The 54540-nt window shown below is 66.3% G+C and carries 57 protein-coding genes and 2 pseudogenes (1 of these 59 only partly in view); 28 read left to right on the top strand and 31 right to left on the bottom strand.

What is annotated here, in order from left to right; genetic code table 11:
• Positions 1-29: the beginning of a bifunctional diguanylate cyclase/phosphodiesterase gene (locus AC3WVS_RS29935; RefSeq protein WP_492321538.1), read on the bottom strand. Its footprint begins 2614 nt before the window's first position; only the first 29 of its 2643 coding nucleotides appear in the window; it begins with the start codon at positions 27-29; its stop codon lies beyond the left edge, outside the window.
• Positions 30-344: 315 nt separating this feature from the next.
• Complete coding sequence (locus tag AC3WVS_RS29930; protein WP_492321537.1) at positions 345-1151, bottom strand: YdcF family protein; 807 nt, start codon at positions 1149-1151, stop codon at positions 345-347.
• Positions 1152-1354: 203 nt separating this feature from the next.
• Between AC3WVS_RS29930 and AC3WVS_RS29925 the strand changes: the two genes are divergently transcribed.
• The 3 genes from AC3WVS_RS29925 (at position 1355) to AC3WVS_RS29915 (ending at position 2768) form a co-directional block, all read left to right on the top strand.
• A complete protein-coding gene (locus AC3WVS_RS29925; RefSeq protein WP_492321536.1) occupies positions 1355-1780 on the top strand; it encodes a hypothetical protein in 426 nt (141 codons plus the stop codon).
• A gap of 76 nt (positions 1781-1856) precedes the next feature.
• Positions 1857-2120: a hypothetical protein gene (locus tag AC3WVS_RS29920; protein ID WP_492321535.1), complete on the top strand. Its 264-nt coding sequence runs from the start codon at positions 1857-1859 to the stop codon at positions 2118-2120.
• A 93-nt stretch (positions 2121-2213) separates the two neighbouring features.
• Complete coding sequence (locus tag AC3WVS_RS29915) at positions 2214-2768, top strand: hypothetical protein (RefSeq protein ID WP_492321534.1); 555 nt, start codon at positions 2214-2216, stop codon at positions 2766-2768.
• A gap of 170 nt (positions 2769-2938) precedes the next feature.
• Here AC3WVS_RS29915 and AC3WVS_RS29910 read toward each other — a convergent pair whose 3' ends face one another.
• A complete protein-coding gene (locus AC3WVS_RS29910; protein ID WP_492321533.1) occupies positions 2939-3883 on the bottom strand; it encodes a LysR family transcriptional regulator in 945 nt (314 codons plus the stop codon).
• A gap of 118 nt (positions 3884-4001) precedes the next feature.
• Here AC3WVS_RS29910 and AC3WVS_RS29905 point away from each other — a divergent pair, with 118 nt between their 5' ends.
• Positions 4002-5393, top strand: coding sequence for a 2-hydroxycarboxylate transporter family protein (locus tag AC3WVS_RS29905; protein ID WP_492321532.1), 1392 nt, complete (start codon positions 4002-4004; stop codon positions 5391-5393).
• Positions 5383-6387, top strand: a complete 1005-nt coding sequence (locus tag AC3WVS_RS29900; protein ID WP_492321531.1) for an alpha/beta hydrolase family protein — start codon at positions 5383-5385, stop codon at positions 6385-6387. The genes AC3WVS_RS29905 and AC3WVS_RS29900 overlap by 11 nt, the downstream gene beginning before the upstream one ends.
• 1053 nt (positions 6388-7440) lie before the next feature.
• Here AC3WVS_RS29900 and AC3WVS_RS29895 read toward each other — a convergent pair.
• From AC3WVS_RS29895 to AC3WVS_RS29885, 3 genes are all read right to left on the bottom strand, one after another.
• A complete protein-coding gene (locus AC3WVS_RS29895; protein WP_439668448.1) occupies positions 7441-8748 on the bottom strand; it encodes an MFS transporter in 1308 nt (435 codons plus the stop codon).
• A 119-nt stretch (positions 8749-8867) separates the two neighbouring features.
• Positions 8868-9800: a 3,5-dioxohexanoate:acetyl-CoA acetone transferase gene (gene kce, locus AC3WVS_RS29890; RefSeq protein ID WP_492321530.1), complete on the bottom strand. Its 933-nt coding sequence runs from the start codon at positions 9798-9800 to the stop codon at positions 8868-8870.
• 74 nt (positions 9801-9874) lie between these two features.
• The gene (locus AC3WVS_RS29885; protein ID WP_492321529.1) at positions 9875-10657 is read right to left on the bottom strand and encodes an SDR family oxidoreductase; all 783 of its coding nucleotides are present in this window, start codon (positions 10655-10657) and stop codon (positions 9875-9877) included.
• Positions 10658-10753: 96 nt separating this feature from the next.
• Between AC3WVS_RS29885 and AC3WVS_RS29880 the strand changes: the two genes are divergently transcribed.
• The gene (locus AC3WVS_RS29880; protein WP_492321528.1) at positions 10754-11536 is read left to right on the top strand and encodes a GntR family transcriptional regulator; all 783 of its coding nucleotides are present in this window, start codon (positions 10754-10756) and stop codon (positions 11534-11536) included.
• Between the two features lie 196 nt (positions 11537-11732).
• Here AC3WVS_RS29880 and AC3WVS_RS29875 read toward each other — a convergent pair whose 3' ends face one another.
• Positions 11733-12380 (bottom strand): IclR family transcriptional regulator, encoded by a 648-nt coding sequence (locus AC3WVS_RS29875; protein ID WP_035823737.1) that lies wholly within the window; start codon positions 12378-12380, stop codon positions 11733-11735.
• 97 nt (positions 12381-12477) lie between these two features.
• On the opposite strand from AC3WVS_RS29875, the gene AC3WVS_RS29870 reads away from it, so the two are divergent.
• The 4 genes and pseudogenes from AC3WVS_RS29870 to AC3WVS_RS29855 all read left to right on the top strand — a co-directional run.
• Positions 12478-13455, top strand: a complete 978-nt coding sequence (locus AC3WVS_RS29870; protein ID WP_492321527.1) for a Bug family tripartite tricarboxylate transporter substrate binding protein — start codon at positions 12478-12480, stop codon at positions 13453-13455.
• 44 nt (positions 13456-13499) lie between these two features.
• Complete coding sequence (locus tag AC3WVS_RS29865) at positions 13500-14375, top strand: TauD/TfdA dioxygenase family protein (RefSeq protein ID WP_492321526.1); 876 nt, start codon at positions 13500-13502, stop codon at positions 14373-14375.
• Positions 14376-14435: 60 nt separating this feature from the next.
• The gene (locus AC3WVS_RS29860; RefSeq protein ID WP_492321525.1) at positions 14436-15287 is read left to right on the top strand and encodes a TauD/TfdA dioxygenase family protein; all 852 of its coding nucleotides are present in this window, start codon (positions 14436-14438) and stop codon (positions 15285-15287) included.
• A 120-nt stretch (positions 15288-15407) separates the two neighbouring features.
• Positions 15408-15619 (top strand): annotated as a pseudogene (locus tag AC3WVS_RS29855) (transposase); the annotation flags it as partial.
• On the opposite strand, the gene AC3WVS_RS29850 reads toward AC3WVS_RS29855, so the two are convergent.
• The 11 genes from AC3WVS_RS29850 to AC3WVS_RS29800 all read right to left on the bottom strand — a co-directional run bounded on the left by AC3WVS_RS29850 (position 15600) and on the right by AC3WVS_RS29800 (position 24996).
• Positions 15600-16046, bottom strand: coding sequence for a GNAT family N-acetyltransferase (locus tag AC3WVS_RS29850; RefSeq protein WP_492321542.1), 447 nt, complete (start codon positions 16044-16046; stop codon positions 15600-15602). The pseudogene AC3WVS_RS29855 and the gene AC3WVS_RS29850 overlap by 20 nt on opposite strands.
• A gap of 181 nt (positions 16047-16227) precedes the next feature.
• Complete coding sequence (locus AC3WVS_RS29845; protein ID WP_492321524.1) at positions 16228-16626, bottom strand: DUF350 domain-containing protein; 399 nt, start codon at positions 16624-16626, stop codon at positions 16228-16230.
• Between the two features lie 62 nt (positions 16627-16688).
• Positions 16689-17414 carry a hypothetical protein gene (locus AC3WVS_RS29840; protein WP_492321523.1) on the bottom strand — a complete coding sequence of 242 codons (726 nt, stop codon included), beginning with the start codon at positions 17412-17414 and terminating at the stop codon, positions 16689-16691.
• A 6-nt stretch (positions 17415-17420) separates the two neighbouring features.
• Positions 17421-18596 carry a glutathionylspermidine synthase family protein gene (locus AC3WVS_RS29835; RefSeq protein ID WP_492321522.1) on the bottom strand — a complete coding sequence of 392 codons (1176 nt, stop codon included), beginning with the start codon at positions 18594-18596 and terminating at the stop codon, positions 17421-17423.
• Positions 18596-19990 (bottom strand): saccharopine dehydrogenase NADP-binding domain-containing protein, encoded by a 1395-nt coding sequence (locus AC3WVS_RS29830; RefSeq protein WP_492321521.1) that lies wholly within the window; start codon positions 19988-19990, stop codon positions 18596-18598. The genes AC3WVS_RS29835 and AC3WVS_RS29830 overlap by 1 nt, the downstream gene beginning before the upstream one ends.
• Positions 19991-20179: 189 nt before the next feature.
• A complete protein-coding gene (gene hutG, locus AC3WVS_RS29825) occupies positions 20180-21124 on the bottom strand; it encodes a formimidoylglutamase (protein WP_492321520.1) in 945 nt (314 codons plus the stop codon).
• Positions 21125-21126: 2 nt separating this feature from the next.
• Positions 21127-21888: an amino acid ABC transporter ATP-binding protein gene (locus AC3WVS_RS29820; protein ID WP_492321519.1), complete on the bottom strand. Its 762-nt coding sequence runs from the start codon at positions 21886-21888 to the stop codon at positions 21127-21129.
• Complete coding sequence (locus AC3WVS_RS29815) at positions 21885-22553, bottom strand: amino acid ABC transporter permease (RefSeq protein WP_492321518.1); 669 nt, start codon at positions 22551-22553, stop codon at positions 21885-21887. Before AC3WVS_RS29815 ends, AC3WVS_RS29820 begins: the two co-directional genes overlap by 4 nt.
• An 18-nt stretch (positions 22554-22571) precedes the next feature.
• Positions 22572-23327 (bottom strand): transporter substrate-binding domain-containing protein, encoded by a 756-nt coding sequence (locus tag AC3WVS_RS29810; protein ID WP_492321517.1) that lies wholly within the window; start codon positions 23325-23327, stop codon positions 22572-22574.
• 80 nt (positions 23328-23407) lie between these two features.
• A complete protein-coding gene (locus tag AC3WVS_RS29805) occupies positions 23408-24202 on the bottom strand; it encodes an IclR family transcriptional regulator (RefSeq protein ID WP_492321516.1) in 795 nt (264 codons plus the stop codon).
• A 134-nt stretch (positions 24203-24336) separates the two neighbouring features.
• Positions 24337-24996: a methyltransferase family protein gene (locus tag AC3WVS_RS29800; protein ID WP_492321515.1), complete on the bottom strand. Its 660-nt coding sequence runs from the start codon at positions 24994-24996 to the stop codon at positions 24337-24339.
• Positions 24997-25142: 146 nt separating this feature from the next.
• Between AC3WVS_RS29800 and AC3WVS_RS29795 the strand changes: the two genes are divergently transcribed.
• Together AC3WVS_RS29795 and AC3WVS_RS29790 are read left to right on the top strand one after the other, a co-directional pair.
• Positions 25143-25466: a nucleotide pyrophosphohydrolase gene (locus AC3WVS_RS29795; RefSeq protein ID WP_010811417.1), complete on the top strand. Its 324-nt coding sequence runs from the start codon at positions 25143-25145 to the stop codon at positions 25464-25466.
• Between the two features lie 284 nt (positions 25467-25750).
• Positions 25751-26269 (top strand): lecithin retinol acyltransferase family protein, encoded by a 519-nt coding sequence (locus tag AC3WVS_RS29790; protein WP_492321514.1) that lies wholly within the window; start codon positions 25751-25753, stop codon positions 26267-26269.
• 2 nt (positions 26270-26271) lie between these two features.
• Here the strand turns inward: AC3WVS_RS29790 and AC3WVS_RS29785 are convergent, their stop codons facing one another.
• From AC3WVS_RS29785 to AC3WVS_RS29775, 3 genes are all read right to left on the bottom strand, one after another.
• Entirely contained in the window at positions 26272-27144 is an 873-nt protein-coding gene (locus tag AC3WVS_RS29785; protein ID WP_492321513.1) for a hypothetical protein, read from the bottom strand.
• 226 nt (positions 27145-27370) lie between these two features.
• Complete coding sequence (locus tag AC3WVS_RS29780; protein ID WP_492321512.1) at positions 27371-27874, bottom strand: DUF2938 domain-containing protein; 504 nt, start codon at positions 27872-27874, stop codon at positions 27371-27373.
• Positions 27867-28757, bottom strand: coding sequence for a class I SAM-dependent methyltransferase (locus AC3WVS_RS29775; protein WP_492321511.1), 891 nt, complete (start codon positions 28755-28757; stop codon positions 27867-27869). Before AC3WVS_RS29775 ends, AC3WVS_RS29780 begins: the two co-directional genes overlap by 8 nt.
• Before the next feature lie 74 nt (positions 28758-28831).
• On the opposite strand from AC3WVS_RS29775, the gene AC3WVS_RS29770 reads away from it, so the two are divergent.
• Complete coding sequence (locus AC3WVS_RS29770) at positions 28832-29266, top strand: helix-turn-helix domain-containing protein (RefSeq protein WP_492321510.1); 435 nt, start codon at positions 28832-28834, stop codon at positions 29264-29266.
• Positions 29267-29377: 111 nt separating this feature from the next.
• On the opposite strand, the pseudogene AC3WVS_RS29765 reads toward AC3WVS_RS29770, so the two are convergent.
• Positions 29378-29953 (bottom strand): annotated as a pseudogene (locus tag AC3WVS_RS29765) (methyl-accepting chemotaxis protein); the annotation flags it as partial.
• Between the two features lie 514 nt (positions 29954-30467).
• Between AC3WVS_RS29765 and AC3WVS_RS29760 the strand changes: the two are divergent.
• From AC3WVS_RS29760 to AC3WVS_RS29745, 4 genes are all read left to right on the top strand, one after another.
• Positions 30468-31670 (top strand): DUF4382 domain-containing protein, encoded by a 1203-nt coding sequence (locus AC3WVS_RS29760; protein WP_492321509.1) that lies wholly within the window; start codon positions 30468-30470, stop codon positions 31668-31670.
• Positions 31671-31811: 141 nt separating this feature from the next.
• The gene (locus AC3WVS_RS29755) at positions 31812-32717 is read left to right on the top strand and encodes a DUF72 domain-containing protein (protein WP_492321508.1); all 906 of its coding nucleotides are present in this window, start codon (positions 31812-31814) and stop codon (positions 32715-32717) included.
• Between the two features lie 33 nt (positions 32718-32750).
• Positions 32751-34160: an ATP-dependent RNA helicase DbpA gene (dbpA, locus tag AC3WVS_RS29750; protein ID WP_010811426.1), complete on the top strand. Its 1410-nt coding sequence runs from the start codon at positions 32751-32753 to the stop codon at positions 34158-34160.
• A 170-nt stretch (positions 34161-34330) separates the two neighbouring features.
• Positions 34331-34771, top strand: coding sequence for a CBS domain-containing protein (locus AC3WVS_RS29745; protein WP_492321507.1), 441 nt, complete (start codon positions 34331-34333; stop codon positions 34769-34771).
• A gap of 71 nt (positions 34772-34842) precedes the next feature.
• Here AC3WVS_RS29745 and AC3WVS_RS29740 read toward each other — a convergent pair whose 3' ends face one another.
• Positions 34843-35883, bottom strand: a complete 1041-nt coding sequence (locus AC3WVS_RS29740) for a Rieske 2Fe-2S domain-containing protein (protein ID WP_492321506.1) — start codon at positions 35881-35883, stop codon at positions 34843-34845.
• A gap of 247 nt (positions 35884-36130) precedes the next feature.
• Here AC3WVS_RS29740 and AC3WVS_RS29735 point away from each other — a divergent pair, with 247 nt between their 5' ends.
• Positions 36131-37696, top strand: coding sequence for an MDR family MFS transporter (locus AC3WVS_RS29735; protein WP_492321505.1), 1566 nt, complete (start codon positions 36131-36133; stop codon positions 37694-37696).
• Between the two features lie 82 nt (positions 37697-37778).
• Positions 37779-38387 carry a glutathione peroxidase gene (locus tag AC3WVS_RS29730; protein WP_011614328.1) on the top strand — a complete coding sequence of 203 codons (609 nt, stop codon included), beginning with the start codon at positions 37779-37781 and terminating at the stop codon, positions 38385-38387.
• A 26-nt stretch (positions 38388-38413) separates the two neighbouring features.
• Here the strand turns inward: AC3WVS_RS29730 and gstA are convergent, their stop codons facing one another.
• The 5 genes from gstA to AC3WVS_RS29705 form a co-directional block, all read right to left on the bottom strand.
• Entirely contained in the window at positions 38414-39040 is a 627-nt protein-coding gene (gene gstA, locus AC3WVS_RS29725) for a glutathione transferase GstA (RefSeq protein ID WP_492321504.1), read from the bottom strand.
• Between the two features lie 135 nt (positions 39041-39175).
• The gene (locus AC3WVS_RS29720) at positions 39176-39913 is read right to left on the bottom strand and encodes an aspartate/glutamate racemase family protein (protein WP_492321503.1); all 738 of its coding nucleotides are present in this window, start codon (positions 39911-39913) and stop codon (positions 39176-39178) included.
• Between the two features lie 31 nt (positions 39914-39944).
• Positions 39945-41366: a dihydropyrimidinase gene (gene hydA, locus AC3WVS_RS29715; protein WP_492321502.1), complete on the bottom strand. Its 1422-nt coding sequence runs from the start codon at positions 41364-41366 to the stop codon at positions 39945-39947.
• 4 nt (positions 41367-41370) lie between these two features.
• Positions 41371-42099, bottom strand: coding sequence for a maleate cis-trans isomerase family protein (locus tag AC3WVS_RS29710; RefSeq protein WP_340528437.1), 729 nt, complete (start codon positions 42097-42099; stop codon positions 41371-41373).
• Between the two features lie 89 nt (positions 42100-42188).
• Positions 42189-43487, bottom strand: a complete 1299-nt coding sequence (locus AC3WVS_RS29705; RefSeq protein ID WP_492321501.1) for an MFS transporter — start codon at positions 43485-43487, stop codon at positions 42189-42191.
• Between the two features lie 41 nt (positions 43488-43528).
• Between AC3WVS_RS29705 and AC3WVS_RS29700 the strand changes: the two genes are divergently transcribed.
• From AC3WVS_RS29700 to AC3WVS_RS29690, 3 genes are all read left to right on the top strand, one after another.
• Positions 43529-44404, top strand: coding sequence for a GntR family transcriptional regulator (locus AC3WVS_RS29700; protein WP_492321500.1), 876 nt, complete (start codon positions 43529-43531; stop codon positions 44402-44404).
• 25 nt (positions 44405-44429) lie between these two features.
• Positions 44430-45278 carry a fumarylacetoacetate hydrolase family protein gene (locus AC3WVS_RS29695; RefSeq protein ID WP_492321499.1) on the top strand — a complete coding sequence of 283 codons (849 nt, stop codon included), beginning with the start codon at positions 44430-44432 and terminating at the stop codon, positions 45276-45278.
• A 269-nt stretch (positions 45279-45547) separates the two neighbouring features.
• Entirely contained in the window at positions 45548-46795 is a 1248-nt protein-coding gene (locus tag AC3WVS_RS29690) for a M20 aminoacylase family protein (RefSeq protein ID WP_492321498.1), read from the top strand.
• Between the two features lie 18 nt (positions 46796-46813).
• On the opposite strand, the gene AC3WVS_RS29685 is transcribed toward AC3WVS_RS29690, so the two are convergent.
• Complete coding sequence (locus AC3WVS_RS29685; RefSeq protein WP_492321497.1) at positions 46814-47692, bottom strand: AraC family transcriptional regulator; 879 nt, start codon at positions 47690-47692, stop codon at positions 46814-46816.
• 127 nt (positions 47693-47819) lie between these two features.
• Here AC3WVS_RS29685 and AC3WVS_RS29680 point away from each other — a divergent pair, with 127 nt between their 5' ends.
• Entirely contained in the window at positions 47820-49055 is a 1236-nt protein-coding gene (locus tag AC3WVS_RS29680) for an MFS transporter (RefSeq protein ID WP_492321496.1), read from the top strand.
• Between the two features lie 3 nt (positions 49056-49058).
• Here AC3WVS_RS29680 and AC3WVS_RS29675 read toward each other — a convergent pair whose 3' ends face one another.
• Complete coding sequence (locus AC3WVS_RS29675) at positions 49059-49610, bottom strand: MarR family winged helix-turn-helix transcriptional regulator (protein ID WP_492321495.1); 552 nt, start codon at positions 49608-49610, stop codon at positions 49059-49061.
• Between the two features lie 105 nt (positions 49611-49715).
• On the opposite strand from AC3WVS_RS29675, the gene AC3WVS_RS29670 reads away from it, so the two are divergent.
• From AC3WVS_RS29670 to AC3WVS_RS29660, 3 genes are all read left to right on the top strand, one after another.
• Positions 49716-50630 carry an EamA family transporter gene (locus tag AC3WVS_RS29670; protein WP_492321494.1) on the top strand — a complete coding sequence of 305 codons (915 nt, stop codon included), beginning with the start codon at positions 49716-49718 and terminating at the stop codon, positions 50628-50630.
• Between the two features lie 45 nt (positions 50631-50675).
• The gene (locus tag AC3WVS_RS29665) at positions 50676-50975 is read left to right on the top strand and encodes a hypothetical protein (protein WP_492321493.1); all 300 of its coding nucleotides are present in this window, start codon (positions 50676-50678) and stop codon (positions 50973-50975) included.
• Between the two features lie 105 nt (positions 50976-51080).
• Entirely contained in the window at positions 51081-52064 is a 984-nt protein-coding gene (locus tag AC3WVS_RS29660) for a Bug family tripartite tricarboxylate transporter substrate binding protein (RefSeq protein ID WP_492321492.1), read from the top strand.
• Here AC3WVS_RS29660 and AC3WVS_RS29655 read toward each other — a convergent pair.
• Positions 52061-52741 (bottom strand): response regulator transcription factor, encoded by a 681-nt coding sequence (locus AC3WVS_RS29655; RefSeq protein ID WP_011614340.1) that lies wholly within the window; start codon positions 52739-52741, stop codon positions 52061-52063. The genes AC3WVS_RS29660 and AC3WVS_RS29655 overlap by 4 nt on opposite strands.
• Positions 52742-52962: 221 nt before the next feature.
• Between AC3WVS_RS29655 and AC3WVS_RS29650 the strand changes: the two genes are divergently transcribed.
• Entirely contained in the window at positions 52963-53700 is a 738-nt protein-coding gene (locus AC3WVS_RS29650) for a response regulator transcription factor (RefSeq protein WP_492321491.1), read from the top strand.
• Positions 53697-54449, top strand: coding sequence for a histidine kinase (locus tag AC3WVS_RS29645; RefSeq protein ID WP_492321490.1), 753 nt, complete (start codon positions 53697-53699; stop codon positions 54447-54449). The genes AC3WVS_RS29650 and AC3WVS_RS29645 overlap by 4 nt, the downstream gene beginning before the upstream one ends.
• Positions 54450-54540: the final 91 nt, after the last annotated feature.

Raw genomic sequence — 54540 nt, 5'->3', positions numbered from 1 at the left:
CCATATCGGGTGGTCGAGCGTTCTGGCATCAAATGGGTATCGCAACGCAGCGAAGAGTCGACATCGATAGCAGGCTAGTCGAGGTCAGCGAACCCGACAAGCTGCACGCACACTAGTCCCGTGCTCACCGCGCGGAGCCGGGCCGGCGTGTGCCGAAAGCGGCACGTCGTGATCATGCCCCGCTCGACTCGTGGGCACGTGGGCGACAATGTGCCATTCCGGCCTGATTGACGCCCCCCAAAAAGGGGGCTAAGGCATTTTCGCCACAGACATTTCGGCGCCGCTGTCGGGGCCAGGGCGCATACGGCGATAGCCTGATGTCGCTGCGGCGGGCTGCGCAGGAGTCAATACTCCCTCAACACCCATCCACTGATCGCGGCGAAGTATTCACGGAGCCAGGCGTTATACCGAAGGTAGAGCGGCGTTCCAGCCCCGACTCCGGCGACCTCCCCGAATCCTGCCTTCCGGGCAATCCGCACCGCCCGCTGTACATGGAAATCGCTGGTCACCACCACAATGGGATCGGTGGCGGCGACGCCCTGCTCTTCAAGCAAGCGCCGGCTGAACGCCAGGTTCTCCCCCGTGCTGGTACTACGCCCTTCCCGGATGACCCTGTCTGCTGCGACCCCACGGGCGATCAGATACTCAGCCATGATGTCGGCCTCCCGGCACCGCAGCCCGAAATCCTGCCCACCACTGACCGCAACCTTCGCCTGCGGCCATTGCTGAGCCTGTTTCAAGCCCTGATCAAGCCGCGCAACCAACGTTGGCGAAGCGACGCAGTTTGGTGTGCCGGAGCCGAGGATGATGATTGCGCTTGCCGGGAAGCTTCCTGGGATGGCGGCTTCGGTGTTGCGGTGAATCTTGTAGAAGAAAACGGCCACTGTCGCCAGCCAGACTGCGAACGCGATCCATCCTGCTTGCCATAGTTGCTGGCGGCTTCGGCTGGTTGCTCGCCAGTGCGCGACGCGGGGCCATTGCCATGCCAGGAGCAGGAATGATGCGCCGATGCAGCCTGGCAGGACGATGCCGAAGTTGAAGAGGCCCAGGGTCGTCAATGCGATGGCATCGGCAAGAAGGACGGTGCCGGATAGCGCGAGGCCGATGCGGCGCCAGCGCGCGCTTGTGTTCATTTCCTGCATTGCGGTCATTGAGTATTTGGGAGAGCGCCGTGACGCGAAGCGATGCATGTGCTGACCTCGCGCGGCGGCCAGCAACATGCGGCGCAAATTGTACCGGCGTCCGCGTGCGGAAGAAGGGCAACTTTAAGGATTGCCTTAGGGACGCGCGCACAAGAGTTCGATACATCTTGGTATTTGCCAGAGCTGTGCGTGGCGCCGGACTGGAGACCATGATGAGGCACTTCATCGCGCTCGGAGTACTGTTGTTCACGACTACGTCGGCCAATGCATGCCGACCGCCCTACCTGGAGTACAGCGCTGTATTCGAGCCCGGCTCAGCCACGCTATCCGGTGCGGAGGTGAAGCGCCTTGCCGATTGGCGCATCAATTCCCGTCGCACTTTTCCAGCCGGGTACACCGTCTACATGTACCTGCGTCAGAACGAAATCCTCGGTATTCCACGCCAGCTTGCCGAAGCGCGGGCGCGTTCAATGACAGGCCTACTTGAACACCTCGGAATCAACAAGAAGGACATCGAGAGGCCAGAAGTACGTTCCACCGCGAGTGGGCATGTCGCTTCTGAAGAGGAGGGAAGATTCTTCAATGAAGCAGGCATCTCAATCAACCCCCGTTGCCCGCACGTCTGCTGTGAGGGCTAAGACTGTGCAAAGGACTCTGACCTCGCGTTCGCGCATCAAGTGGGTGGCGTCCGGCGTGCTTCTGGCGGTAATGGCAATGGTCGCGATTGACGCCTGGCAGGCATGGCATTCACCCGAGCACTATCCGTTTGACGCAGAGGGGCCGGTGGCAAATCTCTGGGCGTACCAGTCGCAGCGACGCTACCTGATTGCAGCAGGGCTTGCGCTCGCCGCTTGTTGCCTCGCGATGATGGGGATCTGGTTGCGCCGCGTGCCGAGACGGCTTCGCTGGCTAAGTGTTGCACCACTTGTCGTCATGGTGGTGATTACGGTCTATGAGCGGCTCATTGAGTTCGAATGAAAACCCAGCTTATGGCATGCAGATGTCTGGCGGAACGATCTTTTGGCGCTATGGCCAAGACCGGCGTATTGTCACTCGCGCCAAGGAATACAAATGATACGAACTACTCTAGTGCCTCTCATCCTCGCGCTTTCGGTTTCCGCTCACGCGGAACAGGTGCCTGAGGCCATCATCGACAGTTGCCTACTATTCGATAGATCGTCTGACACTTCGATCTCGATCAGCCCAATTGAAGGGGATGCGAATCTGATAGACGAGGTTACGGAGTCTGGCTACCAGCTGTTTACCCCTGGAGGTGATGACAGCAACAAGCTTCGGATTGGCTATGCAACCAGCAAGCGCGGAAGCAACGACTACATCTTCGTCGGGCCGCGTCGCGGATTCATCAAGCGAGCGGTTGCTGTGCAAAAGCTTCAGCCCACGAGAGTTGAGGAACCGAGCCTTGCCGCTTATGCAGTGCTACGTGAGCACGGGCGCCGGTATGTGTGTGTGATGGAAAGCAACGGAAACGGCAGCGCCGCTTTCGTGAGGTCAGCCTTCGTGGGCCGAATCCCACCGTCGAAGAACGCTACCTTGAGGCTGTTCTACAAGGTGGCAGACGTGAAGAAGTTCAAGGCATACAGTGAGGGGCCGAAACAGATGCCTTGATGAAACGAGGCATCACTTTCGCGATGCTGCTGTTCATGGCGGCGCCGGCCGTTGCCTGCAGGCCGCCGTACATGGGGTACAGCGCTGCTTTATGGGTGGTTATGGATAGTTATGGATGCAATGGGAGGCTGCATTCGCACTATCCCAGGCCCGCCATTCACGGCGGCGCATCAGGGATTGCCCGCTCCGGCGGTCTTCCAAATGCCGGTATCTATCAAGGTTTTGGCCTCCGCAACCAATTCCGTGATAACGGCGCGGACCGCCGGATCTGCCATGCGTGCGCGCCGCTGTCCCAAGCATACGGCGCGCGTAATAGGTGGGTCGATCATGCAGGCCGCCAGCGTCCCTTGCTGAATCTCCCGTGTCACAGCACTCCTGGCGAGAACGCTGAACATGCGACCGGTTTCCACCAGTCGTATCAGCCGTTGGCCGGCGTCTATTTCAACGCGAACGTCGAGCGACACGTTCGCCCGCGCGGCATAGGCTTCCAGGGTTGACCGAATGGCGTGCAGACGCGACGGCATCACGAGCGGATATCTGTCCAATGTCCTTGCCTGCACCGTGCTTGTGTCTGGTAGCGACCCTGGCCGGCCTACCAGTTGCATGTCCTCGCTGGCGATGGGCTCGCATTGCACTTCCGGCGTCGCGGTCCGGTCAAACACCACCGCCAGATCAAGCTGTCCTTCTGATAGCCAATTCCACAGGTAGCCAGAGAACGTTTCTACCAGGCGCAGGCGAATTTTCGGGTAGCGCATGGAGATGCGTTCGACCAGAGGCAGGGCGAGTACGGCGGCGGATGAGGAAGGCAGACCCAGGGAAACGTCGCCGCCAGGGTCGGCGGTGCACTGCTGCAGCTCCTGGAACGTGGACTCGACGAGATTCACGATCTCGTACGCGCGCCTCAGCAGGCGTTGTCCCGCTTCGGTCGGCGTGACCCCGCGAATGCCTCGCGTCAGCAACACCGTCCCCAGCACATCCTCCAGCCTGCTCACGGTGACGGTCAATGCCGGCTGGGCGATCCCGAGCCTGCGCGCGGCGGCCGTGATGCTGCCCTCTTCGCAAATTGCGATAAAGGCGATCAGGCGAGGGATGTCCAGTTTGCGGGCGTTCTGCATAGGTTGCCATAGTACGAACTTATGCCCTCCAACAAAACAGATATTGGACGGCACTGATGATGCGCCACAGACTACGGACCCAGAAGCCGCTACGTCATGCGGCCGAGTTCATGAACAGATGGAGGAGGACATCGTGCTACCAGATCATCTTTCCCAGTCAGCCGCAGAGATCTCACCGGTCTCTGCGGCCGAGCCGCGCGTGGCACCCACGTCTGCGCTGCGTGCGCAATGGTGGCGCCTGCTGGATCGCCGAATTGGCGTTGTACCGTTGCCGGTATATCTCGCGCTGCTGCCGATCGTGGTGTGGTTCGCCACCATTGGCAAGGTGCCATCGGATCTCACGATGGCGATCGCCGTATTGTCGTTGGGTGGGTTCTTCTTCATGGAACTCGGTCGCCGTGTGCCGATGCTCAGCCTGATGGGCGGCGCCGCGATTCTTGCGTTTGTGGTGCCATCGGCGATGACCCATTACGGCCTGATTCCGCCTTCGCTTGCGCTATCGATCAAGGCGTTCGTCAAGGCATCCAACTTCCTTTACCTCTATGTCGCGGCCATCGTTGTCGGCAGCATTGTGAGCATGGACCGGGAGGTGCTTCTCGGTGGCTTCCTGAAGATCTTTGTGCCGCTGACAGTCAGCTCGGTCGTCGCGGGTGCGGTCGGGACACTGACCGGCATGGCGATGGGGCTGGATGCCTACCGGGCATTCTTTTTTGTCGTCGTTCCCATCATGGCCGGCGGACTTGGCGAAGGTGCGATCCCGCTTTCCATGGGTTACGCGATGATTACCGGACAGCCACAATCGGAGTTGTTTGCGCAGATCATTCCGGTGGTCATGCTCGGCAGCTTTACGGCAGTGTTGCTGTGCGGACTGCTCAATGTACTGGGCAAACGCTTTCCGCATCTCACAGGAGAAGGTGTGCTGCAGCGGGGCCCGCAAACTAAGGCGAGCGAGAAGGCGACGTCCGCAACGGCTCCGGCGTTCGATCCGGTCAGCCTTGCCGGAGCCATGGTGACCATCGTCGTGTTCTATCTGATCGGCGTGTTGGTCCAGGGGGTTCTGGCGTTTCCGGCGCCGATCACCATGCTGTTCCTGATCGTCGCGGCCAAGCTTGGTCGTGCCATCTCGCCCGCGCTGGAGCAAGGCGGAAAGGGCGTGTATCAGTTTTTCTCCGGCATCGTTACCTGGCCGCTGCTCTTTGCCCTGGGCGTCGCGCTGACGCCGTGGCAGGAGTTTGTGAGCGCGTTCACGGTGCCGACCGTCGTCACGGTGTTTGCCACGGTCGCGTCGATGATTGCCAGCGGGTTCTTTGTGGCGCGCTTCGTGGCTATGTATCCCATCGATGTGGTGGTCGTGACCGGTTGCCACAGCGGCCAGGGAGGCGCCGGAGACATCGCCATTCTCACCGCGGCGAACCGGATGCAGCTGATGCCGTTTGCGCAGATTGCGACCCGCATCGGCGGCGCCATTACCGTAACGTTGGCTCTGATTGCGATTCGCCATGTCTACTGATTTCCCGATCGATGCAACAAGGCCCATCGCGCTCAGGGCAGTGCGCGGCTTTCATGTCGGCGGACGGCCAGTCGACGTGGCCGACCTGCCGCATCGGCAGCTTGCCACGGTACCGGGCGTCCAGCCGCGCGTCTCCAACCCGAACGGGCGTTATCAGGTGGGACAGCTCTATGTCCAGCAATTCGCCCTGGCAGCGCCCACGGCCAGGTATCCGCTGCTGATGTGGCATGGCGGCGGCATGACCGGTGCCACCTGGGAATGCACACCGGATGGTCGTCCGGGTTGGCATGACTATTTCATGCGCAAGGGATACGACACCTTTGTGAGCGACGCGGTGGAGCGTGGCAGGGCTTCCTGGGCGCCCGCCTGCCTGGTTTCGGAAATGCCGGAGCACCGAACGCTGGAGCAGGCGTGGGACATCTTTCGCTTTGGTCCGGTGGACGGATATGACGCTGCTAATGGGAAGCGCCAGGCCTTCCAGGGACAGCGGTTTCCGGTACACGCGCTGGACGAGCTGGGCAAGCAGTTCGTGGCGCGATGGACCAGCACAGGCGACATGGCGTTGGAGGCCTATGTGGAACTGATACGACGGGTTGGCCCGTGCACGATCCTCGCGCACAGCGAAGGCGCACGCCTGGCTCAGCATGCCGCGCTGTCGGTGCCTGAACTGGTAAAGGGACTGATCCTCGTTAAACCCGCCGGTGCGCCATCGACAGCAGTGGAGGATGCAAGCCGACTGCGCGGCATTCCTCACTGTGTGTTGTGGGGAGACTATATTCCGCAGAACTCGTTATGGACGATATATCGCCGGCAGGTAGACGAGTGGTTGTCGGCCGTGCAGCAAGCGGGGGCGGGAGTTACTGAATTTGACTTGCCCGCCATGGGTATCCGCGGGAATTCGCATCTGCCGATGATGGACGACAACAACTTGCTTATTGCCGGGCTCGTCCACGAATGGATCGGCGGTGCGGTGGAAGGCGGCATGTCCGGCTGAGTGCGCAAGCGATGCGCGAAGCCCATGCTCGATGTCGCGTGTTCGGACCTGACTCTTAGTGTGCTCTTTGGCCATCAGCCGGTGTCCATCGGAGCTTCAATACTCCTTCAACACCCACCCGCTAATCGCCGCGAAATACTCACGGAGCCAGGCGTTATATCGAAGGTGGAGCGATGGCATGCGTGATGAAGAGGCGGCCACGATCTTGTGCGCCATGCTTGCCAGTGACCGGTTAGAGGTCGAGTCGAGTGCCGTCGAATGCCATCAATGCCCAGGTGATGAGCACCGGCAGCCCACACAGCCAACGTAGCAAAGTGCTGCGCGTCTGCGCAAGCAACGCCCAAATTGCAAGTGAGCACCCGAGCAAGAAGGCGATGCACGATAGCAGATAGTTCGTCTGTGATTGATACGCCCACATTGCCGCAGCGGGTCCTTGGCTGCGGAATGGATACTCTTCAGGGGCTGTCCAGGCGCCCCATATCTCTACCAGCATCAGCACGGCAAAGAGTCCGAGGATGCTGGCTGCGGCAGCTCTAATAGCGAACTTCCGGTTCCATGTCTTTGGCATAGTACAAAAACTCTTTGGCAAAGGAATTCATCGAACCGGTGAGGTCAATGCAACCTGCTGAGCCATGGTAGCTTCTGCCGTGGATCGTGAAGTTGCTTCGGCCAAACACGTTGGTCCCTGCGTGTAGCCGCAAACCGATGCGCCGTGTGCCCCAGGCTGTTGTACAGCCAGGCCATCGGCCGGCCTTGATGTTGATGAGCCGGAGAAGGCAAGCGGCTCGGTTGAAGACACTTGTATCTTCCCAGCGCTGGAAGTCATCCTGACGTGCGGTGTACAGGCCTTCAGGAAGGGGGCCGACGTCCCTGGTGCCCTGATGCTCTTTGGTCTGGTAGCCAGGGCGCCCAGACACTGCTGGCCAACGCATCTGTACTTCGCCGCTCTCAATCCATTGAAGGGATCTGCCATCGAAGAACAGCTTGGCCCTGCGCCAGTGAATTTCGCGCTCGTGACAGGCAGCGGGTCTGCCCAGACCGCTTTACAGCCCGTCAGCGTTCCTGCCCCTGGCGCAGAAACGGAGCCACCGCGCAGGCAACCAGCAACAAGCCCGCCATGATCACCAGACCATTGCGCGTACTGCCAGTCGCCTGTTCGATGATGCCCATCACCGACGGTCCGATGAACCCGCCCACCAGCCCGCAGGTATTGATAAGGGCCAGTCCGCCCGCCAGCGCCACCCCCTTCAGGCGAGACGACGGGAACAGGAAGACGATCGACTGCACCACGAAAAACATCAGCGCGGTCAGCGAGAAGCCGACTAGCGCCATCACCGGGCCTGCGAAGGCGGCAATCAGCAGGCCGCCTGCCATCACGACCAGCCCCAGGCAGAGCAGGCGGCGGCCGCGCCGTGGGGTGTTGGCATGTCGGGGCAGCCATGCGGCCCCGATGGCGGCGGCTATCCAGGGCAGGGAATTGAGCAGCCCGATTTCCACGGGCGTGAGCTTGCCGTAGGTGCCGATGATGCCCGGCAGGAAGAAGATCACCGTGTAGATCGAGATCTGATGGCAGAAGTAGATGAAGATCGCCAGCCAGACCTGCGGATCACGCATGGCGCCCAGGAATGAGTGGCCGCCTTTGCCGGCGCTGGCATCGGCGGCTTCCGCGGCCAGCCGGCTGCGGACTTCCTGCGCCTGGGCTGGCGTCAGCCATGGCGCGCTGTCCGGACCGTCGGGCAGCTTCTTCCAGACCACCGCGGCCAGGAACACCGCGGGCAGGCCTTCCAGCACGAACATCCATTGCCAGCCCTTGAAGCCCCACATGCCATCCATGCCCAGCAGGGCGCCGCCCAGCGGGCCGCTGACGATGTTGGCGATGCAGACGCCGAGCAGGAAGTAGCCCACTGCCCGCGCGCGATCCTCGCGGCCGAACCAGTACGTGAGATAGAGCATCACGCCGGGAAACAGCCCCGCCTCGGCCGCGCCCAGCAGCACGCGCATGATGTAGAAGGAGGTCTCGCCCTGGACAAAGGCCATCGCCGCGGACAGCAGGCCCCACGTCACCATGATGCGTGTGATCCAGAAGCGCGCCCCGACCCGATGCATGATCAGGTTGCTCGGGATTTCCAGCAAGGCATAGCTGAGGAAGAACAGACCCGCGCCCAGGCCGTAGGCCGCGGCCGAGATGTTCAGGTCGACCGCGATATGGGTCTTGGCGAGTGCAATGTTCGTGCGATCGAGAAAGCTGATCACATAGGACAGCACCAGCAAGGGCATGAGCTTGCGGAACAGTAGTGCGGTCAGCGGGCGGTCTGTCGGCGCGGCCAGCGGCGGCGCGCCCGAGGCGGGTACGGTCTGCATGTGCGTAGTCTCCATCGGCGGATATGGCGCTGCGCCCGTGGCGCGGGCCTGCCATTCGGCCTGGTTGATGTCTTCGGTGATCGATGCCTGCCCAGGGCCGCCCATGGCGGCCCGGCAGTTCAGAACGCGGTGCCTGCCGCGCCCTTGAGGTCGAGGATGTCTCGGGCTTCGTCGGGGGTGGCGACGTCGATGTTCAGGGCTTCCAGCACGGTCCGGATGCGCGTGACCTGCTCGGCGCTCGATGCCGCCAGCTGGCCCGGACCGATCCAGAGTGAGTCCTCAAGGCCCACGCGCACGTTGGCGCCCATGGCCGCGCCGATGGTCGCCAGCGGCATCTGGCTGCGGCCGGCGCCAAGGATCGACCAGCGGAACTGATCGCCGAACAGATGGCGGGCGGTGCGGTGCATGTGCATCAGGTCCTCGGGATCAGGGCCAATGCCGCCCAGGATGCCGAAGACGGATTGGATGAACACCGGGCCACTGACCAGGCCACGGTCAAGGAAGTGCCGCAGGTTGTACAGATGGCTGATGTCATAGCACTCGAACTCGAATCGCGTGCCGTTGGCATTGCCGATGCGCAGGATGTTCTCGATGTCCTGGTAAGTGTTCTTGAAGATCAGGTTGCGGCTGTTCTCCAGGTGTTCGCGCTCCCAGTCGTGTTGGAATTCCTTGAAGCGGTCGAGCATCGGGAACAGGCCGAAGTTCATCGAACCCATGTTCAGCGAGGCCAGCTCCGGCTTGAAGGTGGTGGCTGGCAACATGCGCTCTTCCACCGTCATGTGCGGGCTGCCGCCGGTGGTGATATTGATCACGGCGTTGGTCTCGGCGCTGATCCTGGCAAGGAACGGCCGGAACAGCTCCGGGTCCTGCGACGGGCGTCCGTCCTTCGGGTCGCGGGCGTGCAGGTGCAGGATGGCGGCCCCTGCGCGCGCCGCGTCGATGGCGGCTTGCGCGATCTCGTCGGCGGTCACCGGCAGGTGGGGCGACATGCTGGGCGTGTGGATGGCGCCGGTCGGGGCGCAGGTGATGATGGCTTTGGCTCGCTTGGCCATGGTGATTCCTTAGTAGGTTTTGTCGGACGGCGGGCCGCGGATATCCAGCGGCCCCGGGGAATGCGCCGGGCGGGCTAGCTGAGCGCCTGGGTCAGGCCGTCCACGACCATCTCCTGGCCGTGCACATTGGCCGCCTGGTCGCTGCAGAGAAAGCGCACCATGTTGGCGATGTCGCGCATCGTCACCATGCGGCCCAGTGCCGCCTGCGACGTGTAGCTGCGCGTGACTTCCTCAAGCGGCTTGCCGAGCGACTCGGCCTTCGCGGCAATGACGGCGCGGATACGCGGGCCGTCGACCGCACCGGGCAGCACCGTGTTGACACGGATGCCATCCGGTCCCAGTTCAAGCGCCAGCGATTTGGTAAAGCCCACCACGGCCCATTTCGACGCGGAATAGGCGGAACGGCCCGGCATGCCGAGATGCCCGGCAGCGGAAGACAGGTTGACGATCGACGGCGAGCGCCCCTGCCGCAGGCGCGGCACCGCGGCGCGGGCGCACAGGAACTGGCCGGTGAGGTTGACGGCAAGCGTGCGCTCCCAGTCGGCCAGCGAGAGGGTTTCGACACCGCCAGTCGGGCCGGCAACCCCGGCATTGTTGACCAGCACATCCAGGCCGCCAAAGGCGCCATCCACTGCCTGGAACAGCGCCTCGACGTCGCTTTCCTTCGACACATCGGCCCTGACTGCCACCACGCCGGGCAACTCCGCACAGACACGTTCGAGGCTGTCGCCAGCCACGTCGCAAACCGCAACGCGGGCGCCCGCCTCCACCAAGGCCCGCGTGATCTCCAGGCCAATTCCGTCCGCGCCAGCGGTCACCAGCACGCGTTTGCCGGCGAGCGATTCATCCTTCCACATGATTCCAATCCTCCTGGGAACAGGCCGATGCCTGCCTTCCGGACGAAGATTAAAACTGTGATCACAGATCAAATATAGAGAATAACCCTATGTGCTATGCTTCGCGGCATGACCCTGAATGACCTTGTGACGCCCCTTGTCCGCCAGACCCTCAGCCGCGACGTCTACACGCAGCTGCGAGACCTGCTGATCAGCGGCCAGATGATGCCGGGCGAGCAGATTTCCCTGCGCAACATTGCTGCCGCACTGGGCGTCAGCGTCATGCCGGTGCGGGAAGCGGTGCATCGCCTGGTTGCCGAGCAGGCACTTGAGCTCACGCCAAACCGTGCACTGCGGGTACCGAGGATGAGCGTCAGCCAGTTCGAGGAAATCACCAAGATCCGGATCGAACTGGAAGGGCTCGCCACCGCGACCGCGGCAGAGCGCATCAGTGATGAGGAACTGAAGCAGGTACAGGCACTGCACCGCCGGTTTGCCGACGAGATGTCGAAGCGCAATCCCGACGGCGCGGATGTCATCGCCGCGAACCAGGCCTTTCACTTTGCCGTGTACGCGGCGGCGCGCATGCCGATCCTGCTGCAGATGATCGAGTCGCAGTGGTTGCGCATCGGCCCGATCCTTAACCACGACCTTCGCTCCGGATCGCGCCGCGTGGAAGAGCGCGTCGCGGTCAAGCATCACGACAATCTGATCGAAGCGCTGCGCAGGCATGACAGCGCGGCGGCATGTGCGGCGCTGCGCGGGGATATCGAGAGCGCGGCGGCCTATATTGTCTCGGCGGGGGTGTTGGTCAACACGGAGAGGGCCGAGGATGCGGCGGCCACGCTGGTGCCCGTGAAGCGGGCTGTGAAGGCGGGGCGTGCGGGGGTGAAGGGCTGATCAGCGCGGAAGACTTGAAGAAGGTCAAGGCATTGAATGGGGGCTGAAATCGATGCCGCTAGGAAGCGAGCCATCCCCCCTCGATGCTGCTGTTCGCGGTGGCGTCGGCCGGGAAGCGCCGACCGTGGTAGTACAGAGGTAGCCGTTAGCTGTCATGCATTCAGGCCATCGTGATCGATGCCTGCATTCCCGCCCCTCAAGCCGGCGCCAACCCAATCATCCGGCTAACATTCCCCGCAGCGCGCTGCAGCGCCGGCACCATCTCCTCCCTGATCCGCGCAGGCGTAGCCTCGCCCATTGACGTAGAGATCCCAAGCGACAGCTGCCTGGACCCCACCGCAGGCAGCGGCACGGCAATCGACATCTGATTGCTTTCCGGATATTCCAGCTCGCTCCATTCGCCGACCGGCAGGGCAAGGGCCATCGCCAGCGCGCTGCCTGGCGGCAGCACGCTGCCTACCCGCAAGTTCATGACCACCAGCCGGCGCCGCTCGGCCGGGGCCATTGCGCGTCCGACGATGATGACGCCTTCGGGGTTTATCTCCCCCAGGTTCGCCGTGCCGGAATAGGCGTCGGCCAGCTGCTGCAGATGCTCCTGCACCGCCTCGGTCACGCCCAGGCTTTCCATCGCGGCAAATCCGATCTCGAACACGCGCGTGGTGAGCCGCCACTGGTTTGCCTCGCGCGCCACGTAGCCCTCTTCCTCCAGCGTCAGCAGGAATCGCAGCACCGTGGGGTGGGGCAAGTCCACCGCGCGTGACAGCTCGGCCAGGGTCGGACGGCCGTTCTGGCGGAACGCTTGCAGGATGGCTAGACACCTGAGGATTGATCTATTACTCTTCATCCGTTCACTACGTGTAATGTACGTTCACTAGATGAACAATATAAACCAAGAAAGCGTGGGCGGCAAGCATTCTCGCTGCTCCACCACAGGAGACAACATGAAGCGCCCCATTCTCAGTGCCGCGCTGGCCTGCGCGGCTGCAATCATGCCCGGGTCTGCCGCCTGGGCCAGCGATGCCTGGCCGAGCAAGCCGATCAAATGGGTTGTCCCTTACCCGCCCGGTGGATCCACCGACATGCTGGCGCGCATCGTCGGCCAGAAGCTGGGGGAACGGCTCGCGCAACCCGTGGTGGTGGAGAACAAGCCAGGCGCCGGCGGCAATGTCGGCACTGACTACGTGACCAAGCAGCCGGCCGATGGCTACACCATCGTGATGGGCAATATCGGCCCCATCGCCATCAATCCCTCGCTCTATCCCGACCTGCCGTACAAGCCGGGCAAGGATCTTGCGCCGGTGACCATGCTGATGGCGGTGCCCAACCTGCTGGTCGTGAATACGGCACTGCCGGTGCAATCCGTGAAGGACCTGATCCAGTACGGCAAGCGCCAGGCTACGCCGCTGACCTATGCAACGCCGGGCGCCGGCACCTCGCTGCACCTGGCGGGCGAGCTGTTTGCCAGCACCGCCGGCGTGCGCATGACCCACGTTCCCTACAAAGGCAGCGCGCCGGGGCTGAACGACACCGTGGCGGGCCATGTTCCGGTGATGTTCGACAACATGCCGTCGGCGCTGCAGCTGGTGAAGTCCGGCAAGCTGCGCGCGCTGGCCATCACCGGGGCCCAGCGTTCGCCGCTGCTGCCTGATGTGCCCACCATGGCGGAAGCCGGCCTGCGTGGCTATGAGATTGCTGGCTGGTTTGGCGTGCTGGTGCCCGCAGCAACGCCCAAGCCCATCGTTGCCCGGCTGGATTCAGAGCTGGAAGCGGTGCTGAAGATGCCCGACGTCCGCAAGAAGATCGATGAGATGGGCGGCGTCATCTCCGGCGCCGGGCCGGAGGCGTTCGGTGTCTTTATCGACGCGGAAACGCAGAAGTGGCGCGCGCTGGTGCGTAGCGCCCACATCACCGTCCAGTAACCCACGCAGTCGCTAACACGCTTTAAGCAAGGAGAACGCAAGCCATGTCGCAATACCGTTTCATCGATGTCCAGCCCATCGCGGGCGCCCTCGGTGCGGAGATCAGTGGGGTAGACCTGTCCCAGCCGGTGCCGGACGAGACGTTCGCAGAGATCCGCTCGGCGCTGCACAACCATCAGGTCATCTTCTTTCGCGACCAGCAGTTGACGCCGGACCAGCACAAGGCGTTCAGCGCCCGCTTCGGCGATTTGCTGGAAGTGCCGTTCGTCCGCGCGCTGGAAGGCCACGCTGAAATCCTGCCGGTGATGAAGGGCAAGGCAGAGCAAACCAAACGCAACTTCGGCGGTGCCTGGCACACGGACATGAGCTATGCAGAAATCCCGCCGCTGGGGTCTGCCTTGTATGCGCGCGTGATTCCGCCCTACGGTGGCGACACCATGTGGGCCAGCATGTATCACGCGTACGACGCGCTTTCCGATGGGCTAAAGCTGGTGATCGACAAGTTGCGCGCGGTGCATAGCCCCGTGCGTTCCTATGGCGCCAGGGGCGCCGTGGTCAACAACGGCGACCCCGCCCACAAGATGGACGTGCGTACCGACGACCGCGCCAACAGCGAGGTCCTCCATCCGGTGGTGCGCGTGCATCCCGCCACGGGCAGGAAGGCGCTGTACGTCAACAGCACCTACACCATGCGCTTCGAGGGCATGACCGAAGAAGAAAGCGCGCCGCTGCTGCAATACCTCTACGCCCACGCCGCCCGCCCCGAATTCACCTGCCGCTTCCGCTGGACCCGCGGCGCGCTGGCCGTGTGGGACAACCGCTGCACGCAGCATCTGGCGATGAACGACTATGACGGCTTTGACCGCGAGCTGCATCGCACAACCATCGCCGGCGACCGCCCGGTCGGCGTGGCAGCCTGAGCGCGCCGCTGTTCGCCTGGTGCGCCCCACTCGCTCCCTTACGCACATCAAGGAGACGCAATGGCAATGCAAGTTTTGCCGCAGGAGGCCCCCTGCGGTGCGCTGGTCAGGGGCCTGGACCTGAAGCAGGCACTGACCGATGCGCAAGTCGCAGAAATTCGCCGGCACTGGCTTGAGCACAAGGTCCTTGCCTTCACCGACCAGGACCTGGCCATCGAGGACATCGAACGCTTCGCGTCAACGATCGGCCCGCTCGGCAGCGATCCCTATTTCACCGCCATCCCTGGCCATCCCCATGTCGCGCAAGTTCGGCGCGATGCCAACGAGCGCACGCCGATCTTTGCCGAGTCCTGGCACTCGGACTGGAGCTTCCTGGCGCAGCCACCGGCGGCTACGGTGCTATACGGCAATGTCATTCCGCCAGTGGGTGGTGACACGCTGTTCGCCGACCAGTACGCCGCCTGGGACGCGCTGCCGGAGGAACTGAAATCACTGGTGGCCGGAAGGCAAGGGGTCCATTCCGCGCGGCGCGGCTATTCGCGGCAGGGCGCGTATGGTGAGAAGGACAAGGGGCGCTCGATGGTTATCCGCTATTCGGATAGTGCGCTGGCAACGCAGCTACATCCCATTGCGCGCAAGCATCCCGAAACCGGGCGCACTGCGTTGTTCGTCAGCATGGGTTATACGATCGGCATCGATGGCATGAGCGATGAGGAGGCGGCGCCGATCCTGCGTGCGCTGTTTGAACACCAGGCCAGGCCGGAGTTTGTGTATCGCCATCGGTGGTCGCAGGGGATGCTTGTCGTTTGGGATAACCGCTGCGTGAACCATGCGGCGACTGGTGGCTATGATGGGTACGATCGCCTGTTGCATCGGATTACTGTGGAGGAGAGCGGCGATCGCGCCGGCTGACGCTCCGGGCGGACGTTGGGGGCCGACGGGATGACGGCGACTGTATGACTTGCCTCAGTCCGGGTGCGGCGAAGCCAGCTGGTATCCCGGCTCCCAGCCGGGCGCCAGGCGCCCGGCGGCAAGGGGCGCCGCGCCGTGGCGGCGGCGCACAAGCCCGTGTATGCGGCCCCCAGTGCGGAGGCTGCGCTGGCCGAGCTGGAGGCCTTCGACCAAGACAAAGGGGTAAGGACTACTCCCCGATCGCTGCGTCCTGACGTCGCGTCTGGGATCAGGTGATCCCGCTCTTTGCCTTTCCGCCGGCGATCCGCAAGATCATTTACACAACAAATGCCACTTGAGCGCTGCGAGCCGCTTCATGCCAATGAGGTCCCAGTGATATTCCACTTCAGTCAGTACCACTGAGCCCCGGGTCGAGACGCGCCGGTCTAGCAGTCGTCCGCCGGCACGTTCGTAGAACTTGCGCGCCCGTGCATTTTCCTCGAGTGACCACAGGCGCATCGAACTGGAACCTCGCCTCAACAAGGCTGACGCGCAGCACGACAGAAGCCTCAGTCCGACACGCTTGTCATGAAACGCCTGCAGTACGTAGAGGGCGTAGACCTCTCCCCGACATTCCTGCTCTGCTTCGCGACATGGTCCGCAATCGGAAAAGCCGACGACTTCAGCCTCACTGGTCGCGACGAAACAGGCTACCGATGGGTCCGCGAGAATGCGATACCTGGCTGGCAGCCGGCTTTCCGCCGTCACATTCGCAAGCATATCTTTGGGAAGCAGCTCGCCATATGCTTGATGCCAGCAAAGCGCATGAACCGCCGAAATCGCAGCCGCATCGGCTTGGGTGGCAAGTCGGATGGTCAGGTCTTCCTGATGCGGGCGATCGGGCATTGGTCTGGTCATGTGGTTGCTAATGGAACCTCGCGATCCTCGGCCCAAGATCACCTCAAGTCAAACAAGCCGCATTAACCACCCCCACCGCCAGCGAAATCACCCCCATCACCGCCCCAACCCCCCGGTTATCACTGGAAATTGCCTCACCAACACCCCCCAAGGCCCGCGCCACCGCCAGATAAGCCAACACCTGCACCGCAAACGCCCCAAACGCCCACAACAAAAACATCCCAAACGTAGCGTTGTGCTGAATGCTCGACGACAACGTCAGCGAGAACCCCAGCACCGCACCGCCCAGCGACAACGCCGCAGCAACATTGCCCTCGCGGATCAGCTGGAATTCCCGATGCGGCGTCACCCGCGTATAAACCAGCAGGAACAGCCCCAGCATGGCAAAGCTGGTGACGATATAGATCAGGTAGGCAAGCGCCGGGTGCATGGCATTGACCATAGGTTGGACTCGTTGTCAGTTGTCAGGGATGTAAATACGACATGGCGATCGGCAGGCGGCACTCAGCCGCCGCCGGAGCGTCCGGAGCTGCCGAAGCGGCTGGTGAAGCCGCCGCGCGATACCACCGGCGCGCGCGATACCGCCGCGGCGCGCATGGACAGGCCCATGGAGCGTCCGCCGCTGAGGGAGCTGCGGCGTACGGTGGCTTCTTCCACCATCGCGGCGTGCGGGGTGGCGTTGGTGAAGGATTGCGTGCGCGTGCCGGTGCTGTCGTAGACGTTCATCGGGCGCAGCGGGCCGGCGGACATGTCGCGCTGGGTCTGGGTACCGTTGGGGTGGTAGACGGTCCCGCTGGAGGTGTAGTACGGGCCGTACCAGCGCGCGTAGTACAGGCTGCTGCCGTGGCTGGTGCCGGAGCCGCCGGTGGCGGCGTCGCTGGCGGATGCGTTCAGGCTGGAGCTGTAGATCGTGCTGGGGTCGTCGACCGGCACGCTTTCGCAGTCGTTGGGGGTGTTCCAGTCGGCTTCGCAGTCTTCCAGCGTGGCGTAGCTGGCGCGGCGCACGGTCACGCCGGGATCGTCGTCGGCGTCGTCGCTGCAGGAGCCGAGTGCCGCCACGCCGGCCACCACGGCGCAGGCGCCGATGATCCACAGCGTGGGCGAACTGCGTTTCTGCTCGCCCGCATAGGGCTGCGGCTGCCACGCGGACCTGGGCGATCCCTTTGGCTTGGGCTGGTACGGGCTGCCGTACTTCGACGGCTTGCGACCGTTGTTGTTCTTCTTTGCCATCGGTCCTTACTCGTTCATGAAGTAGTGTGGAACGAAGAAACTGGTGTTCTTGGCGATGGGCCCGGATTCCTCGCGCACGCACAGGCCGCTGGGCACGTCGTCGACAATCCATACGCCCAGCGTGGTGTAGCGGCCGTCAAAGCGCCGCGCCGGGGAATAGGCCTGGTAGATGAAGCCTTCGGCGCCGTATTCGCCGGGGTTGTGGACGTGGCCGCCTTCCGGGGTGGCCAGGGTCACGCTCTCGCCTTCGCGTGACAGGAAGGGCTTTTTGGCGTGCGGCTGACCGGCGAAGTGGCTGGGGTCGAAGCTGGCTTCCAGCAGGTTGGGATGGCCGGGAAAGAGCTCCCACAGGATCGGCAGGATGGCCTTGTTGGACAGCACGGCCTTCCACGGCGGCTCGACCCAGCGCACGGGGCTGTGTGGCAGCTGGTCGCGGTAGTCGGAGGTGGCCATCCATTCCCACGGATAGAGCTTGAAGACGACTTCCATCGGCACGTTGTCGGCGTCATAGAAGTTGCCGCGGCCGTCGGTGCCGATGTCTTGCAGGTCGACCAGCTTGACGGACCAGCCGGCCTGCAGCGCGGTGTCCATCAGGTACTCGGTGTTGCAGATGTCTTCCTGGCTGTCGAACATGCACGCAAGGTGCAGCAGGCTGGCGTTGCGGTAGTGCTTGCGCAGCCATTGCCAGCGCGCCACCAGCGCGTCGTGCAGGCTGTTGAACTGGTCGGCCTGGGGCTGCACGGTGTCTTTCCAGTACCACTGCGCGACGGCGGATTCGATCAGCGAGGTCGGGGTGTCGGCGTTGAACTCATACAGCTTGGGCGCGCCGTGCTGGTCCAGCGTCATGTCGAAGCGGCCGAACAGCGTGGGCTCGTCGCGGTCCCAGGAGGTGCGGATCAGTTGCGCGAAGTCCTTGTCGATTGCCAGGCGTGCGAACAGGTCGTGGTCGATCACGTGCTGCACGGCTTCCAGGCAGCGCTGGTTCAGGTCGTACGCGGCGGCATAAAGCGTTTCGATCTCCTGCTTGCTGAAGGCGTAGGCCGCATCTTCGCGCCAGTAGAAGAAGGTGTTGTCATCGACTTCACGCGGGACGTTGAACTCATCCAGCGAATGGAAGTGGAAGCCGACCTTCTCAAGTTCGCGCGGCCAGTTGCGGCGCGGGGTCTGGGGGATGCGTTGCATCAGCAGGCGAGTGTCAGAAGAGAGGGATCGGGCTGGGCCATGGCGTCGTCCAGCAGGAAGTCGGTAAAGGCGAGCGCGCTGGCGCCGGGCCGCGGCAGCCAGTCGGTGAACTGTACGCTGAGCGGTGCCCACCAGTGCGCGGCATCGGCCAGCACGGGGCGGAAGTCGAGCGCATCGGATTCCACCACGCCGCGCGCCGGGTTGGCCAGCATCCACTGCATGGCGGCGATCAGGCTCGATGCTACCTGCAGGCTGGTGGCGGTGTTGTACGGCGCCAGCGAGCGCGCGCGTTGGGTGGAGAGGCGCGACCCGTACCAGACCGCGCCATGGCGGCTGCTCATTAGCAGCACGCCGAGTTCGTCCTCGCCGCACTGGATCTCGTCGCGCAGGATGCGTTCGCCGCGCATGCGCGGGGCGGCGCGGTCGTCGAGCCATTGCATCGAGGTCTGCGTGGCGGATGTCGGGCGGTAGGCGTAGTAGACGGTGGGGCGGTACAGCGGCTGGCCGGCAGGCTGGTCGGTCAGGTATTCGGCGATCGAGATCGATTCGTTGTGCGTGATCAGGTACGCATCGAACGGGCCGTGCACCGGCGACCATGACCGCACGCGCGTGCGGTGCCCTGGCCGATCCAGTGCGATGGCCGCGCCGCTGCCGTAGCCGTGGCGATAGCCATTGGGCGGCAGCGCGGGCTCATGGCTGCCCCAGCCGAGTTCGGCGTCCTGCAGGCATTCGGTGATAAAGCCTTCGGCCGACCAGGTGTTGGCGAACTCGCCGTCGCGCGGATAGCCGGGGGCTTGCTGGCTGTCGTACTCGGCGACCTGGATCACGCGCACGTCCAGTGCCCGCGCTAGGGCAGCCCAGCCGGCGCGGTCGTGGGGCTCGGGCTGATTCAAGCCGATATTGCCGGCCAGTTCCATCAGCGCGGCCTTGACCAGCACCGAGACCAGGCCAGGGTTGGCGCCGTGCGCCACCAGCGCGGTCGGCTGCGTCTCACGGCCGCGGGCGAAGGCCAGCATCTCGTGGCGCAGCGCGTAGTTGCTCAGGTGCGAGGCCTGCGGGTCGGCCTCATAGTCCCACGGCTCGATGCCGGCATCGACATAGAACGTGCCGCGTGCCTGCGCCAGCGCGATCAGGTCGCGGCTGCAGACGGACGGCGCCAGGTTCAGCAGGAAAGTGCCAGGCCGCAGCAGCGGGCCCAGCATCGCTTCAAAGTTGCCGGCCGTGATGGTGGCTTCGATGGCATCCAGCCCGTGGCGGGCGGCCAGCTGCTGGCGCGCGGCGTCGAGCACGCGGTCCACCACGGTAATCGCTGCCCGCGGCCAGGTTCGTTCCAGCAGCGGCAGCACGGCCTGGCCGATGCAGCCAAAGCCGACGATGACGATTTGTTCGATCACGCAGACCCTTCCGCCCGTAACCGGCGATGGGCGGCCTGGGGCGCGGCAAGACGGCCACGCCGGCGCAGGACTGCCCTCGCCTCGCTTTATCAATTCTGATCGGAATCGCTAAATGTAGCGAAGGGCAATACTATAGCCGGGCGCGGCTGGTGCCAACCGCCGCGCGGCTTGGGGGGCGTGACCTGCCTGTCAGCCGAACAGGCGCCAGGCCAGCCGCGCCGCCACGCGCGCGCCCTGGTGGTCGCGGTCGTACTGCGGGTTGTACTCGGCCAGGTCGGCCACGCGCAGCTTGCCGCTGCGGCGCGCAAGCATGGCCACTTCCTCCACCACCGGCAATGGCACGCCATAGGCGGCGGGTGCCGACACGCCCGGCATCACGGCCGCGGGCAGTGCGTCGAGGTCGATGGTCAGGTACACGTGGTCCGTGGCATCGATGCGCGCCGCCAGTTCCGCGAGGCGCGATGCCAGGTGGCGCTCCTGCATGTCCACGTCTTCGACGTAGCAGACGCCCAGCGCATCGGCGCGGCTGAACAGCGCCGGCGTGTTGCTGAGGCGGCTGACGCCGAGGCAGACATAGTCGAACGGCTGCCCGCGCTCGGCGCAGGCGTTGGCGATCTGGTCGAACGGCGTGCCGGAGCTTGCGGGCCGGCTGGTGCGCAGGTCGAAGTGGGCGTCGATATTGATGATGAGCACGCGCCCGCCATCGTCCTGCGCATCCAGGTGCGCGCGCAGGCCTTGCCACGTGCCCCAGGCCACTTCATGGCCGCCGCCGAGCACCAGCGGCAGCCCGCCGCGCGCCAGCACGTCGCGCACGGTGCCCGCCAGCGCCAGCTGGGCTGATTCCAGGTCGCCGTCGTCACAGCTGACATTGCCGGCGTCGTATAGCGCGGGCAGCCCGTGCGCCGGCACGTTGGCCAGCGCCTGGCGGATGGCGTCGGGGCCGTGCGCGGCGCCGGGACGGCCCTGGTTGCGCAGCACGCCGGCGTCGCAATTGAAACCGAGCAGCACCGGCGCGCCGTCGAGCGGCGTCACGTCCGCTGCTTCCAGCGCATGCACGATGCGGAACAGGCGCGTGGTGTCGCCACGCTCGCCGTCGTCGACACGGCCCTGCCAGAGGTTCTGGGTCACAGCCATCGTCACGCCCGCGTCAGCACGGCCTGCAGGAACCCGCGCGTGCGTTCCTGCGTCGGCGCCGAGAAGATGACCGACGGCGGCCCGGCCTCGATGATGCCGCCGCCATCCATGACCACCACCACATCGGCCACTTCGCGGGCGAAGCCCATTTCATGGGTGACCACGACCATGGTCATGCCTTCGGCGGCCAGCACCTTCATCACCTGCAGCACTTCGCCCACCAGCTCGGGGTCCAGCGCGGAGGTCGGCTCGTCGAACAGCATTACGCGCGGCTCCATGGCCAGTGCGCGGGCAATGGCCACGCGCTGCTTCTGGCCGCCGGACAGGCTGGCGGGCATGGCGTGGGCCTTGTGCGCAAGGCCAACCTTCTCAAGCAGGCCCGTCGCCTTGCGCTCGGCTTCCTCGCGCGAGGCGCCGCGCAGCATGCGGGGACCCACCGTGACGTTGTGCAGCACCGACAGGTGCGGGAACAGGTTGAACGACTGGAACACCATGCCCACTTCGGTGCGCAGCTGGTTCAGCTCGTGCTCGCCGATCAGCTGGCCGTCGGTCACCAGGCGCTTGCCGACGATGTCGATGGTGCCGGCCTCGGGTTGTTCCAGGCCGTTGCAGCAGCGCAGGAAGGTGCTCTTGCCCGAGCCGCTGGGGCCGATCACGACCACGACCTGCGACGGCTCCACATCGAAGTCGATGCCGCGCAAGACGGTATGGCCGCCGAACGATTTGCCCAGGTTCCGGATCCGGATGATTGCGGAATCGCTCATTGCACCATGCCTCCCATGCGCAGCCGTTGTTCGGCGCGCCGCAGGATCAGCCCGGCCGCGCTCGTCAGGATCAGATAAACCAGCGCGATCGCCAGATAGACTTCCAGCGACCGGTACGACACGCTGATGATCTTCTGGCCCTCATGCATCAGGTCGGCAATGGTCAGCAGCGACACCAGCGCCGAGTTCTTGATGAGGGCGATGAATTCGTTGCCCAGCGGCGGAATCATGCGCACGATGGCCTGCGGCAGGATCACCGCGCGCATGGCCTGGCCGGACGACATGCCGATCGAGCGCGCGGCTTCCATCTGGCCCTTGTCCACGGACTGGATCGCGCCGCGGACGATCTCCGACACATAGGCGCCGGAATAGATGCCCAGCCCGATCACGCCGCACACAAAGGCCGGCAGCAGGATGTTGAACTGCGGCAGCCCGAAGAACAGCAGGAACAGCTGCACCAGCAGCGGCGTGCCGCGGATGAAGGTCACGTAGGCGGTGCAGATGCCGAAGATGAAGCGGCGCTTCGGGTCCAGCCGGCCGATGCCGACCAGCAGGCCCATGACGCAGCCCAGCACCAGCGCGCAGGCCGTCACCTCCACGGTGATGACGGCGCCGTGGACGATGTCATGCCAGCCGGCAAAGACAGGAGAAAAATCCAATTCCATGATGATGATCCGCGCGGCTTACTTGGCGGCCGTGCCGAACCATTTCTGGGTCAGCTTGGCGTAGGTGCCATCGGCCTTCACCTTGGCGAGTGCCGCATTGAGGGCGCGGGTCAGCTCGGGCGTGTCCTTGCGCACGGCCATGCCGTATTCCTCGGTGGTCAGTTGCTGCTCCACCATGCGCAGGCCGCCGCGGGTCTTGACGTACTGCATCGCGGCCGGCTTGCCGGTCACGGCGGCATCGGCGCGGCCGATCTCGACCAGGTTGAACATTTCCTGGTTCTTCTCGACTTCCACGCGCTGCACCTGCGGATACGTGTCACGCAGGAAGCTGACTGACTTGGTGCCCACCTGCACGCTGACCTTCTTGCCGTTCAGGTCGGTCGGGGCGTGGACGGTGGTGTTGCCGCTCTTGACCAGCGCCACCAGGCCGCCGACGTAGTACGGCTCGGTGAAGTCCACCACCTTGCGGCGCTCGGGGGTGATGTAGATGCCGGACACTGCCATGTCGAAGCGGCGCGAGACCAGCCCCGGGATCAGGCCCTTGAAGTCGATGTCGGTCCATTCGACCCGCTTGCCCATGGTCTTGGCCATGGCCTCCACCAGCTCCACGTCAAAGCCGGTGCGCTTGCCGTTCTCGATAAATTCCATCGGCGGGAAGGTGGCGTCGGTGGCCACGCGCAGCACGGCATTGTCCTGCGCGTGCGCGGCGGTGCCGAGGGTCAGGGCGGTCAGAGTTGCCAGGCCGGCCATCAGGCATTTGCGACGAAGGTTCATGGAAGTCTCCTATTCTCGGGAACGAGGGATCTGCCGTCGCATGGATTTGCCGACGGCGGCGGTAACGAATTGCTTGGTATTCAGTAAGACTGCAGCCGCGCGGAAATCCGCATCGCCGCTGCCACGGTCATGTCGATCAGCGCGGTCTCGCGCCCTTGCCGCCGCGTGGCCGGCACCATCAGCGTGATGGAGCCCAGCGCATCGGCCTTGCTGCGCCGCGAGAACAGCGGCGCGCTCACGCCCCACACGCCCGGATCCACCTCGCCCTCGCTGACGGCGTAGCCGGTCTCGCGAATGGCGCCCAGCTCGGCCAGCAGCCGTTCGGCTTCGCCTGGCTCGCACTGGGCCCGGACCAGGCGCTCGCGCGCTTCGTCGCGCATGAAGGCCAGCAGCGATTTGGCCGATGCACCGGCGCGCAGCGGCACGCCGCGGCCCTTCTCGAACGAGCAGCGCAGCGACTGGCGGCTCTCCACCATCTCCAGGCACACCACGTGATCCTTGACGGCGACGACCAGGCCCACGCTTTCATCGGACTGCTGCGCCAGCAGCTGCATGTCGGGCAGGGCTTCGCGCGCCAGATGCGAGGCCATGTCAAAGCCAAGCGCCAGTTGCAGGCTGATCGGGCCCGGCGCGTATTCGCCGTCGGACTCCAGCACGAAGCCCCAGCGCTTGAGCAGCATCAGCTGCCGGTAGAGCGTGCTCTTGGGCAGGCCCGTCTTGGCAACCAGCTCGCGCACCGTGATCGGCGCGCCGTGTTGCGCCAGCGCCGCCAGCACGAACAGCACGCGATCGGCACCGCCCGCGGGCTGGGCGGGTTCGGCAGGCGCGGAGGTCGCGGGCTTCACGGCGGTGGGGTTGTCGACGGCATTCAACATAGGGCCCAAGAATAGGACCTGATTCCCAGAAATCAAAACAGAGAGTCCCGGAAAATGGGAATGAATGACTAGGGATAACCCTTGGTGACTGGCGATTTGATCCGCCAAGTGCGCGGGGCGCCGCTGCGCCGCGCTCAGTAGATGCCCGGCAGCATGCGCCAGGTCCGGTCGCAGTACGACGCATACTCGTCGCCAAACTGATCGCGCAGCAGCGCTTCTTCCGCCCGGATGCGCGCCAGCAGCACCGGCACCATCAGCAGCGTCAGCACCACGCCCACGCCGGAGCGGAACGCCAGTACCCATCCCAGCGAACTGACCAGGAAGCCGAGGTAGCTCGGATGCCGGATCACGCCATAGATCCCGGTGGTCACCAGCGTATGCCCTGGCTGGATCGCCACCAGCCCGCTGAAGCGCCGCCCCAGCACGAACACCGGCCACAGCCGCAGCACGCCGCCGCCGGCAAACAGCGCCACGCCGGTCCAGCGCATGGTGTCGCCATCGAGCGTCCAGAAGCCGATGCGGTCGGTAAAGGGCGGCAGGTACGCCGCCAGCAGCCCCAGCACGCCAAACACTGCCAGCACCCAGCGGTTGCCGCGGTCCTCGCGCATGCCGCTGCTGATATTGCCGCCGGAGAACAGTGCGGCGATGGACAGGGCGAACAGGACCAGGGTCAGGGCCACGCGCGCCGGGTGCGCGAAGAAGGGGGCGATGCCACCCCAGCCTGCAATGGCGATGGCCAGGTAGGCGAACGTGCCGGCGAGAGTGGCAATTGCCAGACCGGGAGTCGGGCGCATGGGGAACCTCCGTTGCGGCGGTGGATGCACAAGCGAAGGGTAAGCCTCAGGCGGCCCGGGTGTCGAGGGCGGCCGGGTCGTGATTAAATCTGCGTCTTGCGCCGGCGCATTGCCGGCGCGCTGTGAACCGCTTTTGTCACACCATCATGCCCCTGATCGACATCAAGAACCTCCAGCAAGCCGCCCAAGACTTCGGCAAGGCCCGTAACTGGGGCAAGTACCACAGCCCCAAGAACCTCGCGATGGCGCTGAGCGTGGAGGTGTCCGAGCTGGTCGAGATCTTCCAGTGGCAGACCGACGCGGAATCGCGCGCCATCATGTCCACCGACGAGCGCGAGCATGTGGAGCAGGAGCTTGCCGATATCACCATCTACCTGGCGCAGCTGGTGACGGCGCTGGGCGTGGACCTGGACGCGGCGATCCGCGCCAAGATGGAGATGAACGCCAGGAAGTACCCGCTGCCGGAATGAGCCGCCCGGCGCAGGGTGTGTCGCCGCCATAGCGATGCCTTGCCGGCGGCTTGATGCTTTGATCAATGGATCGTGGCGGTGCTCGGAATTTGATCATTTGATCAAACCGGCCGAGCCCTGTTTCTGCGATGCGCGGCCGCTCGGCATCGGGCCGTATCTCGCATCCCTCGCTTCGCCCCCCTTCATGCAACGCCCACACCACTAGGTGCCCACCTCACCCGTCACTGGCACGCCCCATGCAGTCATAGGGCATGGCCCGACAGAGGCCTGCAACGGAGACGGTGATGGCATCCCTCGGTGAAACGACGAAGACAACGGCGCAGGCCACCCACAGCCCGCACGTCCTGGCATCGCGCCTCGCCGCCGATGCAGAGCCGCCCCTCGGCGCACACCTGGTCACGCCGCGTCATGGCTATGCACACCACGGCATCTACGTCGGGCGTGGCATGGTGGTGCACTACGCTGGCTATTGCCACCGGCAGCAGCGCGGCCCGGTGGAAGAACTGAGCCTGGCCGCCTTTGCTGCCGGCCATGGCATCACGGTGTTGGGCACGCCGATGGCGCGGTACAGTGCCGCTGAATCCGTCGGCCGCGCCCGCTCACGGTTGGGCGAGGACTGCTACCGCCTGCTGACCAACAACTGCGAGCACTTCTGCATGTGGTGCCTGTACGGCGAAAGCCGCAGCGGGCAGGTGCGGCATTGCCTGATGCATCCACTCAGCGGCCTGCGCCTGGCAGCGAGCATGCTGCTTTGCTGGTGCAAGACTGCGGCCGCGCCTGCGTGGGACGGCGCGACGGCGTGAGCTCACGACAATGGCCGGCTCCCCGTCAGGACGCACAACAGCAGCACCCCGTTCAAAGCGAGCAGTCCGCTCACCAACAGCACGATGGGCGGCGCATCCCGAGTCCGCTCGCGCAGGCGGGTGACCCCCGGCAGCCACTCGCCTCGCGTACGCCGGGACCAGCAGGCGATGCCCGCGCCGCACATGCCCAGCCACGCCAGCGTTCCCAGCGATGCCCAGCCGCGTGGTTGCGGCGCCGGGATCGGACGAATGGAGGCTTGCTGGAGCGTCGGGCCGGAGGCTCTTTGGATCACCACAGGGGGCGCCTGAATCCCCGCTTCTGCCAATGGCTCTGACGGTGGTGGAGCGGGGAGCGGCTCCGCTGCCGGTTGAGTCGCTGGCGTCGCTAGCGTCGCTGGAGGTGGCGCGACCGCTGGCCGCGAGGCCTCGACCCTGACCGCAGCCTGCTTGTTCCTCGACGCCTCCCGCGCCCGCGCCGCCGGCGGCGTTGGTTGCGGCGCGGCAGCCCGCGGCGGTTTCCTGGCTGGATGCCGGCGCCAGCTGGCAAAGACCCGGTCCAGGCATGCCACCGACGTGCAGGCATCCCGGCGCTCCCGCCAGGCGGCGATGTCGCTCCCTTGGATCGCGCCGGCGCGCAGCCGGCGCTGCTGGTCTGCATGGATGCGCTCGTGTTCGTGCTGGAGCATGGCGTGATCGCAGATCAGGTCGCCGGCGTGTGGCACTGAATGCAGGCAGGACGTGCCGGCGGCGAGCGGATCGTCGCAGCGCGAAGGACGCAGCGTCGTCTTGCAGGCGATATCCGACGCCTGCGCACTGGCAGCCAGCAGAAGACCGAACGCGATGCACGCGGCCAGACGGCCCGAAAGCCTTGTCATCCTGTCGCCCGTGGATGGTGGGGATCGTCCGGCGCTGAAGCGGGCGCCGATGGACTTCTATTCTGGAGCGGCGCCAGCAATCTACGGTTCGATAGCCCACAGAAGCGGGCGGCAAACTTTTGGGCGCGGTCTCGGATGCCTGGCTGAGGCCATATATCCGGAGAGCCGCGGAAATTTCTCCTCTACCTTGGATCTGACAACGGCAGCCTGCCGCTGTGCCCGCTTTTCAGATCACTACCAGACTCACGACCCAACCTGCCACATAGAGCCCCAGCCCGAACACCGCATGCGTCACCAGGCTATGCACCCGTGCCACGTTTGGCCGCGGCGTGCGGCTCGCGGCGATGCCGGCACCCATCGCCGGCTGCATCAGCAGGAACGGTGCGGCCACACTAACGATGCCGACGAGCAACGCGGGCGCCAGCGTCGGATGACGCGCCCAGTCGAGTCCCCATAGTCCCAGCAGGATGGCCGCGAACACGATGCCGGTCAGGTAATGCGCGATCCAGCCGATCCCGCGCTCGCCGCGCACCGGCGGCGATGCGGCGATGGGATGGTGGCAAAGGCGTCCTCGCGGCAGCCATGCGAGCCAACGGCCAACTAATCCATAGTCCAGTGCAGGCACGCCCAGCAGCCGCTTGCGCAGGATGGCCCAGGCGTCCATCACCAGCGTTGCGCCGGTGCCGATCACGATTGCATTGAACATGAGCGCCACCGATGTATCAGGCATGGGCAGTCTCGCCGGCGGTCAGTGATGAAGCCGCAGCGCGGGCGGTGATCATCCAGCAGGCAGCGGTGTAGCGCACAGTTGCGCGATGAACGTAAGGCTCGAATGCTGCGCGAACGGTTGCGACGACGCTGGCGCGTGTGCTTGCATCGGCCTCGCGCAGGGCCAGTCCGACGGGACCCAGGCGGGACAGGTAGTCCACCAGCGCAGGCTCCGGCAGCGTGCAGGCGAAGTCGATCGGCTCGACATCGATCCCGGTCCAGCCGCCCTCTTCCAGGATGGCATGCACGTGCTGGCGGTCGCCGAAGGCGAACTGCCCCGGCGCCCCCGGCTGCCGCCGCGGCAGGTTGGACAGCAGCGGTGCGGCCGCTCGCTCGGCGGTGGTCATGAACGGATTCTCTGCGGCGCTGCGCCAGGCGATGCAGTGGAGCGTGGCATCCGGTGTTGCAGCCCGGCGCAGGTTGGCAAAGGCCCGCACCGGCTCGCTGAAGAACATCACGCCCAGGCGCGACACGATGCTGTCGAAGCTTGCTGGCGCGAAGGCATAGTCCTGCGCGTCGGCGCGAATAAAGCTGGCGGTCGAGCCGCCGTGCTGCGCGCGTGCCCGTGCAGCGGCGAGCATCGGCTCGGAAATATCGATGCCGGTGCATCTGCCCTGCGCGCCGAGCTTGCGCGCCAGCGCGATCGTAGTGCTGCCGGTGCCGCAGCCGACATCGAGCACATGCTGCGCGGAAGTCTTGCCGACCGTATCGACAAGCAGGCCTTCCAGCGGCCGGAACATGTCGTCGAGCACCGCCTGCTCCGCGACCCAGGCATGGCCGGACGGGCCGTTCCACAGTGCGGCCTGGTCGCCGCCGTTGCTGCTGGTCTGCTGTTGCTCACCCATGGTTGTATCCCCTTGCACGCCGTCCTGGCATGGAAGCTACACTGTGCCAGTTCAAGTCAACTTGAGGTCAAGCGGTGACAAGCCTGGATATTGCGGAAGTGGCCCGGCAGGCTGGCGTGCCGGCCTCGACGCTGCGGTACTACGAGGAAAAGGGGCTGATCGCGTCCATCGGCCGGCGCGGGATGCGGCGCATGTTCGATGCCGGCGTGCTGGAGCGGCTGGCGCTGATCGCGCTGGGGCGTGCCGCCGGTTTCTCGCTGGATGACATCGCGCAGATGTTCTCGCCACAGGGCCAGCCGAACATCGACCGGCAGGTGCTGGCGGCCAAGGCGGATGAGCTGGACCGGACCATCCGCAAGCTGACTGCGATGCGCGACGGACTGCGGCATGCGGCGGTTTGTCCGGCGCCAAGCCATATGGAGTGCCCGACGTTCCAGCGGATCCTGCGGGCGGCGGCGTCGGGGGCGATTGGCGGGAGGAAGCATGCCCACGGGCTCCCAACGCACTGACGCTCCGCGCTGAACAAGCGTTTCGAATGGCCCTTTTTCGGGCTCTGCGGAGTTTGGCGGGACCATTCTCCGCGGAATTTGCGGAGATTAGCTTTAAGGATGGGGCCGGCCTCACCCTAACCTGAACTGTCCCACCGCCCGCGCCAGGCTTCCGGCCTGCGTCTGCAGCGCCGCCGCAGCAGCCGTGGATTGCTCAACCAGCGCCGCATTCTGCTGCACCATCTGATCCAGCTGGCTCACCGCCATATTCACCTCTTGAATGCCGCGGGTCTGTTCCATGGCTGCGTGAGTGATCTCGGAAATAATGCAGGTCACCCTGGAGACGTTGCTGACGATCTCGCTCATGGTGTGGCCGGCGCGGCGGACCTGGCCGGAGCCGGAACTGACGCTGCCCACGGTGGATTCGATCAGGGTCTTGATTTCCTTGGCTGCCTGCGCGCTGCGTTGCGCCAGGGCGCGCACTTCGCCCGCCACGACCGCGAAGCCGCGGCCCTGGTCGCCGGCGCGGGCGGCTTCCACCGCGGCATTGAGCGCCAGGATGTTGGTCTGGAAGGCGATGCCTTCGATCACGCCGATGATGTCGGCGACCCTGACCGAGGCGTTCTCGATCTGGCCCATGGTGGTGATGACTTCGCCGATCACGACGCCGCCGTCGGCGGCTACGCGCGAGGCAGCGGTGACGGATTCACAGTACCAGTGCGATTACCGATGCGATCAGCACTGAGCGCATGCCGGCGGTGGCCTCGGCCTTGTCCAGCGCGACAGGCAGGCGAAAGCCGGTCGAATGCGATCAGGTTGACGACACAACGCGCCAAGTTGGTGCAGGATAGTGCGCTTGCGCGTCCCGGGAATGCGCGCTGGCGGATCTGCATTCGTAACGCGAACACACGCAGGAGCGAGTGGAGCGGATTTTGGCGGGATCAAACGCCAGATCGAATGCATTGCAATACAAGCGGCGTTGCACTGCAGCAGTGATGTCGATGGGGGCGTTCATGACTATGACAGCTGCCGCAGCAGAACGCTTGCCGCAGCGCATCCGACGGCGGCTTGGGCAAGTTACGCCTGTCGTCAAGCGTTGCTGATCCGTCATGCAGACAAGCTAACGACTTTTTCACAACGTATTACAAAGATTTACAGCCGTTATGCGATCGGCAACATATCCTCCGATCAACTCACAAATAACCCAAACGGAGAGCCTACCGTGTCATTCCTTTCTTTGACTTCCGCGCCGCTGCGCGTGCTTGCCCTGAGCGGTGCCCTGGCGCTGGCCGCCTGCGGTGGTGGTGGCGGCGATGATGGCGGCGGGCAGGGCACGCTCAAGGTCTCGATGACCGATGCGCCGGCCTGTGGCTTCAACAATGTCTTCGTGACCGTCAACAAGGTGCGCGTGCATAGCAGCGCCAGCGCCGAGACGAGCGCCGGGGGCTGGGTCGATATCGACGTCGTGCCCGCGCGCAAGATCGATCTGCTGTCGCTGACCAACGGCGTGATGACGGTGCTGGGCCAGACCGCGCTGCCTGCCGGCAACTACCAGCAGGTGCGCCTGGTGCTCGATGCCAACCGTGGCAGCGGTGCCGGTGCGCTGGCCAATTCGGTAGTGCCCATCGGCGGCACTGAGCAGGCGCTGGATACGCCCAGCGCGGTGCAGTCGGGCATCAAGATCAACCGGCCGTTCACCGTGGCAAAGGATACGCTGACCGACCTGGTGCTGGACTTTGACGCGTGCAAGTCGGTGGTCACGCGCGGCAATGGCACTTTCGGCCTGAAGCCGGTGGTGACGGCGATCCCGATGACCGTCAGCGGTGAAGTGAACGGCGTGGTCAGCGGGGCACCGGGCGCGCGCGTCTATGCCGAGCGCAACGGCGTGGTGGTGAAGTCGACGGTGGCGGACGCCAACGGCAACTTCAAGCTGGTGCCGATCGAGCAGAGCAGCACGGCCGGCCCGGTTGACGTGGTGGTGGTGCCGGGTTCTGCCAATGCCAAGGCGGCGGGCATCGTGCGCGCCGTGCCGGTGGTGGTGGGCACGCCCACGGCGATCTCGACCGCGGCGGCACCGATGTCGCTGCCGGCGTCGACCTATCGCCGGGTTTCGGGTTCGGTCACGCCGGTTTCGGCGGAAGCCACCCTGCGCGCGCTGCAACTGGTCAATGGCGGCAATTTCGAGATTGCGGCCACGGCTGCCGCCAGCGATACCGGCGCCTACAGCATGTTTGCCACCGAACCGGCGCTGCCGGTGGCCGCTCCGGTGATCGGCACCTACCAGGCCGCGCTGCCGATTCCGCTGCAGCCGGATGGCGCTGCCGCGGGCAAGTACAGCGTGCAGGCCACCAGCGCCACGGGTGCGGTGCAGACCCAGCCGGCGGACGTGAGCGCTGCCGACGCCCTGGTGAACTTCTCGTTCTGATTCCGGGGGACCGGGAACGGAGCCGGAAGGGGGCCTGGCCCTCTTCCGGCTTTTTTTGTTGGCCAGGGGCGTGGTTGCGCCGCCACCGCCTGGCGCAGTTTCCCGCTAGACTGCCAGTCTCGCGTTTCGGGAGATCGCGCCATGGCAGCACGCACCGCGGCGAAGGCCGCATCCAGGACTGCAGCAACGTCAGAGGCCACACCCAAGGCCAGGTCACGCAAAGACACCACGTCCGCCGAGCCGGTGCGGGTTGGCATCGGCGGCTGGAATTTCGCCCCGTGGCGCGACAACTTCTATCCCGCCGGCCTGGCACAGGCACGTGAGCTGGCCTACGCCAGCCGCCACCTCAGCGCGATCGAAATCAACAGCACCTACCACGGCACGCAGAAGCGCACCTCGTTCGCCAAATGGCGCGACGAGACGCCGGATGATTTCGTGTTCGCGGTGAAGGCCTCGCGCTTTGCCACCAACCGGCGCGTGCTGGCCGAGTCCGGCGAATCGATCGAACGCTTCATCGACAGCGGCATTGCCGAGCTTGGCCGCAAGCTGGGTCCGGTGGTGTGGCAGTTCGCGCCCACCAAGCAGTTCGATGCCGAGGACTTCGAGGCCTTCCTGCAGCTGCTGCCGGATTCGGTGGAAGGCGTGAAGCTGCGCCACGTGCTGGAGGTGCGGCACGACAGCTTCCAGTCGCCGGACTACCTCAAGCTCGCGCGCAAGTACAAGGCCGCCACGGTCTTTACCGATTCGCCCAAGTTTCCGTCGATGGCGGATCTCACGGCAGACTTTGTCTATGCACGGCTGATGGCCAGCAGTGCGAAGCTGAAGGCCGGCTACGCGCCCAGGGACCTGGATGCGTGGGCTGCACGGGTGCGCACGTGGGCGCAGGGCCACCAGCCGGACGACCTGCCGACGGTGGAAGACCGCAAGCCCGCCGCGCGCAAGCGCGAAGTCTTTGTCTTCTTTATCAACGGCGCCAAGGAACGCGCGCCGGCCGCGGCGCAGGCGCTGCTGGAGCGGCTGGACTGGGCGCCGCCGGCCGATGACTGACGGATCGACATCCCTGGATCGCTATAATCGCGCATGAACTCGACCCCCGCCCAGCCGCAAGCCGGCACCGCTTTTTCCAACCTGCCGCTGTCGCCCACCATGCTCGCCACGCTGGCGCAGCTTGGCTATGACGAAATGACGCCGATCCAGGCGGCCAGCCTGCCGATCACATTGGCGGGCCAGGACCTGGTGGCGCAGGCCAAGACCGGCAGCGGCAAGACCGCCGCCTTCGGGCTGGCGCTGCTGCACCGGCTCGATCCGCGCCGCTTCGACGTGCAGGCGATGGTGCTGTGCCCCACGCGCGAGCTGGCCGACCAGGTCACGCAGGAAATCCGCCGCCTGGCGCGCGCCGAAGAGAACATCAAGGTGCTGACGCTGTGCGGCGGCTCGCCGATGCGGCCGCAGGTCGACAGCCTGATCCATGGCGCACATATCGTGGTGGGCACGCCCGGCCGCATCCTGGATCACATCGACCGCGGCAGCCTGGACCTGTCCGGCATCAACACGCTGGTGCTGGACGAGGCCGACCGCATGCTCGACATGGGCTTCTTCGACGACATCGCCTATGTGGCCAGCCGCTGCCCGAAGGACCGGCAGACGCTGCTGTTCTCGGCCACCTATCCGCCCGGCATCGACAAGCTCAGCCACCGTTTCCTGCGCAACCCGCAGTCGGTCAAGCTGGAGGCTACGCACGACAACACCACCATCCGCCAGCGCTTCTATGAGGTCGAGGAAGGCGAGCGCCTGAACACGGTGGGGCGCCTGCTGGACCACTTCCGCCCGGTCAGCACGCTGGCCTTCTGCAATACCAAGGCGCGCTGCCGCGAGCTGGTGGAGCTGCTGCGCGCGCAGGGCTACCAGGCGCTGGCGCTGCACGGCGAGCTGGAGCAGCGCGAGCGCGACCAGGTGCTGGTGCAGTTTGCCAACCGCAGCTGCTCGGTGCTGGTGGCCACCGACGTCGCCGCGCGCGGGCTGGATATCGCGCAGCTCGAGGCAGTGATCAATGTCGAGATCACGCCCGATCCTGAAGTCCACGTGCACCGCATCGGCCGCACCGGCCGCGCCGACCAGGAAGGCTGGGCCTTCAGCCTGGTCAGCATGGACGAGATGGGCCGCGTGGGCAACCTGGAACAGCACCACGGCGGCGAATTCGAATGGCAGCCGCTGGCCGACCTGAGGCCCGCCAGCAATGAACGCCTGCTGCCGCCGATGGTGACCTTGCAGATGCTGGGCGGCCGCAAGGAGAAGATCCGCCCCGGCGACATCCTGGGGGCGCTCACCGGCGAGGCGGGCTTCACCAAGGAGCAGATCGGCAAGATCAATGTGCTGGAGATGTCTACCTATATCGCGGTGGAGCGCAGCATCGGGCGCGAGGCGGTGAAGCGGCTCAATGCCGGCAAGGTCAAGGGCAAGAAGGTGAAGGTGCGGATGCTGACGGAGTGAGGTCAGGACTGCCTTGACCCACGCCTGCCATGAGCGCGTCACAACATTGCTTACAAAGATTCGCGTAAGTCACCCTGTAACGGCGCGCGTTACTTTGCTACTCTGATGCCATTGGCACCTAAGCAGGCACCGCCAGCCGCATTGCATTGTCGACGGAAAAGGAGTTGGTGATGAAAACCGCACGCCAGGTTCTGGAGTCCAAGCCGAGTCAGGCCATTTACAGCATCCCGCCCACGGCGACCGTCTACGCCGCGCTGCAACTGATGGCGGAGAAAGGCATCGGCGCGCTGCTGGTGATCGAGCATGGCGAGATCCTGGGGATCCTGAGCGAGCGCGACTATGCGCGCAAGGTGATCCTGATGTCGCGCACCTCGCGCGAGACGCTGGTTCGCGACATCATGACCAATGCAGTGATCTACGTCGGCGCCAGCCAGACCACCGACGAATGCATGGCATTGATGACCCGGCACCGGCTGCGCCACCTGCCAGTGATGGAAGGCGACGAGCTGATCGGCATGCTGTCGATCGGCGACCTGGTCAAGGACATCATCTCCGAGCAGCAGTTCATCATCGAGCAGCTGGAGCATTACATCACCGGGGGCGGGCGCTAGGCCTGTCGTGTTCGGGGGCTGGTCGCATTGCATGCGCCCGCCCCGTCCACTCTCCCGCGCGCGCCCGCCGGCTAGCCCAGCGTGCCGAACCTCACCCCATGCGCCGCCAGGTAGCGGCGGTACGCGCCTGCCAGCTTGTCCGCCGGCTGGGGCACCTCCACCCCGGTGCGCAACGGCAGGCGGCGCGGCTGCTGCGATTCCACGATCGGCTTGTCCTGCAGGAAGATGGTGTCCTGGAATTCGCGCAGGCTGGCGTCGTCATCGTCCGTCACCAGTGACATCACGAACCACACGCGGCTCGATTCCTCGTCCCGCGGGCCGATAAACAGCGCGATGGCGCCGCGATGGTTGTCGCCGAGGTCGGGCACCTTGGTCAGGATCGCGGCGTAGGGCGCAACCACGCGGTATTCATACTCGACCATGGCTCCGCCGGCGGCGCTGGCGTGCGCGCGCGGCTGCCAGGCGCGGCAGCCGATGGTGCGCAGCGCGTCGGGCTTGCGCGCATCGCCGATGGCTTTCACTTCATAGGGCGGCACTTCGGTGTGCGCCGGGTCACCCAGGTAGCCGTCATGGACATAGCCGAAGTGCGCCATGTCGAGGAAGTTCTCCACCAACCGTGGCGCCGAGGTGGCAACGTCGTAGGGGCCGCAGACCACGTGGCGGCATTCGGCGTCGTGGTACTCGGGGAAGGACGGCAGTTCGGGCACGGCCTCGGTGCCGTCGCCGCCAAGGCGTACCCATAACAGCCCGTAGCCCTCGCGCACCGCGTGCGTGGTGGCGCAGGCGCGCGGCGCGGGCACCAGTTCCGGGTGGGCGGGATAGCGCGTGCAGCGGCCGCCCGAGGCAAAGCGCCAGCCGTGATAGCCGCAATGCAGCAGGCCATCGCGCACGGCGCCCAGCGTGAAAGCGGCGCCGCGGTGCGGGCAGCGATCGTTCCAGGCGTGCCAGCCGTCGACATTGCGCCACAGCACCAGCGCGCGGCCAAAGAGCCGGGCGGCAAAAGGGCCGTCGCCATCGGCCTGTTCGATGGCCAGCACGGGGTGCCACTGGCCCAGTTCGGGCCCGGCCGCATCGGCGGCCTGACCTGCTTCGTGTCGTGGGGTCTCGGTCATGACGAAATCTTACCTTCGTAGTGGCGATGTGATCTTGCATCGACCATCGTGCCTGATCCTTGCCACGCAAGTGACGTGCCAGATATCTGGGTCACGAGCGCGATATTTGCTGGCCGCATATAATTATGCGTTCGCTGAATTAGGTCACCCGCGACGGCGTCACGCCCCCTATTGCGCGGTTCCCGGCCGATATTCCCTGCATTTGACGTAGCTTTCACCGCACATCGCTGCGGTTTCGTGCCTGCCCATGTCTTCACCCACTTCTGCCGCATCCGCCCGGGACACCACGCCGGCCCTGCCCGCCCACGACCATCGCGCCGTGATGCGGGTGATCGGCGGCATCGTGCTGTGCATCCTGCTGGCCGCGCTCGACCAGACCGTGGTGATCCCGGCGGTGCCGGCGATCGCCAATGACCTGAACGGCTTCAGCCACCTGTCATGGATCGTGACGGCGTACCTGATCGTGTCGACGGTGACCACGCCGCTGTACGGCAAGCTGTCGGACAGCTTTGGCCGGCGGCGCCTGCTGATGGTGGCGATCACGCTGTTTATCGGCGCCTCGGTGGCATGCGCGCTGGCGCAGACGCTGGGTCAGCTGATCCTGTTCCGCGCGCTGCAGGGCGTGGGCGGCGGCGGGCTGATGTCGCTGGCGCAGGCAGCCATTGCCGATGTGGTGGCGCCGCGCCAGCGCGGGCGCTACCAGGGCTACCTGGCCACGGTGTGGGCGGTGGCGTCGATCGCCGGGCCGCTGGTGGGCGGCTGGGTCTCTGACCATATGTCGTGGCGCTGGCTGTTCTGGGTCAACGTGCCGCTGGGCCTGCTGGCGATGTTCATGTGCTACCGCGGTCTGGCCATGCTGCCGCCGCGTGGCGGGCGTGCGCGGGTGGACTGGCTGGGGGCGCTGCTGCTGGCGGTGGCCATCGTCGCCTTCCTGCTGGCGATGAGCTGGGGCGGCGACGTCTACGACTGGCTCTCGCCAGAGCTGGGTGCCCTGCTCCTGGCCGCGGTGGCCGCCGTGGTCCTGCTGACCTGGCAGGAGCGCCGCGCCGCGGATCCGATGCTGCCGCCGCGCCTGTTTGCCAACCGTGCCTATGTGATGGGCGTGGCCGCCTCGGCGCTGGCCGCGCTCGACATCTTCCTGTGCATCTTCGCCCTGCCCCTGCACTTCCAGCTGGTGCGCGGCGCCGATGCATCGACCTCCGGCCTGCTGGTGATGCCGTTCCTGCTGGCCACCGTGGCGGGCAACTTTATCGTGGCGTGGCTGGCGCCGCGCGTGGGCCGCATGCGCGGCATCCTGACCGCCGGCTATATCGCCGGCGCGCTGGGGCTGATCGCACTGGCGCTGGTGACGCCGGCGGTGCCGCTGGCGGTGGTGCTGGCGGCGATGACGCTGGCCGGCGTGGGCCTGGGCATGACCATGGTGGCCACGCTGATGAGCGTGCAGAACGCGCTGGAGCGCCGCGACACCGGCGCCGGCACGGGCGCGCTGCTGGTGCTGCGCTCGCTCGGCAGCGCGCTCGGCGGGGCGCTCGCCGGCACGCTGCTGACGCTGGAATTCCGCCATGCGCTGGCGGCCTCGGGGGTCACGCAGGCGCTGGACCTCGGTGCGCTGCGCCACGGCAGCGAGGCCTTTGCGCAGCTGTCGCCGTCCGTGCGCGCGGTGCTGGCAGGCGGCGTGGAGTCGGGCTTCCACCTGATCTTTGCCGCGGGCGCGGCGGCGGCGGTGCTGGCGCTGCTGATCGTGCGCCGCATGCCGGACCTGGAGCTGCGCGGCAGCGTCACCGAACACGCGGCCACGCTGGCGATGGACTGACCGGCGCGGCATCCGTCAGGCCGCCATCGGCGTAAACTACGCGTACCCGATACAGCAAGCCGACCACCGGAGCCCCGTCGCCATGATCCGTCGTCCCCTGCTTTCCAGCCTGGCTGCCGCCCTGACCCTGGCGGCGGCCAGCACCGCCCTGCTGCCGGCGCCCGTGCGCGCCGCCGACAAGCCCGCCGCGGCGCCTGCCGCGGGCGCCTGCCCCGCCTCGCTCAACTTCACCTTCCCGCGGCTGCAGGACGATGTGCCGCAGAACCTGTGCCAGTACGCCGGCAAGGTGGTGCTGGTGGTCAATACCGCCAGCTATTGCGGCTTCACGCCGCAGTACGAGGGGCTGGAGGCGCTGTACGCCAAGTACGGCGCGCGCGGGCTGGTGGTGCTGGGCTTCCCGTCCAATGACTTTTCACAGGAGCCCGGCTCGCAGAAAGAGATCGCGGACTTCTGCTACAACACCTACGGCGTCAAGTTCCCGATGCTCGGCAAGTCGCATGTGCGCGGCAGCGATGCCAACCCGATGTACGCGCTGCTGGCAAAGCAAACCGGCACCACGCCCAAGTGGAATTTCTACAAGTACCTGATCGGCCGCGACGGCCAGGTGGTGGCCAGCTACGGCAGCCGCACCAGGCCGGACGACAAGGAACTGGTGGCGAAGATCGAATCGCTGCTCGGCGCGCAGCGCTGAGCGAGCGATTCCGCGCACGGCCGGGTTCAGTCGCGCACCAGCCCTTCGGCCCGCATCGCTTCCTGCACCGCCGGCCGCGCCGCAACGCGCGACAGGTACTGCTGCAGCGCCGGGTAGTCGTTGAGCGGCAGCTTCAGGATGCGGGCCCAGCCGACGATGGTGAAGCAGTAAGCATCCGCCACCGTGAACGTGTCGCCCATCAGGTAATGGCGGGTTTGCAGGTGCTGGTCGAGTTCGGCAAAGCGCCGGTGCAGCCTGGCCTTGCACTCGTCCTGCGTGCTCTGCGCGGTTTCCTTGTGCCACAGCCACGGGCTGAAGACCTTGTGCAGTTCCGTAGAGACCAGCGTGATCCAGCCGGTGGCTTCCAGCCGCTCGCGCGTGCCGGCGGCGGGCAGCAGCGCGCGTTCGGGCACCAGGTCTGCGATGTATTGCAGCAGCGATGCCGCCTCGGTATGGCGCGAGCCGTCGTCGAGCTGCAGCAGCGGCACGTAGCCGCGCGGGTTGATGGTGTAGTAGTCGTCGGTGCCGTTTTCAGGCACGGCCAGCTTGTGGCGGAGCAGGTCGACCTTGGCCAGCGTGACCGGCAGGCCGGCTTCGCGCAGGGCGATATGGACGGCCATCGAGCAGACGCCCGGAGTGTAGTAGAGCTTCATTGCGATCCTGTGGTGGTTGCCTGGCCGCCACGCCATGCGGCGGCCGTGCAGGCAGTCTAGGATCGCCCCCCCTTATGCAGCAATGCGCGTCCTTGCGGACGCGCATTGCAGATTTGCACAGGACTAAGTTTGCGCTCAGTCGAGCAGCTTCGCCAGCGCCGGCGGCAGGCCGGCATTGGGCTTGCGCGGCGGCCGCGCGAAGCTGCCCTGCGTGGCGCTGCCGGCGCGCAGGGCCACCAGCGATTCGCAATGCCGCACCGCGCTCGACACGCCATCCACCACCGGCACCGGAATGCGCCCTTCCAGCGAGCGCGCCAGTCCCGCCAGCGGCGCGCCGGCGACGATGATCACGTCGGCGCCGTCCTGCTCGATGGCTTGCAGGGCAAGTTGTTCCAGCCGCGCGGCATGGTCTTCCTGCACGCTGCCGATATCGCGCAGGGGTTCCTGCAGCGAGCGCACGCTGGCCAGCCGCGACGACAGGCCGTTGGCCGCCACGCATTCGCGGTACCACGCCTGGATGCGGTGCGAGATCGCGATGATGGAGAAGCGCTGCCCCAGCAGGCACGCGCTGGCCAGCGCGGCTTCGGTCATGCCGACGACGGGGACGTCGAACAGCTCTTTCAGCCCGGCCAGGCCGGGGTCGCCGAAAGCGGCGACCACCAGGCCGTCGAACTGGCCGGCGTGTTCCGCGGCGGCGCAGGCCGTGGCATAGCCGCCGACCAGCGCCTCGAAGCGGGTTTCGATATAGGCCACGCCGAAGGCCGCGGTGGCCATCTGCAGCGTGGTGGTGGCGGCGGCGGTGCGCCGCGCTTCCGCCTCGATCAGCGCCGTGACGGATTCGCTGATATTGGGATTGACGATCAGGAGTTTCATGGTCGGGATGGGTTGGCTGCGGGCGTGGCGATCAGCCCAGCATCGGCGCGCCCGCCGGCAGGAACTGCCCGCGTCCGGCCTGGGGTTCCTGGTACTGGCCATCGCGCACCAGCATCTCGCCGCGCGAGAAGCAATGCACCGGCCAGCCGGTCACTTCGATGCCTTCGTACGGCGTGTAGTCCACCGCGTGGTGCAGCGCGCTGTTGCGGATCTGCACGCGCTTGTTCGGGTCCCACAGCACGATGTCCGCATCCGCGCCGATGGCGATGGTGCCCTTGCGCGGATACAGGCCATACAGCCGTGCCGGCCGCCACGAGGTCAGTTCGACAAACTGGTGCAGCGACAGCTTGCCGCGCGCCACGCCGTCGAACAGCAGCGGCAGGCGCGTCTCGATGCCCGGCACGCCGTTGGGGATGTGCTCGAACGAAGGCCGCTCGCCGCCCGGCTGCTTGCCTTGCGGGTCGTCATAGCGGAACGGCGCATGGTCTGACGAGAACACGCTGAACACGCCATTGGTCAGCGCGCGCCATACCGCGGCCTGGTTCTCGGGGTCGCGCGGCGGCGGGCTGCACACGCACTTGGCGCCTTCGTAGCCGTCGTCGCCGGGCAAGGCCATGTCGTCGGCGGTCAGGTACAGGTACTGCGGGCAGGTCTCGGCCAGGATCTGCAGCCCCCTGCCCTGTGCCCAGCGGATCTGCTCGATCGCTTCCTTGCCCGAGACATGCACGATCAGGATCGGCACGTCGACCAGTTCGGCAAAGGTGATGGCGCGGTGGGTGGCCTCGCGCTCCACCGCGGCGGGACGTGCCAGGCCGTGGAAGCGCGGTGCGATGCGCCCTTCCCCGACCAGCTTGTCGGTCAGCCACGAGATGCAGTCGGCGTTCTCGGCATGCACCATCACCAGCGCGCCGTTCTGCTTGGCGACATCCAGCACCGACAGCATTTCGCGGTCGGACAGCTTCAGGTCGTCATAGGTCATGTAGACCTTGAACGAGCTGTAGCCCTTGCGGATCAGCGCCGGCAGTTCATCGGCCAGCACCGCCGGCGTGGGATCGGCCACGATCAGGTGGAAGGCGTAGTCGATCACCGCGCGGCCTTCCGCGCGGCGATGGTAGTCCGCCACGGCAGCCTTGAGCGAAGCGCCCTTCTCCTGCGCGGCAAACGGGATCACGGTGGTGGTGCCGCCGCACACCGCGGCGCGCGTGCCGGTGAAGAAGTCGTCGGCCATGCGCAGGCCGTCGGGCATGGGCTGGTCGAGGTGGCAATGGCCATCGACGCCGCCGGGCAGCGCCAGCAGGCCATCGGCATCGATCTCGCGCGCGCCTTGCGGCAGCGCGTGGCCGAGCGCGACGATCTGCCCGTTGCGCACGCCGATATCGCAGCGGAAGCGGTCGGAGGCAGTGACCACGTCCGCGCGCCGGATCACCAGGTCAAGGCTGTCGTGAGCGGACATCGGCTTACTCCACTTCGCGGAACAGGCGGCCCCAGCCGCGCAGCTCACGCGTGTCCACGCCGCACAGGCGCAGCGACTTCCACACCACGGTGGAGATGGTGTCGTACAGCGGAATGCCGGTTTCGGCTTCAAGTTCTTCGGCCAGGTGCGCGGCGCGCAGGTTGGTGCAGAAGGTGGTGATGGCCTGCGGCTGGTGCTGGGCCAGGCCGCGCACCATCTCGCGGATGGTGTCTTCCTCGACCTCGGCGAAGCTGTAGTTCACATGCAGGTCCAGGTGGCTTTCGGCCACGCAGTGAAAGCCGCTGCGCTCGTAGTTGGCGATGATGCGCTGCTGCACGTCGTCCAGGTACGGCGTGGCCAGGCCGAAGTTGCGCGCGCCGGTCTTTTCCAGGATCTCGTTGAGCGCCAGCACCGAGGTGGTGGCCGGGATGCCGGTGGCTTCGGTGATCTGCTGGCACAGCGCTTCATCCTTGTCGAAGCCGAGCCAGCCGGAAGACGTGCCGTTCCAGGCGATGACATCGACGCGGGCATCGGCCAGCAGGCTGGCGGCGGCCAGGATCTTGTCCAGGTTGAACTGGCCCAGGGCCTGGTCGCGCAGCGAGATCTCGGTCACGGTGAAGCGCGAGAAATGCGCGCTGACGTTGGGCAGGCCGGCAACCATCGCGCTGGTGATGGGTTCGAGCGCAGTATTGGAAGACGGCGTCAGCATGCCGAGGCGGATTTGCTTGGTCATTTTGCTTTTTGTCTCAGGAGTGGTTGCGAGGGCCGGGACATTGCCGGCCCTTTCGCGGGTTTTTCGGAGCTCGGTGATCCGACGGGTCTTCAGACCGGGATCTTAGTCTCGTAGTCGATGGCGGTGGAAGCCAGCAGCAGGCCGACGCCAGCCGCGGCGAAGAACATCAGCGCCAGGAAGTACGAGCCGGTGAACTGCACGATCATGCCGACGATGATGGGCACCGTGATGCCGCCGATATTGCCGCCCAGGTTCATCACGCCGCCCAGGAAACCGATCTTGTTGCGGGTGCCGAGCATCGACGGAACGCACCAGAACAGGCCGCACCAGCGCAGGAAGAACAGCGTCGACGACAGCAGCACGACCACCACGATCGGGTCGGTGACGTAGGCCACCGAGAAGATCGAGACCGTGGCCACCACCGCGGCGATGCCGAACAGCGTGCGCATCACCACATTGGGCCGGCCGCCGGCTTCCTTCCACTTGTCGGCGATCCAGCCGCCGATCAGTTCGCCGACGAAGCCGCTGAAGAAGATGATGAAGCTGGCGCCGCCCATCTGCTTGATGTCGAAGCCGTGCACCTTGTTCAGGTAGTTGGGCATCCAGGTCAGCAGGCCATAGAACACAGTGTTGAAGCACATCCAGCCGATCGCCATGCACCACACCGAGCGGTACTTGAAGAAGTCCAGCGAACGGCCCGACAGGTTGGCCGGCTCGGCGCGGTGTTCATTGGCCTGGGCTTCCTCGATGTAGCGGGCTTCCAGTTCGTTCACGCCGCGGTGCTCGCGCGGGGAGTTGCGCACGTAGTACCAGGCCAGCACGCCGGCCAGCACGGTGCCGACGCCGGCAACGATAAAGGCCAGGCGCCACGAACCCAGCGTGGCGATCAGCCACGTGATGATGATGGCGCCGAGCGCGGCGCCCAGCGGCGCGCCGCCGTCAAGCAGGGTGGCGCCGCGGCCGCGTTCGTTCTGGGTCATCCAGATCGCGTTGAGCTTGCCGCCGGCCGGGTAGATCGGCGCTTCGGCCGCGCCCAGGCCGAGCCGGGTCAGCAGCAGCGAGGTGGCGTTGGTGGTGAAGGCTGCCACGGCCTGGGCAATGCCCCAGAACACGGTGGCGCAGGCGATCACGATGCGCGGCTTGTACTTGTCGGCCAGCATGCCGCCCGGCACCTGCATCAGCGCATAGGTCCAGAAGAACGAGCTGAGGATCAGGCCCTGCATGGTGGGGCTGAGGTCGAACTCCTTGGCGATCAGCGGCATCGCCACTGACAGTGAGGCGCGATCGATGTAGTTGATCGCGATGAGGAACAGCATCATCAAAAAAATCTTCCAGCGAACGGAGGTCTTGGCCTCCGTGACCACTGTCGCCCGGCTTGTCGTCTGCATGACGGCGTCTCCTGTTTTAGTCCTTGGGTGAGGCAGTTCTGTTGGCGTTTTGCTCAACAGGCCGGAGTATAGGATACGTAATCTGTAATTACAACGCGTGTAAGTCATTGATTTTGCTATGTTGCGCATGCACAATTTTGGTATGTGGTAGCCTTGTCGTGGTGCATTTCCCCATTCTGGTGACGTCTGTGACACAAACGCTTTCCCAAACCACGCGCCTGCGCACGCTCGGCATGTCGGCCGAAATCGCCGCCCGGCTGCGCACCATGATCGAAGAGGGCGAACTGCCGCCCGGCGCGCGGATCGATGAACGGGCCTTCTGCGAGACCTTCGATGTCTCCAAGACGCCGCTGCGCGAGGCGCTGAAGGTGCTGGTGTCCGAGGGGCTGGTGCTGCACCGGCAATACATCGGCTACCGCGTGGCGCCGCTGGACCTGGAGGAGCTGCGCGCCACCTTCGAGACCCTGCACGGGCTCGAGGCGCTGGCGGGCGAACTGGCCGCGCAGCGCCTGGGCGCGGCCGCCATGGCCAAGCTGGAGCGGCGCCACCAGGCCATGATCGATGCGCATGCGGCGGGCCGGCGCACCGACTATTTCCGCATCAACCAGGAAATCCACCAGCTGATCATCGACGGCGCCGCCAATCCGGTGCTGGCCGGCGTCTATGCCACGCTGATGAGCAAGGTGCATCGCGCGCGCGGTGCAGCCAATGCCGATACCATCCGCTGGCAGGAGTCGCATGAGGAACACGAGGCCATCATGGCCGCGCTGCGCGAGCCCGGCCGGCCGCGCCTGGCGCAGGTGCTGCGCGCCCACTCCGAGAACACCGCCAGGGAAGTCCTGAGCGTGGTGGCGCAGACCCTGGCCGAGGCCGGCGCAACCGGCGCAATCGGCGCCACCCTCAAGAAGTCCGCCTGAACAACCCCTGAAAACAACGACGACGATGAAACTGGTTCGAGTAGGCAACCCCGGCGCCGAGCGCCCGGGCATGATCGATGCGCAAGGCCGCGTGCGCGACCTGTCCGGCGTGGTGGCCGATATCGGCGCGGCGCAGCTGGCGCCGGCGGCGCTGGCGCGGCTGGCGCAGGTGGACCCCGCGTCGCTCCCGGTGATCGACGGCGCGCGCTTTGGCGTGCCCTGGAGCGGCGTCGGCAAGATCGTGGCGATCGGCCTGAACTATGCCGACCACGCCGCCGAGGCCGGCATGCCGCTGCCGGCCGAGCCAATCGTGTTCCTGAAGGCCAACAGCTCGCTGAATGGTCCCAACGACGCGGTGATGCTGCCGCTCGGCTCGGAAAAGACCGACTGGGAAGTGGAGCTGGGCGTGGTCATCGGCAGCACCGCGCGCAATGTCTCGCGCGAAGCGGCGCTGAACCATGTGGCCGGCTACTGCGTGGTCAATGACGTGTCCGAGCGCGAGTTCCAGATCGAGCGCGGCGGCACCTGGGACAAGGGCAAGGGCTGCGACACCTTCTGCCCGGCCGGCCCCTGGCTGGTGACGCGCGACGAAGTGCAGGACCCGCAGGCGCTGGGCCTGTGGCTGGAGGTCAACGGCGAGCGCGTGCAGATGGGCAGCACCGCCACCATGGTCTTCGACGTGGCCACCGTGGTCAGCTACGTCAGCCGCTTCATGACGCTGCTGCCGGGCGACCTGATCGCGACCGGCACGCCGCCGGGCGTGGGCATGGGCTTCAAGCCGCCGCGCTTCCTGAAGGCCGGCGACACCATGCGCCTGGGCGTGGACGGGCTGGGCGAGCAGACGCAGCGGGTAGTGCCCTACGGCCAACACTGAGGGCAGGGCAGTGACATCGCGTCACCCTTCGGGGTGACGCATGCCGGCAGCGCTGCCGCGGGCAAATACGTGGTCCACAATGGTTCCCCATCGATACGCTTTTACACAAAGCGTTTGGTTTCCATACAAAGCGTACGATTAGGGCAACAGTTCCGGTGCTGAAACGGGCCGGATTACATGGTTTTACAGGAAATCGCACGCTTGGCGTTTCGCTCGCGTTTTCTGCGTGAAATACTGCTTATACAGGTTTCGCCAGAGAGCAAAACACCATGTCTGAGCACGCCCCCGAAATCGAGTCCTATCTCGGCACCACCCTCACGGCGTCCCCCACGTCACCACTCAAGCACCGGTACTGCGCGCTGGCCGACACCCTGGACAGCCGCGCCGAACTCGAAGTCATCCGGCGCAATATCCACCAGCATCCCGAACTCGCCTTCGACGAGGTCCGCACTTCGGGCCTGGTCGCCAGCCTGCTGGAGACGTGGGGCTATACGGTCACGCGCGGCGTCGGCGGCACCGGGGTGGTCGGCACCCTGCGCTGCGGCGACAGCGGGCACAGCGTGGGCATCCGCGCCGACATGGACGCCTTGCCGATCCACGAACGCACCGCACTGCCGTACGCCAGCGTCAATGCCGGCCGCATGCACGCCTGCGGCCACGACGGCCATACCGCGATCCTGCTCGGCGCGGCAAAGCAGCTGGCGCGCACGCGCAACTTTGACGGCACCGTGCACCTGATCTTCCAGCCGGCCGAGGAAATCGGCGCGGGCGGCGGCGCCGAGCGCATGCTGGCCGACGGGCTGTTCGAGCGCTTTCCCTGCGATGCGATCTTCGGGCTGCACAACCATCCGGGCGTGGAGCAGGGCACCTTCCTGTTCCGCTCGGGCCCCTTCATGGCGGCATGCGACACGGTCACCATCACCATCCGCGGCAAGGGCGGCCACGCCGCGCGTCCGCACCAGTCGGTCGACCCGATCCTGGTCGCCGGCAGCCTGGTGATGGCGCTGCAGTCGGTGGTGGCGCGCTATGTCGACCCGAACGAGACCGCGGTGGTGACGATCGGCACGCTGCACGCCGGCCACGCGCCCAATGTGATCCCGGACAACGCGCGCATGGAGATCAGCGTGCGCTCGTTCAACCCCGAGGTGCGCGCATCGGTGGAGAACCGCATCCGCCAGCTGGCCACGTCGCACGCCGAGGGCTACGGCGCGGTGGCCGAGGTCGACTATGTGCGCGGCTACCCGGTGCTGGTCAACAGCGAGCGCGAGACCGAGTTCGCGCGCCAGGTGGCCGAGGAGCTGGTCGGCGCCGGCAAGGTGGTGGACCAGGCCGCGCGCATCGCCGGCAGCGAGGACTTTGCCTACTTCCTGCAGCAGCGCCCGGGCTGCTTCGTGCGGCTGGGCAACGGCGCCAACCAGCCGCTGCTGCACAACGCCGGCTACGACTTCAACGACGACAACCTGACCGTCGGCGCGGCCTACTGGACGCGGCTGGTGGAGCGCTACCTGGGGTGCTGACCAGCCTGGCGCCCCCGCTCAGCGGAAGAACGCGCTTGGCGGCACGCCGAACTGCCGCCTGAACATGGTCGCAAACGCGCTCGGGCTGTCATAGCCCAGGTCCAGCGCCACATCCACCACCTTGCTGCCGGCGGCCAGCTTCTCCAGCGCCGCCAGCAGGCGCGCCTGCTGGCGCCATTGCCCGAAGGTCATCCCGGTTTCGCGCGCAAAGCGGCGCTGGATGGTCTTGGGGTCCAGCCCCAGCCGTGAGCCCCAGTCCGCCAGCGTCAGCGCCGTGTCGGGCGCACCGGTGATGACATCGCAGATCTGCCGCAGGCTGTCATCGGCCGGGCGCGGCAGGTGCAGCGGCAGCGACGGCACCAGCATCACTTCATCGAGCAGCAGCCGCATCAGCCGCGCGTCGCGCGTGTCGGGAGCGTAGGGCAGGGGGATGTCGATCGCCGCCAGGATCAGCTCGCGCAGCAGCGCGGAGATGCCCAGCACGGTGCAGCGCTGCGGCAGGTCGGGCGCGGCATCGGGGCGGATATAGGCGGTGCGCATCTGCACCCGGCCGACCATGCGGATCCAGTGCGTGGTGCCGCCCGGCATCCACATGCCGCGCGTGGGCGGCACGATCCACTGGCCTTCGGCGGTGGCCACCACCATCACGCCGTGCACGGCGTGGATCAGCTGCGCGTGCGGATGCTGGTGCGGGTTGGTCACGTGGCCGGGCAGGTAGTCGGCGGCCATGGCGGTGACGGGCAGGGGGCTGCGGTCGAAGCGGACGTAGGGCGGGGGATCGGCGTAGGTGTCGCCCAGCGCCAGCGTCTCGGGCGTGGGGGCAGGGGGCGCATGCTGATCACGGGGGCGGCGGCGGGCCGCGCCTGAAGCAGAAAGGGGGCGAGGGGCGCGCGGCATGTCCTTTTCTCCAAGGTCGGGGACCTATTCTCGCAGGACAGGCGCAGGGGCGCCAGCTAGCATCGGTGCTCAGTTCCTTCCAGGCCGGCGCCCCCGCTGGCCGCTTTCCGTCTGTCGAGAGCCGCCAATGAGCACAACCATCGACTCCGCGCCTGCTGGCGCGACACCGTCCGCGACATCTCCCCAGGCCGAACGCACCGGTTTCCGCGTGCTGTCGGCGATCAGCTTCGCCCACTTCCTCAACGACATGATCCAGTCGTTGATCCTGGCGATCTATCCGATGCTCAAGGGGGGCTTCAACCTGAGCTTCACCCAGATCGGCCTGCTGACCATGACCTACCAGGTCACGGCATCGCTGCTGCAGCCGGTGGTGGGCCTGTACACCGACAAGCATCCCAAGCCGCATTCGCTGGCCATCGCCATGGCGTTCACGCTGGCGGGCTTGCTGCTGCTGTCGGTGGCGCCGAGCTACGGCGTGCTGCTGGTGGCCGCGGCGCTGGTCGGTACCGGCTCATCGATCTTCCATCCGGAATCATCGCGCGTGGCGCGCATGGCCTCCGGCGGCCAGCACGGGCTGGCGCAGTCGATCTTCCAGGTGGGCGGCAACGGCGGCAGCGCCATGGGGCCGCTGCTGGCCGCGCTGATCGTGCACCAGCAGGCCAGCCTGGCGTGGTTCTCGCTGGCGGCGCTGGTGGGCATCGTGCTGCTGTGGCGCATCGGCGGCTGGTATGCGCGCCAGCTGGCGCAGGGCGCGCGCAAGCACAAGGCCGCCGGCGCGGTGGCCAGCCCGGTGCCCACGCGCCTGGTGGTGCGGGCCATGGTGGTGCTGATGGTGCTGGTGTTCTCCAAGTACTTCTACATGGCCAGCCTGACCTCCTACTACACCTTCTACCTGATGGAGCGCTTCGGGCTGGCGCGCCAGGACGCGCAGCTGCACCTGTTCATGTTCCTGGCCGCGGTGGCGGCGGGCACCATCCTGGGCGGCCCGATCGGCGACCGCATCGGCCGCAAGCGCGTGATCTGGGCGTCGATCCTGGGCGTGGCGCCGTTCACGCTGGCGCTGCCGCACGTGGGCCTGTTCTGGACCACGGTGCTGACCTTCATCATCGGCTTTATCCTGGCCTCGGCGTTCTCGGCGATCCTGGTGTTCGCGCAGGAGCTGATTCCCGGCAAGGTGGGCATGGTGTCGGGCCTGTTCTTCGGCTTTGCCTTCGGCATGGGCGGCATCGGCGCCGCGGTGCTGGGCGGCATGGCCGATACGCACGGCATCCGCGCGGTGTACGAATACTGCGCCTACCTGCCGCTGCTGGGCCTGCTGACGGTCTTCCTGCCCGACCTGCGCGAGCGTCCGCAACGGGCCTGACGCTCAGGCCGGTTCATTGCCTTCGCCGCCACCGCCCGGTGGCGGCTCGAACATGCGCAGCCAGCGGCGCAGCAGCGCAGCCAGCTGCGCGCGTTCCGTCGCGGTCAGGTCCGCCAGCAGGCGGTGCTCGTTGGCCACGTGCAGTTCCAGCGCGCGGTCGACGCGCTCGCGCCCGGCTTCGGTCAGTTCCACCAGCAGCCCGCGCCGGTCTTCCGGATTGGGCTGGCGCCGCACCAGCCCGGCCCGCTCCAGGTGGTCGAGCCGGTTGGTCATGGTGCCCGAAGTAATCATCAGCGACCCGATCAGCGCGCCCGGCGACAGCGCATACGGCGGCCCCGCGCGCCGCAGCGTCGCCAGCACATCGAATTCCCACGGCTGCAGGCCGGTTTCCCCAAGCGCGGCTTCAATGGCCCGGCTGGTATGGCGGTTGAGCCGACCCAGCCGGCCGATCACGCCCATCGGCGAGGCATCCAGGTCCGGGCGCTCTCGCGCCCATTGGGCGAGAATGCCGTCGACGTGGTCAGGTGTTTCTTCGGGTTTGCGGCGGGCAGTCATCGAGGAGCAGTGTGCGGATACGCGGGTGGCAGGAATACCGAAGTATCTTGACATCAAACAATCGGCTTCGTAAAGTCTATTTATCTTGACATCAAGAATATCGACATGAAGGCGAATGGATCTTCCTCCCTGGCCGCGTCCGGCGGCGTGACCCTTAGGGACATCCTGCTGACCGGGCTGGCCCCGGCGATCTGGGGCAGCACCTACCTGGTCACCAGCCAGTGGCTGCCGCCGGGGCAGCCGTTGCTCTCGGGCGTGATCCGGGCGCTGCCGGCCGGGCTGGCGATGCTTGCCTTCGGCCGGCAACTGCCGCGCGGCAGCTGGTGGTGGCGCGCGGCGGTGCTGGGCGTGCTCAATATCGGCTTCTTCCAGGCCATGCTGTTTATCGCCGCGTACCGGCTGCCGGGCGGCGTGGCGGCCACGGTCGGCGCGATCCAGCCGCTGATCGTGGTGGTGCTGGCGTGGGCCTGGCTGGGCGCGCGCCCGCGGCCAGCCGCCTGGATGGCGGGCGTGGGCGGGCTGCTGGGCGTGGCGCTGCTGGTGCTGGGCCCGGCCGCCCGGCTCGATGCCATCGGCGTGGCGGCGGCAGCGGCCGGGGCGGTATCGATGGCGGTGGGCACGGTGCTGACGCGGCACTGGCGCCCGCCGGTCTCGCCGCTGGTGCTGACGGCATGGCAGCTGTGCGCGGGCGGGCTGTTCCTGCTGCCGTTCGCACTGGTGCTGGAACCGCTGCCCGGGCATTTCACGCTGGCCAACTGGCTTGGCTATGCGTGGCTGAGCATTGTCGGGGCCGGCTTCAGCTATGCGCTGTGGTTCCGCGGTGTCGGGCGCATGCCGTCGTCCGCGGTGGCGGCGCTTGGGCTGCTCAGCCCGGTCAGCGCCACCGTGCTCGGCTTCCTGGTGCTGGGCCAGGCATTGACGGCAATGCAGGCTGCCGGCGCGCTGCTGGTGCTGGGCAGCGTGTGGCTGGGCCAGCGCGCGGCGACGCCGGCCGCGGTGACGCGCACGCAGCCGGCCTGATCCGATTGCGTCAGCGGCTGCTGCCGGGCGGCGTTTTGCGGCATCATGGCGGGCATGAAGTCTGCCGTGCCCCCGTCCCCGCCACCCATCCAACCCGCGTCGGCACCGTCTGCCACGCCCGCCTGCGAGCGCTGCCTGGCACTCGCCGCCGACCCGCGCCGGCGCGAGCCGCCGTCCTGCCTGGCGCTGCGCTGCACGGTGCCGCTGGTGAGCCAGAGCGCCGCCGGCGTGCCGTTCAGCATGCTTTCCTTTGCCTGCCGCGACTGCGGCACGGTATGGCGCCTGTATGACCGGGCCAACGAACTCTTTGTCTCGTGGGTGCCGGAACGCCCGCTGGTGCGCTGAGCGCGCACGTCCCGATCGGCTAAGATAGCGGCTGCTCCGCGCCAGGCCGGCAAACCGCTGCCGTGCCCGGCGCCCTCCTGTCGAAATCTCTCCCGCATTTCCATCATGGCCTTCCCCTTCCGCTCATCCCTGCTGGCCGCCCTGTGCGTGACCAGCGGTGCTGCCGCGCTGCCTGCCGCCGCTGCCGACGCCTATCCCAGCCGTCCGATCCGCCTGATCGTCGCCTACCCGACCGGCGGCATCAGCGACACCGTGGCGCGCGCGCTCGGCGAGCGGCTGTCGGCGCAGATGGGCACCTCGGTGGTGGTCGAGAACAAGGCCGGCGCGGGCGGCAGCATCGGCATCGATGCGGTCGCCAAGGCTGCGCCGGACGGCTATACGCTGGGCTTCGCCGCGACCAGCCCGCTGACGCTCAACCCGCATGTCGGCCGCGTCAACTACGACCCGCAGAAGGACGTGGCGCCGGTGATGAGCGTGATGTACTCGCCGGTGCTGGTGGTGGCCACCGCCGGCTTCAGCGGCAAGGGCTTTGCCGACGTGGTCGGCCAGGCCAGCGCCAAACCGGGCTCGGTGCGCTGGGCAACATCGGGCCTGGGCACGGTCGGCCACGTGATGCTGGAACAGATCAGGCAGAAGTCGAAGGCCGACATCACGCTGATCCCGTACAAGGGCGCGGGCCAGCAGATGAATGACGCGCTCGGCGGCCAGTTCGAGGTGATGAGCACCAACGCCAGCCCGGTGCTGACCCAGCATATGCAGTCCGGCCGCCTGCGCGCGCTGGCGGTGGGTGCGCCCAGGCGCCTGGAGAGCCTGCCCTCGGTGCCGACGCTGGCCGAGCTGGGCTACCCCAAGGCCAACCTGAGCTCGACCTTCGGCATCTTCGCGCCGGGCAAGACGCCCGCGGCCATCATCAACCGCCTGAACGCCGAACTGAACAAGGCGCTGGCCGAGCCGGAGGTCCATGAGCGCCTGCTCAAGGGCGGCGAGGTGCCGACCGGCGGCACGCCGGCGCAGTTTGCCAAGGCCATTCGCGAAGAGGCGGCGGAGAACGCCCGCATCGTCAAGGACGCGGGCATCAAGGCCGATTAAGCCGCATCGAGGCGGCTGCCCAGCCCGTACACCGACGACAGCCGCACACCGTTGTGCGGCCACAGCGCCAGCTTGGTGCGCACGCGCGACAGGTGGCTGTCCACCGTGCGCGAGGCCGGGTCCATGTGGTAGCGCCAGACCTGGTCGACCATGGCCTGGCGCAGCACCAGCGAGCCCAGGTTGCGGAACAGCAGCACCGCCAGGTCGAATTCCTTGGGGGCCAGCAGCACCGGCTTGCCCTGGACCCACACGCGCCGCTCCGCGGTGGCAAAGCGGAACACGCCGTGCTCCAGGTCGCATTCATCGACCGCCGGCCTGGCGCGGCGCAACAGCGCCAGCACGCGCGCGGCCAGCTCGGCCGTGCGCAGCGGCTTGGGCACGTAGCTGTCGGCGCCTTGCGCAAAGCAGGCCGCGACGAAGGCTTCTTCGTTGGAGGTGCCGGTCAGCATCACCGGCATCTCGTTGCCGAGCGTGCGGCGCACCCATGCCAGCACTTCCAGGGCCGGGATCCCCGGCGTATCGCAATCGAGCATCAGCAGATCGAACGACCTGCCGCGCAGCGCGCCGATCATGGTGCGCCCGCTGAGATAGCGCGTGCACTGATGCCCGTTCAGGCGCAGGGTCTGTTCGATGCTGACGGCGAGGGTCGGGTCCGCCTGCAGCGCGGCGATGTTCACGAGAGTGGCTCCTGCGCGGGCGCATCGGAATGCGCCGATGGATGGACAGAGCTTGGCACTGCGGGCCCGCTCGGCACGCAGCGAAGCCCATGGTAGGAGCGGCCTGCTGAGGCGAGAAGTAAAAGATTGTTGAAAATCGAGATTGAGGTCTTTCCTATTCGTGCCGAAGGCAATGCGGTCTTAAATGTCCCGCTAGTGTCCTGTTCCGTCGGAGACAACACATGGGAAAGAAGATGGCATCGCGCATTGCATCGCTTGAAGACGCGCCCGCGGATGCGGCGCTGATCCGGCAGGTCATTACCGGCGCGGGACATGACTGCGTGACCTTCGCTGAAAGCCGGCGCCTGCTGCTGGCGCTGCGCGACGCTGGCTTCGACCTGCTGCTGCTGGACTGGCAGATGCCGGACCTGTCCGGGCGCGAGGTACTGGCCTGGGTGCGTACCCACCTCGACCGCCGCATCCCGGTGATGTTCCTGACCTGCCGCGAGGCCGAGCTCGACATCGTCAATGCCCTGGCGGCGGGCGCTGACGACTACATGGTCAAGCCGGTGCGCCCGGCCGAGCTGGCCGCGCGCATCGACTGCCTGCTGCGGCGCGCGAATCCCGCGCAGCTGGCGCCGCTCGCGCCGTTGCGGCTGGGCGGGTACGCCTTTGACTGCGCCCTGCGCAAGGTCACCTGCAACGGCGATCCGGTCGGCCTGACGCCGAAAGAGTTCGACCTGGCGGTGCTGCTGTTCCGCAACGAGGGGCGCATCGTCACGCGCGACCACATCACCGCCGCGGTCTGGGGCCGCGAGATCTCGCCGCTGTCGCGCACCATCGATACCCATGTCTCGCGCGTGCGCAGCAAGCTTGGGCTGCAGGCAGGGCACGGCTTGCGCCTGACCCCGGTCTACACGCATGGCTACCGGCTGGAGCGTACCGATCGCCCGGAGCGCACCGAACGGGCTGCCGCATGAAAGCGTCCCGGCTGCACCAGGCGGGGCTCGCCGTGGCACTGTGGCTCGGCGGCCGCTGGCTGGCGCGGTGCCTGCGCGGCCGGCCGGTCGGGCAGCGGCGCGCTGATGTGCGCAACCCCGCCGCCGTGCACGACATGCTGCTGCACGTGCTTGGCCACGACCTGCGCGCCCCCAATGCCTCGCTGCTGGCCTGGCTGGAACTGCGCCGCACGCGGGACCAGGCCGACGCCGCGCTGCTGGCGCAGGTCGGCAGCCATGCGCGCCGTTCGCTGCGCCAGATCGATGACCTGAACCGGCTGCTGCGCGAAACCCGCCACGCCTATCGCATGCGCCGTATCGCCATGGAATCTCTGCTGGATGAAGCGCTGGACCGCGTCTGGACCCTGGCCAGCGAGGCCGGCGTCCGGCTTGAACGGCCGGCCGGCCGCCTGCCGCGCCTTGGCGGGGACCAGGCGATGCTGGCGCAAACGCTGGAATGGCTGCTGACCAGCGCCATTGAGGCCGCCGCGCGGGGGACTGCGCTGCGGGTCACGTGCCGTGGCCATGCCGGCGGCCTGGCGCTGTGGCTGGCGTTCGATCCCGCCGACGACGACCGCGCCGCGCGGCTGGCGCAGCCCGGGGCGGCGCTCCTGTGCGCACAGCGCGTGGTGGCGCGCCATGGCGGCGTGCTGGTGCCGCTGCAGCCAATGGGCGAAGCCGCCTCGCAGGCGGGCTGGTACCTGTGGCTGCGGCGCCGGCCGCGCCCATGAAAAAAGCACCCGAAGGTGTAATGCCGTTCAGTTAAGGTCCTTCTTCAGGTACCGAACGGTGTAGCGAGAAGGTCGCGACTTAACGATCCGT

The organism is Cupriavidus sp. CPT47-8839-RL05A (assembly GCF_058792255.1).
The sequence above is the reverse complement of the archived record's forward strand: the minus strand, read 5'-3'. Positions and strand labels throughout refer to the sequence as shown.

Coding starts and splice junctions, on each gene's coding strand:
- AC3WVS_RS29930 (WP_492321537.1), bottom strand. CDS start 1,151: ATGACCGCAATGCAGGAAATGAACACAAGCGCGCGCTGGCGCCGCATC.
- AC3WVS_RS29925 (WP_492321536.1), top strand. CDS start 1,355: ATGAGGCACTTCATCGCGCTCGGAGTACTGTTGTTCACGACTACGTCG.
- AC3WVS_RS29920 (WP_492321535.1), top strand. CDS start 1,857: ATGGTCGCGATTGACGCCTGGCAGGCATGGCATTCACCCGAGCACTAT.
- AC3WVS_RS29915 (WP_492321534.1), top strand. CDS start 2,214: ATGATACGAACTACTCTAGTGCCTCTCATCCTCGCGCTTTCGGTTTCC.
- AC3WVS_RS29910 (WP_492321533.1), bottom strand. CDS start 3,883: ATGCAGAACGCCCGCAAACTGGACATCCCTCGCCTGATCGCCTTTATC.
- AC3WVS_RS29905 (WP_492321532.1), top strand. CDS start 4,002: ATGGAGGAGGACATCGTGCTACCAGATCATCTTTCCCAGTCAGCCGCA.
- AC3WVS_RS29900 (WP_492321531.1), top strand. CDS start 5,383: ATGTCTACTGATTTCCCGATCGATGCAACAAGGCCCATCGCGCTCAGG.
- AC3WVS_RS29895 (WP_439668448.1), bottom strand. CDS start 8,748: ATGCAGACCGTACCCGCCTCGGGCGCGCCGCCGCTGGCCGCGCCGACA.
- kce (WP_492321530.1), bottom strand. CDS start 9,800: ATGGCCAAGCGAGCCAAAGCCATCATCACCTGCGCCCCGACCGGCGCC.
- AC3WVS_RS29885 (WP_492321529.1), bottom strand. CDS start 10,657: ATGTGGAAGGATGAATCGCTCGCCGGCAAACGCGTGCTGGTGACCGCT.
- AC3WVS_RS29880 (WP_492321528.1), top strand. CDS start 10,754: ATGCTTCGCGGCATGACCCTGAATGACCTTGTGACGCCCCTTGTCCGC.
- AC3WVS_RS29875 (WP_035823737.1), bottom strand. CDS start 12,380: ATGAAGAGTAATAGATCAATCCTCAGGTGTCTAGCCATCCTGCAAGCG.
- AC3WVS_RS29870 (WP_492321527.1), top strand. CDS start 12,478: ATGAAGCGCCCCATTCTCAGTGCCGCGCTGGCCTGCGCGGCTGCAATC.
- AC3WVS_RS29865 (WP_492321526.1), top strand. CDS start 13,500: ATGTCGCAATACCGTTTCATCGATGTCCAGCCCATCGCGGGCGCCCTC.
- AC3WVS_RS29860 (WP_492321525.1), top strand. CDS start 14,436: ATGGCAATGCAAGTTTTGCCGCAGGAGGCCCCCTGCGGTGCGCTGGTC.
- AC3WVS_RS29850 (WP_492321542.1), bottom strand. CDS start 16,046: ATGCTTGCGAATGTGACGGCGGAAAGCCGGCTGCCAGCCAGGTATCGC.
- AC3WVS_RS29845 (WP_492321524.1), bottom strand. CDS start 16,626: ATGGTCAATGCCATGCACCCGGCGCTTGCCTACCTGATCTATATCGTC.
- AC3WVS_RS29840 (WP_492321523.1), bottom strand. CDS start 17,414: ATGGCAAAGAAGAACAACAACGGTCGCAAGCCGTCGAAGTACGGCAGC.
- AC3WVS_RS29835 (WP_492321522.1), bottom strand. CDS start 18,596: ATGCAACGCATCCCCCAGACCCCGCGCCGCAACTGGCCGCGCGAACTT.
- hutG (WP_492321520.1), bottom strand. CDS start 21,124: ATGGCTGTGACCCAGAACCTCTGGCAGGGCCGTGTCGACGACGGCGAG.
- AC3WVS_RS29820 (WP_492321519.1), bottom strand. CDS start 21,888: ATGAGCGATTCCGCAATCATCCGGATCCGGAACCTGGGCAAATCGTTC.
- AC3WVS_RS29815 (WP_492321518.1), bottom strand. CDS start 22,553: ATGGAATTGGATTTTTCTCCTGTCTTTGCCGGCTGGCATGACATCGTC.
- AC3WVS_RS29810 (WP_492321517.1), bottom strand. CDS start 23,327: ATGAACCTTCGTCGCAAATGCCTGATGGCCGGCCTGGCAACTCTGACC.
- AC3WVS_RS29805 (WP_492321516.1), bottom strand. CDS start 24,202: ATGTTGAATGCCGTCGACAACCCCACCGCCGTGAAGCCCGCGACCTCC.
- AC3WVS_RS29800 (WP_492321515.1), bottom strand. CDS start 24,996: ATGCGCCCGACTCCCGGTCTGGCAATTGCCACTCTCGCCGGCACGTTC.
- AC3WVS_RS29795 (WP_010811417.1), top strand. CDS start 25,143: ATGCCCCTGATCGACATCAAGAACCTCCAGCAAGCCGCCCAAGACTTC.
- AC3WVS_RS29790 (WP_492321514.1), top strand. CDS start 25,751: ATGGCATCCCTCGGTGAAACGACGAAGACAACGGCGCAGGCCACCCAC.
- AC3WVS_RS29785 (WP_492321513.1), bottom strand. CDS start 27,144: ATGACAAGGCTTTCGGGCCGTCTGGCCGCGTGCATCGCGTTCGGTCTT.
- AC3WVS_RS29780 (WP_492321512.1), bottom strand. CDS start 27,874: ATGCCTGATACATCGGTGGCGCTCATGTTCAATGCAATCGTGATCGGC.
- AC3WVS_RS29775 (WP_492321511.1), bottom strand. CDS start 28,757: ATGGGTGAGCAACAGCAGACCAGCAGCAACGGCGGCGACCAGGCCGCA.
- AC3WVS_RS29755 (WP_492321508.1), top strand. CDS start 31,812: ATGGCAGCACGCACCGCGGCGAAGGCCGCATCCAGGACTGCAGCAACG.
- dbpA (WP_010811426.1), top strand. CDS start 32,751: ATGAACTCGACCCCCGCCCAGCCGCAAGCCGGCACCGCTTTTTCCAAC.
- AC3WVS_RS29745 (WP_492321507.1), top strand. CDS start 34,331: ATGAAAACCGCACGCCAGGTTCTGGAGTCCAAGCCGAGTCAGGCCATT.
- AC3WVS_RS29740 (WP_492321506.1), bottom strand. CDS start 35,883: ATGACCGAGACCCCACGACACGAAGCAGGTCAGGCCGCCGATGCGGCC.
- AC3WVS_RS29735 (WP_492321505.1), top strand. CDS start 36,131: ATGTCTTCACCCACTTCTGCCGCATCCGCCCGGGACACCACGCCGGCC.
- AC3WVS_RS29730 (WP_011614328.1), top strand. CDS start 37,779: ATGATCCGTCGTCCCCTGCTTTCCAGCCTGGCTGCCGCCCTGACCCTG.
- gstA (WP_492321504.1), bottom strand. CDS start 39,040: ATGAAGCTCTACTACACTCCGGGCGTCTGCTCGATGGCCGTCCATATC.
- AC3WVS_RS29720 (WP_492321503.1), bottom strand. CDS start 39,913: ATGAAACTCCTGATCGTCAATCCCAATATCAGCGAATCCGTCACGGCG.
- hydA (WP_492321502.1), bottom strand. CDS start 41,366: ATGTCCGCTCACGACAGCCTTGACCTGGTGATCCGGCGCGCGGACGTG.
- AC3WVS_RS29710 (WP_340528437.1), bottom strand. CDS start 42,099: ATGACCAAGCAAATCCGCCTCGGCATGCTGACGCCGTCTTCCAATACT.
- AC3WVS_RS29705 (WP_492321501.1), bottom strand. CDS start 43,487: ATGCAGACGACAAGCCGGGCGACAGTGGTCACGGAGGCCAAGACCTCC.
- AC3WVS_RS29695 (WP_492321499.1), top strand. CDS start 44,430: ATGAAACTGGTTCGAGTAGGCAACCCCGGCGCCGAGCGCCCGGGCATG.
- AC3WVS_RS29690 (WP_492321498.1), top strand. CDS start 45,548: ATGTCTGAGCACGCCCCCGAAATCGAGTCCTATCTCGGCACCACCCTC.
- AC3WVS_RS29685 (WP_492321497.1), bottom strand. CDS start 47,692: ATGCCGCGCGCCCCTCGCCCCCTTTCTGCTTCAGGCGCGGCCCGCCGC.
- AC3WVS_RS29680 (WP_492321496.1), top strand. CDS start 47,820: ATGAGCACAACCATCGACTCCGCGCCTGCTGGCGCGACACCGTCCGCG.
- AC3WVS_RS29675 (WP_492321495.1), bottom strand. CDS start 49,610: ATGACTGCCCGCCGCAAACCCGAAGAAACACCTGACCACGTCGACGGC.
- AC3WVS_RS29670 (WP_492321494.1), top strand. CDS start 49,716: ATGAAGGCGAATGGATCTTCCTCCCTGGCCGCGTCCGGCGGCGTGACC.
- AC3WVS_RS29665 (WP_492321493.1), top strand. CDS start 50,676: ATGGCGGGCATGAAGTCTGCCGTGCCCCCGTCCCCGCCACCCATCCAA.
- AC3WVS_RS29660 (WP_492321492.1), top strand. CDS start 51,081: ATGGCCTTCCCCTTCCGCTCATCCCTGCTGGCCGCCCTGTGCGTGACC.
- AC3WVS_RS29650 (WP_492321491.1), top strand. CDS start 52,963: ATGGGAAAGAAGATGGCATCGCGCATTGCATCGCTTGAAGACGCGCCC.
- AC3WVS_RS29645 (WP_492321490.1), top strand. CDS start 53,697: ATGAAAGCGTCCCGGCTGCACCAGGCGGGGCTCGCCGTGGCACTGTGG.